The sequence below is a fragment of the Rania fehmarnensis genome, assembly GCF_056494185.1.
This window is the reverse complement of sequence record NZ_CM151398.1, coordinates 9,128,710-9,186,380: the sequence shown is the minus strand read 5'-3', so window position 1 is coordinate 9,186,380 and position 57,671 is coordinate 9,128,710. Positions and strand designations below refer to the sequence as shown.

The 57,671-nt window shown below is 55.3% G+C and carries 31 protein-coding genes and 5 tRNA genes (2 of these 36 only partly in view); 13 read left to right on the top strand and 23 right to left on the bottom strand.

Translation table 11 applies throughout. From position 1 onward, the window contains the following. Window positions 1-829 carry the 5' end (the start) of a zinc-dependent metalloprotease gene (locus tag SH573x_RS31005; RefSeq protein ID WP_479352112.1) on the bottom strand. Its footprint begins 2,219 nt before the window's first position, so 829 of the gene's 3,048 nt are visible here — the first part of the coding sequence; it begins with the start codon at window positions 827-829; the stop codon falls past the left edge of the window. 359 nt (window positions 830-1,188) lie between these two features. Here SH573x_RS31005 and SH573x_RS31000 point away from each other — a divergent pair, with 359 nt between their 5' ends. Both SH573x_RS31000 and SH573x_RS30995 read left to right on the top strand, forming a co-directional pair. Then, window positions 1,189-2,025, top strand: a complete 837-nt coding sequence (locus SH573x_RS31000) for a glycosyltransferase (protein WP_479352111.1) — start codon at window positions 1,189-1,191, stop codon at window positions 2,023-2,025. Between the two features lie 18 nt (window positions 2,026-2,043). After that, window positions 2,044-3,375 carry an NAD(P)/FAD-dependent oxidoreductase gene (locus SH573x_RS30995; RefSeq protein ID WP_479352110.1) on the top strand — a complete coding sequence of 444 codons (1,332 nt, stop codon included), beginning with the start codon at window positions 2,044-2,046 and terminating at the stop codon, window positions 3,373-3,375. Between the two features lie 17 nt (window positions 3,376-3,392). Here the strand turns inward: SH573x_RS30995 and SH573x_RS30990 are convergent, their stop codons facing one another. The 4 genes from SH573x_RS30990 to SH573x_RS30975 form a co-directional block, all read right to left on the bottom strand. Beyond that, entirely contained in the window at window positions 3,393-5,510 is a 2,118-nt protein-coding gene (locus tag SH573x_RS30990; RefSeq protein WP_479352109.1) for a redoxin domain-containing protein, read from the bottom strand. A 159-nt stretch (window positions 5,511-5,669) separates the two neighbouring features. Beyond that, window positions 5,670-7,091, bottom strand: coding sequence for an NAD(P)(+) transhydrogenase (Re/Si-specific) subunit beta (locus SH573x_RS30985; protein ID WP_479352108.1), 1,422 nt, complete (start codon window positions 7,089-7,091; stop codon window positions 5,670-5,672). Window positions 7,092-7,105: 14 nt separating this feature from the next. Continuing rightward, on the bottom strand, window positions 7,106-7,396 hold the full coding sequence (locus SH573x_RS30980) for an NAD(P) transhydrogenase subunit alpha part 2 (protein WP_479352107.1): 291 nt from the start codon (window positions 7,394-7,396) through the stop codon (window positions 7,106-7,108). A 269-nt stretch (window positions 7,397-7,665) separates the two neighbouring features. Beyond that, window positions 7,666-8,097: a hypothetical protein gene (locus tag SH573x_RS30975; RefSeq protein ID WP_479352106.1), complete on the bottom strand. Its 432-nt coding sequence runs from the start codon at window positions 8,095-8,097 to the stop codon at window positions 7,666-7,668. A gap of 328 nt (window positions 8,098-8,425) precedes the next feature. On the opposite strand from SH573x_RS30975, the gene SH573x_RS30970 reads away from it, so the two are divergent. Both SH573x_RS30970 and SH573x_RS30965 read left to right on the top strand, forming a co-directional pair. After that, window positions 8,426-10,429 (top strand): ELWxxDGT repeat protein, encoded by a 2,004-nt coding sequence (locus SH573x_RS30970; protein WP_479352105.1) that lies wholly within the window; start codon window positions 8,426-8,428, stop codon window positions 10,427-10,429. Window positions 10,430-10,583: 154 nt separating this feature from the next. Beyond that, window positions 10,584-10,883: a hypothetical protein gene (locus SH573x_RS30965; protein ID WP_479352104.1), complete on the top strand. Its 300-nt coding sequence runs from the start codon at window positions 10,584-10,586 to the stop codon at window positions 10,881-10,883. A gap of 78 nt (window positions 10,884-10,961) precedes the next feature. Here the strand turns inward: SH573x_RS30965 and SH573x_RS30960 are convergent, their stop codons facing one another. From SH573x_RS30960 to SH573x_RS30885, 16 genes are all read right to left on the bottom strand, one after another. Continuing rightward, the gene (locus tag SH573x_RS30960) at window positions 10,962-11,474 is read right to left on the bottom strand and encodes a hypothetical protein (protein ID WP_479352103.1); all 513 of its coding nucleotides are present in this window, start codon (window positions 11,472-11,474) and stop codon (window positions 10,962-10,964) included. A 26-nt stretch (window positions 11,475-11,500) separates the two neighbouring features. Then, the gene (locus tag SH573x_RS30955; RefSeq protein WP_479352102.1) at window positions 11,501-12,211 is read right to left on the bottom strand and encodes a hypothetical protein; all 711 of its coding nucleotides are present in this window, start codon (window positions 12,209-12,211) and stop codon (window positions 11,501-11,503) included. Window positions 12,212-12,953: 742 nt separating this feature from the next. Beyond that, window positions 12,954-17,243, bottom strand: a complete 4,290-nt coding sequence (gene rpoC / locus SH573x_RS30950) for a DNA-directed RNA polymerase subunit beta' (RefSeq protein ID WP_479352101.1) — start codon at window positions 17,241-17,243, stop codon at window positions 12,954-12,956. Window positions 17,244-17,383: 140 nt separating this feature from the next. Then, a complete protein-coding gene (gene rpoB, locus SH573x_RS30945; RefSeq protein WP_479352100.1) occupies window positions 17,384-21,103 on the bottom strand; it encodes a DNA-directed RNA polymerase subunit beta in 3,720 nt (1,239 codons plus the stop codon). A 542-nt stretch (window positions 21,104-21,645) separates the two neighbouring features. Continuing rightward, window positions 21,646-22,044, bottom strand: coding sequence for a 50S ribosomal protein L7/L12 (rplL, locus tag SH573x_RS30940; protein ID WP_479352099.1), 399 nt, complete (start codon window positions 22,042-22,044; stop codon window positions 21,646-21,648). 186 nt (window positions 22,045-22,230) lie between these two features. Beyond that, complete coding sequence (rplJ, locus tag SH573x_RS30935) at window positions 22,231-22,806, bottom strand: 50S ribosomal protein L10 (protein ID WP_479352098.1); 576 nt, start codon at window positions 22,804-22,806, stop codon at window positions 22,231-22,233. Between the two features lie 11 nt (window positions 22,807-22,817). After that, window positions 22,818-23,501, bottom strand: coding sequence for a 50S ribosomal protein L1 (rplA, locus tag SH573x_RS30930; protein ID WP_479352097.1), 684 nt, complete (start codon window positions 23,499-23,501; stop codon window positions 22,818-22,820). Between the two features lie 7 nt (window positions 23,502-23,508). Further along, a complete protein-coding gene (rplK, locus tag SH573x_RS30925) occupies window positions 23,509-23,934 on the bottom strand; it encodes a 50S ribosomal protein L11 (protein ID WP_479352096.1) in 426 nt (141 codons plus the stop codon). Window positions 23,935-24,089: 155 nt separating this feature from the next. Further along, window positions 24,090-24,662 (bottom strand): transcription termination/antitermination protein NusG, encoded by a 573-nt coding sequence (gene nusG, locus SH573x_RS30920; RefSeq protein WP_479352095.1) that lies wholly within the window; start codon window positions 24,660-24,662, stop codon window positions 24,090-24,092. A gap of 330 nt (window positions 24,663-24,992) precedes the next feature. Then, complete coding sequence (gene secE / locus SH573x_RS30915; protein ID WP_479352094.1) at window positions 24,993-25,433, bottom strand: preprotein translocase subunit SecE; 441 nt, start codon at window positions 25,431-25,433, stop codon at window positions 24,993-24,995. Window positions 25,434-25,512: 79 nt separating this feature from the next. Continuing rightward, a tRNA-Trp gene (locus tag SH573x_RS30910) sits at window positions 25,513-25,585 on the bottom strand. Window positions 25,586-25,711: 126 nt separating this feature from the next. Then, window positions 25,712-26,908: an elongation factor Tu gene (gene tuf, locus SH573x_RS30905; protein WP_479352093.1), complete on the bottom strand. Its 1,197-nt coding sequence runs from the start codon at window positions 26,906-26,908 to the stop codon at window positions 25,712-25,714. 148 nt (window positions 26,909-27,056) lie between these two features. Continuing rightward, window positions 27,057-27,129: transfer RNA gene (locus tag SH573x_RS30900), tRNA-Thr, on the bottom strand. An 11-nt stretch (window positions 27,130-27,140) separates the two neighbouring features. Then, a tRNA-Gly gene (locus SH573x_RS30895) sits at window positions 27,141-27,211 on the bottom strand. Between the two features lie 34 nt (window positions 27,212-27,245). Beyond that, window positions 27,246-27,327 (bottom strand) — tRNA-Tyr (locus SH573x_RS30890). Window positions 27,328-27,361: 34 nt separating this feature from the next. Beyond that, window positions 27,362-27,434: transfer RNA gene (locus SH573x_RS30885), tRNA-Thr, on the bottom strand. Between the two features lie 221 nt (window positions 27,435-27,655). Here SH573x_RS30885 and SH573x_RS30880 point away from each other — a divergent pair. Continuing rightward, a complete protein-coding gene (locus SH573x_RS30880) occupies window positions 27,656-28,468 on the top strand; it encodes a 2-phosphosulfolactate phosphatase (RefSeq protein WP_479352092.1) in 813 nt (270 codons plus the stop codon). An 86-nt stretch (window positions 28,469-28,554) separates the two neighbouring features. Beyond that, complete coding sequence (locus SH573x_RS30875; RefSeq protein ID WP_479352091.1) at window positions 28,555-30,447, top strand: hypothetical protein; 1,893 nt, start codon at window positions 28,555-28,557, stop codon at window positions 30,445-30,447. 553 nt (window positions 30,448-31,000) lie between these two features. Here SH573x_RS30875 and SH573x_RS30870 read toward each other — a convergent pair. Both SH573x_RS30870 and SH573x_RS30865 read right to left on the bottom strand, forming a co-directional pair. Beyond that, window positions 31,001-31,783, bottom strand: coding sequence for an MBL fold metallo-hydrolase (locus tag SH573x_RS30870; protein ID WP_479352090.1), 783 nt, complete (start codon window positions 31,781-31,783; stop codon window positions 31,001-31,003). Window positions 31,784-31,988: 205 nt separating this feature from the next. Continuing rightward, a complete protein-coding gene (locus SH573x_RS30865; RefSeq protein ID WP_479352089.1) occupies window positions 31,989-32,837 on the bottom strand; it encodes an NAD-dependent epimerase/dehydratase family protein in 849 nt (282 codons plus the stop codon). 242 nt (window positions 32,838-33,079) lie between these two features. On the opposite strand from SH573x_RS30865, the gene SH573x_RS30860 reads away from it, so the two are divergent. The 7 genes from SH573x_RS30860 to SH573x_RS30830 all read left to right on the top strand — a co-directional run. Further along, the gene (locus SH573x_RS30860; protein WP_479352088.1) at window positions 33,080-34,222 is read left to right on the top strand and encodes a S1C family serine protease; all 1,143 of its coding nucleotides are present in this window, start codon (window positions 33,080-33,082) and stop codon (window positions 34,220-34,222) included. A 144-nt stretch (window positions 34,223-34,366) separates the two neighbouring features. Then, window positions 34,367-35,608, top strand: coding sequence for a PDZ domain-containing protein (locus SH573x_RS30855; protein ID WP_479352087.1), 1,242 nt, complete (start codon window positions 34,367-34,369; stop codon window positions 35,606-35,608). A 291-nt stretch (window positions 35,609-35,899) separates the two neighbouring features. Further along, entirely contained in the window at window positions 35,900-39,667 is a 3,768-nt protein-coding gene (locus tag SH573x_RS30850) for a DPP IV N-terminal domain-containing protein (RefSeq protein ID WP_479352086.1), read from the top strand. 144 nt (window positions 39,668-39,811) lie between these two features. Continuing rightward, window positions 39,812-42,145: a DUF1592 domain-containing protein gene (locus SH573x_RS30845; protein WP_479352085.1), complete on the top strand. Its 2,334-nt coding sequence runs from the start codon at window positions 39,812-39,814 to the stop codon at window positions 42,143-42,145. 84 nt (window positions 42,146-42,229) lie between these two features. Continuing rightward, window positions 42,230-43,573, top strand: coding sequence for a DUF1552 domain-containing protein (locus SH573x_RS30840; RefSeq protein WP_479352084.1), 1,344 nt, complete (start codon window positions 42,230-42,232; stop codon window positions 43,571-43,573). A 208-nt stretch (window positions 43,574-43,781) separates the two neighbouring features. Then, the gene (locus tag SH573x_RS30835) at window positions 43,782-44,480 is read left to right on the top strand and encodes a hypothetical protein (RefSeq protein ID WP_479352083.1); all 699 of its coding nucleotides are present in this window, start codon (window positions 43,782-43,784) and stop codon (window positions 44,478-44,480) included. A 375-nt stretch (window positions 44,481-44,855) separates the two neighbouring features. Beyond that, a protein-coding gene (locus SH573x_RS30830; protein ID WP_479352082.1) for a LamG-like jellyroll fold domain-containing protein crosses the window boundary here: on the top strand, window positions 44,856-57,671 show its 5' portion. 4,362 nt of this gene lie beyond the right edge of the window; only the first 12,816 of its 17,178 coding nucleotides appear in the window; it begins with the start codon at window positions 44,856-44,858; the stop codon falls past the right edge of the window.

Sequence of the window (57,671 nt, the reverse complement as noted above, 5' to 3'; positions counted from 1 at the left end):
CTACTGGCGGGCTGACTTTCAGCGATGGATCGCGCTTCTGCAAGTGCCAGCGGTTGACGAAGTGAATGGCAACGTCCTCGGCGCGATACTTGCTGTAGTCGGAGTACGAGGTGGTAAAGTATCCGATGCGTTGGTCGGCTACGCGTGGGGTGTAACCGGTGTTGGCCGGGATCTCGCTGATCGAATAATACAGAGTTTGCAACTGCCCACGCGTGTTGGGCATTTCGAAGGCCAGTTCAATGTTCTGTGGAAAGACTTTCGATTTAACCAACTTGGCTAGTGCTGGATTAGTCGAACGACCGGACGCGCCGAAGAACACGCTGGCATTGCTCACTAACAGCGCATCGCCGTCGATGACCGGTCCACCGCGGGGTGACATAGTCAGAATCGGCAGGTCCAACAGTACCGAACCGGTGAAGAGACGATCGACCGAATCTTTCGATTCGGTATCTCCCTTGACGGCACGGATTTCCAAGTTGGGAGCAATCAGGGCCAGGCGATTATTGTATTGACGCCACTGGACATAGAAGTCACCAGCTTGCAAGCCAGCGAAGATCTGGCCGCTGGCCACGGTCAAACCGATGAAGTACTTCTTATCAGCATAGTTCTTGGGCAGTTCGAACAGCAGTTGGCTGTCCTTCTGGCGAACATAGGTCTCGTACATGCTGCGAGATTCGTCGCGGGGCGGATCGATCTTGGTGAATCCTTCGATGACCTTGTCAAACGGCGGGTAGTCCTGGGCATGGCTGATGCCAGACGTAGCGGACAGGCTGACCAGACCGGCGATGGTCGCCAGCATGGCGCGAATCACGTAAAAGTGCGATCGCATTGGTTCGAGCCCTCTATTGGGTAAAAAACGGTTAAGGTGTGCGGCCAAGTTTGCTGCCTTCTCCATATTACCTTCGAGCAGGTCATTTGTGTAATTGTGGGAGTTCTTCTCGAGCGGCACTTGCAGGGCGCAAACTCAGGCTACAAGGCCGGCAAGTATAGGTTGCCGAAAACGTAACGGCTGTGCGGATTTTGGCATTTCGACCTCACCAGTTTGGGGATTTTGGGTAAGTTTGCCCGAATTGCCTAATTTTTCGCTCTCCGGCCGTTCCCCGATTTGAGTATCATGCTGAGATGCCATTCTGGGCGGTCATGCGGACCCACCCGGCTTACTATACGACATCATGAGTGAAACCGAAGATGATTGAGCCATTATTGGAGGGCTCCGTATCAGCCTCTGACATCGAAGTATTCGAAGGAAGTGGGCGATCGGAACCGATCAAGAGATCTACACACGTTCGCGTAGTTCTGCCGGCCTACAATGAATCCGAAGCACTAGTGAGATTGGTACCGCGGATTGTTGAGACACTTAGTGAGAGCTTCTGGGATTTTGACATTCTAATCGTTGACGACGGCAGTAGTGATGACACGGTCGAAGTCACTCACGAGCTGCAAACTCTTTACCCTGTGCGACTTGTTCGTCATCAAGGCAATCAAGGCTTGGGTGCAGCGATTACAACGTGTTTGACGCGTGGCATTGAAGGCTTGAGCGACGATGACATTGTGGTAGCTATGGATGCCGACAATACGCATCCGCCCCAATTGATGTCGCGCATGGTGCCCATGATTCGCGAAGGTCACGATGTCGTGATTGCATCGCGATTTCAAACTGGTGGCCGCGTGGTCGGTCTGGCTTGGCATCGCGAACTGCTCAGCCTGGGCGCTCGGTTTATGATGCGAACTCTGCTGCCGATCAAAGGTTGCCGTGACTACACCTGCGGTTATCGTGCCTACCGGGTGGGTTTATTGAAAGAAGCTATCGCCAAGACCAATGGTCGACTGACGCGCGAGGCTGGATTTGCGAGCATGGCGGATTTGCTGCTGATGTTGGCGGGCATGGGCGCGATCGTGGGGGAAGTACCCCTGCTCTTGCGTTATGACTTCAAACGCGGTGTCAGCAAAATGCGCATAATGCAAACCGTTCGTCGTACAATTCGCATGGTGCTCCGCCATCGTTTTGGCCGCACAGTTGATTAGTGCGACCTACAGTTGTTAATGAACGCAACCATATCAAAATCTGATTCCTGGGCAGTCGTCGGCGGTGGCATGTTAGGCTTGGCCACTGCTTGGCGCCTGGCCGAGCGTGGGAACAATGTCACGCTGCTGGAGGCTGCGCCGCAGCTAGGCGGTTTGACCAGTTGTTGGTCGCTGGGTGACGTGACCTGGGATCGCTTCTATCACGTGACTCTGCTTTCGGACACGCGCTTGCGGGCCATTCTGGAAGAGGTCGGGCTGGAGCAGGAGATCCGTTGGGTGCAGACGCGCACCGGGTTTTACTCGGGCGGTCGCTTGCATTCGCTCAGCAGCTCCCTCGAGTTCCTGATGTTCCCACCCCTCTCGCTGCTGCAAAAGTTTCGTTTGGGCAGCACGATCTTCTATGCTTCCAAACTGCGCGATTGGCGAGCCCTGGAAAAAATACCTGTAGCCGATTGGTTGCGCAAACTGAGCGGGCGCAGCACATACGAAAAAATCTGGCTGCCACTCCTGAAAGCCAAACTGGGTGATGCCTACACGCGGACCTCGGCTGCGTTCATTTGGTCTTACATCGATCGCATGTACAAAGCCCGGCGCAGCGGCATGAAACGCGAGATGTTCGGTTACGTGCCCGGCGGTTATCAACGTATCCTGGCGACACTGGCCAGCGAGCTAGAGAAACGCGGCGTGCAGATTCTGACGGCCAGTCCCGTTCAGAAGATTACGCATGACCCGACCAGCGGCAAACTGCAAGTTGCCCTCGGTCAGAATGGTCAAGAGACGACTCAGCAGTTCGATCGAGTCATTACGACAGTACCTTCGCCGATCATCTCGCGCAGTTGCCCACAGCTGAACAAAGATGAACAGCAGCGTTTGGCTTCGGCCGAGTACTTGGGCGTGGTGTGTACCTCGCTGCTGCTGGATCGGCCGCTGGGTGGTTACTATGTGACCAACATCACCGATAGTTGGGTACCGCTGACTGGCGTCATCGAGATGGGTTCGATTGTCGATCCCAAGTATCTGGGTGGTAACTACTTGGTCTATTTGCCACGTTACCTGTTGGCCGATGATTCCGGGCTGACCGAGCCCGATGAGAGCATTCACGAGCGCTGTCTCTCGACGCTCGAGAAGATGTATCCTAATTTCAATCGCAGCCAGGTGCGCGCCATCCAAACGGCTCGCGCCAAACACGTGATGGCCCTGCCGACGCTGAACTACTCAGAACAGTTACCGCCAGTAACCACCAGTGTGCCGGGCCTGTACATTCTGAATTCGGCTCAGATCACCAAGGGCAACCTGAACGTCAATGAAACGATCGAGCATGTCGAAGCTCGATTGGCTGAGTTGGTTTAACGCTGCGCGCGTGTGCCTTAGTCTTGCAACTGCGACCAGATGATCTCGGCTTTGAAGACGCTCAGGCTTAAGTCGTTGCTTAGAAAGTCGTTGTGCACGATGCGGCCATCGGGGCCAAGCAGTATGTAGCTTGGATAGCCTTGGACACCGGCTTGCTCATAGGCCTTTTCGATTTCGCCTTCATCGTTGTCGACGACCACTGGATAGGTCATACCTTTCTGTTGGGTAAAGCCGCGGACGTTCTCGATGGTTTGCGGAGTGACATGCACGCTGACAACCGAGAAACGTTCAGGGCCAAATCGCTCATGCGTCAGTTTCAAATCGGGTATCTCGACTTCGCACGGACCGCAACCGATAAACCAGAAATCCAAGAGCACATACTTGCCACGCAGGTCCTTCAAGCATTGCGCCTTGGTGTTAAGCCACGTTCCTGTGTCTAATTCTGGGGCGAGTTGGCCAATGGAACCGGTCTGGAATTTGGCTGCATAGTCATTGCGTCGTTGCTCCCATGTTTCTTCTCGTCGGCGAAACCAATCGACGGACTGTCCGAACTCCTGCTCCTGCTTCCTGATCGCATCGAGCAGCCAGCCTTTGGGTTGCTCGCGGCACTCGATGGTAAGATTTTGGGCTGTCTGCCAATTGTCGGAGATATCTACATGCGCGCAGCGCCGCGAATGAGGGTCGAAGGCCAAGATGCTGACTGGCAACTGCTGGGGCGTGTGTCGGCTGGTATCCACGATCAAGTCGGGCGATAAACTGAACCCACCATCGGCATCACACGTTAGGTAGTCGCTGGTCCAGACACCGACATGAATTCGCACGATGGCTTTGTCGATGGGCCGCTGTTGCTGGTCGACCACGCGACCAGTGATGGAGTTGAGCTGGCGAATCTTGATTTCTGGCAGCATCACTTCTTTGCCGGGTTCGATAGTGAACTCGACTTCCCTCGGTTCGACGATCGCCGACTGAAGGCTCCCGAAACTCACTTTGGCTGGTCCTGGCGGTAACAGCAACTCAAAAGAACCATCAGCTTTTACGGTACCAAATGAGACAGGCAGCCAGCGATGATCGCCCACGGCGATTTGTAGAGTCGGATGTAGGTTCTCAGTCCGACCAATCGCCGTGGACTGGGCGGTCAGGCCCTCGAGATAGCCGGTCAGTTGGCCTCGGACTTTGACGTTCTTGCGAATGAGCAGCTCAACCTGACGCGGTTGGCTGTCGGAGATGTTCAGGAGGGGTGCACAAGTCGGATCATCGGCCGAATAGAGTGGAGTAATCGTAAACTCGTCGGATCGACTGGATACGTATAAATTGCGATATTGAGCCGGTGCAATCGTGCAGTGCCAAGACGTGGATTGAAGTTGACGGTTTAGGTACAGGCTGGCGCCGGGCGTCGAACGATTATCAGGCTCTGCGCTGAGGTTGGTGTTGATTTGCAGGGATTCAGGAAGCGAGTCTAGTCCCGCACCTGGCACATATTTGAAATCCAGTTGAACTCCTTTTTCGAGTTTGATGGTCGCCAACTCGCCACTAATAAGTTCGAGATTGTCGACGCGGTTGGGTTGGAAGTCAGGATGGAAGACTACCACGTTTACTTTGGACCCTTGAGGCATTGGCGGCAATTGAATCACGCCTTGCGCGTCACTGGTCGTCGGTTCAAATGGAAATGGATCGGCAGACCCGTGACGATGCATGAAACTTCCGCCATCGCCTGCGTTGAACTGGAGTGCAGACAGCACAGCCCCTTTAAGCGGAGTGCCTTGGCTATCGAGGATACGGACCGAGCCGCTGATAGGCTGACGAAGTTCACATTGAATCTCGCGCACTTCGCCCGCGATCAGTTGGAGGTCCAATGTCGTTGTTGCCAGCCCATCTGCCTGAGCGACAATCGTGGCATAGTTGTCGGGCTGAATGCCGACTAGTTCTGCTCGACCTTGTGCATCGCTGGTCGCTGCTACCTCGGTCGAATCCCACTTGCCTGACCACAAAAATACCTTCAGTTTCGAATTGGCGATCGCCTGACCATCTGCGTCATGAACGCGAACGCCCACTGTAGCCTTCTCATTAGTATCCTTGTCATCGGCCAAGACTAGCGGCGAGCACCACAACAACAAAATCGCAATGATCGCACGCATGGCAAAGCCTATCAAAACCTAAACGTAGCCACCCTCGCCAGACGGTGGACATAGACGTAGCCACCGTCGCCAGACGATGGAATAACGAGATGCCGGTGTTAAGAGTTTTCGACACCCGCGTTTTATCTAAAATTCTATGGAAAATGCCGAAGATGTGTTTTAAGCTTCGACAGATTTGACCATTTCTTCTAGCACATGTTTGGCATCACCGAAGACCATCATGGTCTTGTCCATGTAGAACAGTTCGTTGTCTAGATTTGCATAGCCGGCGGCCATGGAACGTTTGTTGACGATGACTGTCCGAGCTTTGTAGGCTTCCAGGATAGGCATGCCGGCGATGGCGCTCTTGGGATCAAGGGCTGCGGGGTTGACCACATCGTTGGCGCCCAAGATCAGCGCCACATCGGTTTGCGGAAACTCGGAATTGATGGTCTCCATTTCAAAGACGTCATCATACGGCACGTCGGCTTCGGCCAGCAGGACGTTCATATGGCCAGGCATCCGACCGGCGACCGGATGGATGGCATAACGCACTTGAACGCCTTGTAGTTGCAACTTGGCCGTAAGCTCAAATAGTGCATGCTGGGCCCGCGAGACCGCCAGACCATAGCCCGGCACAATGATGACCGAACTGGCTTGAGAGAGAATATAAGCAGCATCTTCCGGGGCGCCGGACTTAACATGCCGCGCAGCCGTCGCTTCGCCCGATGCAGTGGCCGTCGTGCCAAAGCCACCCAGGATTACACTGATGAACGAACGATTCATGGCTTTGCACATGATGTACGACAGAATCGCGCCCGAGGAGCCGACGAGCGAACCAGCGATGATCAGCATCGGGTTCTTCAGCGAGAAACCCACGCCAGCCGCGGCCCAACCTGAGTAACTGTTCAGCATCGAGACAACCACCGGCATATCCGCTCCACCGATCGGAATGATGATCAGCACACCGAGCACAAACGAAAGCACGGTCATCACCAAAAACGGCGTCCAACTCTGCGTAGCCACAAACCACAAACCGCAGCCAACGGTCAGGATGCCCAAAGCCAGATTGAGCATATGCTGGCCAGCAAAAACGACCGGAGCCCCTTGAAAGATGCGCAGTTTATAGGTGCCGGATAGTTTTCCATAAGCCACCACGGACCCCGAGAACGTAATGGCTCCCACAATCGTTCCCAGAAACAATTCGACGCGATTGTCCAGCGGAATCAGCTGTCCGCGTTCGACAAGGTTAAAAGCCCAGGGTTCGGCCACGCAGCAAATGGCAATCAAGACCGCAGCCAACCCGATCATCGAATGCATGAAGGCAACCAATTCGGGCATCTTGGCCATCACCACGCGTTTGGCCATGGCCGCGCCAATCACGCCGCCCACAATAATGCCACCAGCTACCCACCATAATCCCGACGCATTCGGTTTGAGTTGAATGATCAGTGCGAGCGTCGTGAGCACGGCGATCGCCATGCCGATCATGCCAAACAGATTGCCCCGCGCGGCAGTTTTCGGATGCGATAAACCTTTCAGCGACTGAATAAAAAAGACCGAGGCCACTAGATATAGCAGCACCACCAAGTTGAGACTCATCAAGTTGCTCCAGTCTATTTTTTCTTTTGGTACATCTCCAACATGCGGCGGGTGACCAAGAAGCCGCCGAAGACATTGACTGAGGCCAAGGCTACCGCGGTCGCCCCCAGCAACTTGCCGGTCCAAGTCTCTGTCAGGGCCGCGGCCAACATGCCACCGACGATAATGATAGCCGAGATGGCATTGGTCACCGCCATTAGCGGTGTGTGCAGAGCGGGTGTGACATGCCACACGACGTGATAGCCAACATAGATAGCTAACACAAAAATAGTCAGGTCGGTAATGGAGTGACTGACAACATCCACCGCTTCGCCTCCGGTGAATAAAACAGCTCGAACTTGAACGAGCCGTCGATTGTAGCACAGTAAGCCGAGGGCGTTAGCCCCGGTTTTGAAGTGCTGCGGCGTAGCCGTAGCTTTGATGTGCTAACCAAACGTCACCGCAGCCTGCACGAACCGTTGATCATGAGCGTCCCCTGGTGCGCGCCGGCTGCGGTACGGTTGGGGTAGGACATCAGTGGCTGAGGCCACAGCACTCCACAGATCCGAGGCTAACGCCGGCTAACGCCTACGGCTTAGCGCAGCATCCAGCGGACTACGCTACCGGCGATCATGATACTCAGTAGGCAACTGCCCATCAGGGCAAAGTAACCATCGGTGAAAACAGGAAATAGAACCACCGGTGTTACCAACATGCCGAACAGGAACGCGCCAATGGCTCCGGGCACCGCCAGAGCCATAGTGGCTTTTTGTTGCAGTCCGTAACGATGAAACAAGGCAGCCAAGACTCGGGCGGAAACCACTACCAGCGGATAACTCCAGATCGTCACGAGCATCATCCACATGATGGGTGTGATGATCACATTGGGTGTGCCAAAGGCCATGATGGTTACGAACGAGATCAGCATCCAAGGCACCAGGGCAGACGAAGCCAGCCACCACAGTCGCGAGAATCTGCGAGCTTCCACTTCCGGTGAAACGACGGTAATTTCTGCGGCGCTAGCCATGATCTTCGTTGACCCTACTATAAATTCTCAAACCCAACCCAAGTGACTATATTTTGGGCGCGCTATTATGTAGCTCATAAATTGACACCCGAGCCACCGAGCTCGAGATTTCTTCCCCAGATTCCCCCTAAACTCCCAGCTACAGGTTTCGAAGTAACACTTATTCGGATTCTTGAAACCTAAAAACCATACCACCCTGCGACAAAATTGACTAAATTGAGAACGACTCTCGTCTACCCTCAAATCGCCCGGAACCTCTCTTATGTCAGCCCAGCGTCGCGCGCGTTGTCGTAGTCTAAGGGTCGAGTCACTGGAGCAGCGGCAATGCATGGCTGCCAACCTGACCGCCATCAATATCAACCCTGGCTCAGCATCTTCGCTGCCCGGAGCGATTGAACTCAACGGGCAATATTACGTGGCAGCCGATAACGGCCAGGTGGGACGCGAGCTGTTTCGCTTGAATGCTGATAACTCGCTGTCGCTGGTGACCGACATCGCGCCTGGCGCGGCCTCAGCTAACGTGGATAATCTCACTAGCGCCAACGGCTTGTTGTACTTCACTGTCAATGCGCCTGCTTTTGGCATTAACTTCAAAGCGCTGTATCGCAGCGATGGTACAGCTGCTGGCACTTTTCGACTTGTCGATCAAGTGAGAAGTTTTAGCGGACCGATGGTTCCGGTGGGGAATCAACTTTACTTCACGCTCGATCGATCGTCCTTAGGTGAAGAACTGTATACAACCGATGGCACTATATCTGGCACGGTGATGGTCAAAGACATCGATCCGCGCTACGATGCCCATCCGTACTCCGGAGGTTTTGGCTATTCGTCTTCGCCTAGATACCTGACACCTTTTAATGGTTCGCTGTACTTCGCAGCTAGCTTCCGTCAACGCGAGTTGTGGAAGAGTAATGGTACTACTGCGGGCACAACGATCGCGGTCGATGTCAATCCTGGTGCGCAGAACAGTTCCGAGTTGCAAGCCCTTACGACCTTTAATGGCCGCATGATCTTTGGTGCGCGTGTCGGAACGGTGTGGCGACTGTATGGCAGCAACGGCACACCTGCAGGAACCACTGTCTTGGCTTCTGGCTTTCAGGCGATCTCGCAACCACAAGAAGCCAATGGAGCCCTGTACTTCGTTGCGCAAACTTCCAGTAGCGGTCAAGAATTGTGGAAGCTACCGGCAGTGGGCGGGGCGGTTCTTGTCAAAGACATTAACCCCACGGGATCATCCAGTCCAACTCAACTAACCAACGCCAATGGCAAGTTGTACTTCACGGCTAATGATGGAACTCATGGCGTTGAACTTTGGCAAAGCGATGGTACGGCTGCCGGAACTGTGCAAGTGCGCGATACCAGACCCGGAGCGCTTGGTTCCGATCCACAAATTTTAGGCAACTTTAACGGAGTCATCTTCTTTGCTGCCGATGATGGTGCCAGTGGTCGAGAGTTGTGGCAAACCAATGGCGCGGTCTCAGGTGCTCGATTGGCTCAAGATATCAATCCTGGCGCTGCCAGTAGCGATCCAGCGCAAATGATGGTCAGTGGACAACAAGTGTTGCTGACAGCGACCAGAGCTTCGATCGGTCGAGAGTTGTGGAGACTGAAACCCGCTTTGCCGACCTTGACGCTACCGGCGGTCGCGGCTCAATCCTATACGGGTAATGGCCCAGTGCGTCTAGCGCCACAAGGCTTGCTGGAGGATGCGGATACAACTTTGTTCTATGGTGCCAAGCTATCGGTATCCTTGGGCACAACGTTTCACTTGGCTGACCGATTGGTCTTGGCCTCAACGTCGACTGTGTCTCTGTCGGGCTCGAGGGTGTTGGTAAATGGAGTGGTTGTGGGAGTTATGGCAACCGGTGGCACTGGTCGCGATCTGAATGTGCTGTTCACGCAAAATGCCTCCAAGTCGGTGGTCCGCGAAGTGATTCGGGCAGTGGCCTTTACCAATGCGTCCACCTCGCCTTATGTGGGAACGCGTATTGTGCGTTTTGATTTGACTGATGGCGAAGGCGGTGTGGCCAACCATCGTGCGGTCCGCATCAATGTCCAGCGCACCGCCCCTGCCAGCGCTATTGGTGAAGGCGAAGCCGCGCAGGCGAGTGCCTACCCTTGGCGGCTGGGAGCTTTCGCCATCGATCCAGCCAATCAGTTGGTTTACCAGGATGCGGTCATAGGTAGTTCTAGTGGGTTAACGCGAAAAAATGCCGCAGCTACCTTGGCGGTTACGTTCAACCACGCCGCGACTCCCGATATTGTCGAGGAGTTGATTACCACACTCCGACGCAACAAACTGCAGCTTTCAGCAGTTTGGCAGCGAATCTGATGAATTTCCGGTGGCAGCGTATGCCTTATGAGTCGGGCTGAAATCGCTTATGGGTTTACCTAATAATCGACCTTTATCCGACTATTGCAATTGATCTGGTTTCAGTTTAGCTTGAGCGGACTTCCCTCCTTTTCCTTCGTAGAGAGCCTTCCTGATGAAACGCGTGCTGTTTGCAAGTTTGCTGTGTGGCTGTGGTTTGGTTATGGCTGGATGTGACACGACCCCGGCTCCACCACCCAAGATGCCCGAGTTGCCTCCCGGCTTTGAATCCAAGCCAGGCTTTGGCGGTATGGGTAGCGGCGCTGCTGATGCTGGCGAAAGCGCTGCCCCCGGCAACGTCGGCGAAGTGCCAGCTGGAAACAAGCCTGCCGAAGCAGCACCTGCGGCCGCTGACGCACCTGCGGCACCCGCGGCAGAGGCGCCCGCCGCAGCTGACAAGCCTGCTGGTCAGTAAACTCGATTCCACGACTGCAGTTAATGCTTCTGGAGCAGACCGCTACTGATCAATCAGTGGCGGCCAAGGCGATAGTGGCTACTTGGGTAGTTCCACTTTGCCGAACATGTGACCGCCTTTGTCATCATGTTGCCACGTGCCCGCATAGCGATCGCCATGAAATAGTACGCGCGCCGAAAAGGTACCCAGGCCTGGGATCGTGATGTTATCGAGCGTAATGACTGGTGTCTTACCAGCCCATTTGACTTCTACGGGGACAGGGAACGATCCGTCCTTGTCTCCGTATTTGATTCGGGCGGTGATGATCCACTCGTCGCCCTCGGGCTGTTTCTCGACCTTTTCAATCTCGTAGGTCTCGGCCATCTGTTTGTCGCCAGGCATACCATCGAGCGTGAAGACGCCTTTCATCTTGGCGCCGGTCATGAGTTTGGTGAACTTGTCGAAGAGCGCCTGCTGGGGTGAGGTATCGGCGATCAGCGCTTTGTCACTCGTCTCCCGCAGCTCGCCTGGAGGTTGTTTCGGTGTTGGCACTTGAGCAAACACCCAGCCAGCTGTCGCACACAACATGGCGGTTCCGAGTATCAAACGCATTTTCAAATACCTCATCATTACAGGGTTCAGCTTAGTTCATCATCTTCATCATCGTCGTCGTACCGATCGCCGTCATCGTCATCTCCTTCAAGCCGCTCGACCATCAGCCCAGTTGGGTTAGCCAGCACAAAAGAGTAATTGCCCTCGCCACAGGTGGTCGCAAGTCGTTGGGTGATGGCGGCAATCTGACTGGGCGTTTCACTCGGGCCGCTGATATAGGTGGGCTTGCCGTCTTTTCCAAAGGTGAACCATCCTTCCACCGACTCGGCCACCACATCGCCCCACAGCGGCTCGCACTTACGATAGTCTGGATGAGGCGCAAAGCCAAACTGTTTGGCGTAGGCCATGGACGCTTCGACCAGCCCACGAGCCTGTGCGGGCGAAATATCGCGCAGGCCCTCATTCTCCTCTACTCGGCCAACGATTGTTTCGAAACGGCTAGCATCGCCGATATCACCAAAGGCGTTCTTGACGCCGAGCAAGTAGGTATCCAGCAATAGAACCATGAAAGCCAACTGGCCACGCGCTGCGCGTCGAGCAAAGATCAGAGTCGTAAGGCCACGTTCCAGACTGTCACCTATACAACATTTGGCGATCTCGCCGCCAGCGACCGAGAGCATCTTGCCAGCCGTAGATGAAAGCATGTTTTGCCGCTGAGCCAGCTCTTTATGACGTTGACGATCCTTGGCTTGCTTCTTGGCAAGCTTGGCACGTCGCTTGTGTTCCGAGGTTGCCATTAATCGATTCCTTCCTTCGAAAAAAGCAGGCGAAACAGTGTTACGCGATCGATTATAGGCGTTGTCCACCACAGCAGGCAACCTCGTACCCATACTCGCTCGGGGACAGACCCTGCACCTGTACAGCGTCCGCCTGTACAGCGTCCGCCTGTACGGCGTCTGTCCCCAGCCAGTCCGTCCGGCGATCTCAAGTCTCACACCCCAACGTCTGTCCCCCGATCTTGAGCGTGAGCGCGGGGACACACCACCGGTCTTTATGCTAGCGTCACCCATTCTCGCGCGGGGACAGACTCAGCGCCTGTACAGCGTCTGTCCCCAGCCAGTCCGTCCGGCGATCTCAAGTCTCACACCCCAACGTCTGTCCCCCGACCTAGAGCGCGAGCGCGGGGACACACCACTGGTCTCTATGCTAGCGTCACCCATACTAGCGCGAGGGACAGTCCCTGCGCTCTTAAAGTGTCTGTCCCCCAGCGACGAAGCTGGGGAGGTCGAAGACGAGGCGACCGAGCCGAACTCGCGGGCGGGGGCTCGCCTACCGAAGCGCGTGTTCGGCAAAGAATGCACCACTACAAATCGTTGCGCAGCATCGACTTAAAAGCTGGACGATCTCTTTGGCGGCGGTGTAACTCTCTGGCTAAAGATGCCCAGGCGGAACCTGCGGGCAGCGGGTTACCAGGCAGAGCCTGGTAACCAGGTGATGGTTTCTTTTTTGCTTACACAGGCTGGAAGCCTATGCCACTTGTTAGCTGGCCGATGAATCGCCGTCGCCGCTGGCTTCTTCCGCCGGGGCGGGAGCTTGCAGCAGGGGATAGCTGTCTTCCATGGCCGCTTCACCGCGTGTGACCAGGTCTTCCAAGGCTTCGCGACGGTACGAGACTTCCGAATCTTGGAAGGTGCGGAATCCTGTACCGGCCGGAATCAAGTGACCGAGAATCACATTCTCTTTCAAGCCAACTAGGCGGTCGACCTTGCCAGCCAAAGCCGCTTCGGTCAGTACCTTGGTGGTTTCTTGGAAGCTGGCGGCCGAGATGAAGCTGCTGCTCTGTACCGACGCCTTGGTGATACCCAAGAGTTGCGTGCTGGCGGTCGCGGGCTTGGGTTTCTTGCCCTTGGCAGGCTTACCACCCAAACCTTCGATCTGCGCGTTGGATTGATCAAACGTATCGCGCGGCACCAACGTACCGATCGAGAATTCACTATCGCCAGTTTCAGCGATCTTCACGCACTTGGCTAGCTCTGTGTTCACGCGACGGAATTCGAACTTGTCCATCACCAGACCGGGCAGCAGGTTGGTATCGCCGGGCGATTCGATCTTCACTTTCCGCAACATGCGGGCGATGATGATCTCGACGTGTTTGTCGTTGATATCCACGCGCTGGCTACGATAGACCTGTTGAATTTCGTGCAACAAATATTGCTGAACGGCTTCTTCACCGCTGACGCGCAAGATATCGTGCGGTACCAGCGGGCCAATCACCAATGCTTGACCGGCCTTGACGATGTCTCCGGTGTGAACCAGGAATCGCTTGCCGTGCGGTACGAGGTGTTCTTTTTCGGTACCGCTATCGCTGCGGATGATGATCGTGCGCTTGCCACGACGTTTGGTCTGTTGAATCTCGACCGTGCCGTCGATTTCGGCGATCACCGATGGATCCTTCGGCTTGCGAGCTTCAAAGATTTCCGTAATCCGCGGCAGACCACCGGTGATGTCGCTAATGCCCGAAGCTTCACGAGGCATTTCAGCCAATTCGGTACCGGCGTTGATCATGGTACCTTCGGGCACGGTGATCACGGCGCGCTCAGGCAGGTAGTACACGTCTAGGGCTTTGCCATCGCTATCTTCCATCACGATTTGCGGATGGCGTTCACCCTTGTGATCCATGATCACAGGACGAGCACCACCGGACGGGTCGCGTTCCATGCGCATCGTATCGCCTTCGACGACGTCATCGTAGCGTACTTTACCGCTGACTTCGCAGAGGATCGGAATCTTGTGCGGGTTCCATTCGCACAGCACGGCGCCTTTAACTACTTCCATGTTCTCTTGCACGTTTAGCTTGGCACCGGTCGGGATTTCGTACTTCTCGAGTTCGCGACCCTTGGCATCCAGAATCGAGATCTCGCCATTACGCGTGAGCACGATTTCTTTGCCTTCTTCGTTCTTCACCACGCGCAGGCGAGCGAACTTGACCACGCCACCCTTCTTGACCTTGATGTCACTCTCTTCAACGGCGCGGTTAACGGCACCACCGATGTGGAACGTACGCATCGTCAACTGCGTTCCAGGTTCGCCGATAGACTGGGCACCGATGATACCGACGGCCATGCCTTCTTCGACCAGCGAACCGGTCGACATGTCCATGCCATAGCACAGGCGACAAACACCCAGCGAAGCATCGCACGTCATCGGACTGCGCACTTGAATGCGCTCCAGTCCCATTTCTTCGATCTTACGGGCGATGTCCAACGTCATCATCTGGTTTTCGTTGACGATCACATCGTCGGTCACAGGGTTGACGATGTTCTTCAGAGCCACGCGACCATTGATGGCATCAGCCAAGCGCACTTCGACCTTCTCGCCACGGTAGACCACGCCTTTGGTAATACCTTGAGTAGTACCGCAGTCATGCAAGGTGACCACCACGTTCTGAGCGACGTCAGCCAGTTTACGCGTTAGGTAACCGGAGTCGGCTGTCTTCAAAGCTGTATCGGCCAGACCCTTACGAGCACCGTGCGTACTTGAGAAGTACTCGAGCACCGTCAGGCCTTCGCGGAAGTTAGCCTTGATAGGCGTTTCGATGATTTCGCCGGTTGGCTTAGCCATCAAACCACGCATACCAGCCAACTGGCGAATCTGTTCGATACCACCACGAGCACCGGAGTGGGCCATCAAGTACACCGGATTGACATACCATGGGCCCAGGTGTTCGTCCTGCTCCATCGCCGCCATCATGTCCTTAGTGATCTTTTCGCGAGCATGCGTCCACAAGTCCAGCACCTGGTTGTGACGCTCTTCTTGCGTGATCAAACCACGGCTGTAATTCTTGTGGAAGTTCATGACCTTCTTCTCGGCTTCAGCCAAGTGCTTGGTCTTCGAATCGGGTGTTACCAGGTCATCGGTACCGAAGGACAGACCGCTGCGGGTCGACTCGCGGAAACCAAGTTGGTTCATATCGTCCAGCAGGTTGATCGTGGCCTTACGACCCAGACGTTGGTAGCAGTCGCTGATCACGCTGGCCAAATCGCTACCGCGAAGGGCCGTGTTATAGAAGTCCATGCCGTTGGGCAACATCATGTTGAACAGCACGCGACCGTAAGTGGTCTCGATGATCGCGCCCATCTGCGCGTTGCCTTCTTCGGTCTTCAGGCGACGGTGCTTGGGCAAACGAACTTTGATGCGCGCGTGCAGTTCGACCACGCCTTGATGGAACGCCAGGTCGGCTTCTTCCATCGTGGAAAACTTCATGCCTTCGCCACGCATGCCGTGCTTTTCGATGGTGATGTAGTAGCAACCCATAACCGTGTCTTGCGAAGGGCTCATGATCGGACGACCATTGCTCGGCGCAAAAATGTTGTGGGTGCTCATCATCAGCGTGTGAGCTTCAACTTGGGCTTCCAGCGACAGTGGCAAGTGCACCGCCATCTGGTCACCGTCGAAGTCAGCGTTGAAGCCTTTGCAAACCAGCGGATGCAAGTGAATGGCGTTGCCTTCCACCAGGTTGGGTTCAAAGGCTTGAATACCCATGCGGTGCAGCGTCGGAGCACGATTCAGGAGCACAGGGTGATTGCGAATCACTTGTTCGAGAATATCCCAGACCTCTTCGTCCTTGCGCTCGAGCATCTTCTTGGCCGACTTGATCGTGTCAGCGTGTCCGAGATCCTTCAAGCGACGAATGATAAATGGCTGGTACAGTTCCAGCGCAATCTTCTTGGGCAGACCGCACTGGTGCAGCTTCAAACGAGGTCCGACCACGATCACGCTACGCGCTGAATAATCGACGCGTTTGCCTAGCAAATTTTCGCGGAAACGACCTTGCTTGCCTTTGATCATGTCGGTCAGCGACTTGAGCGGGCGGTTGCTGCTGCCCAGCACGGGTCGCTTGCAACGGTTGTTATCAAACAGCGCGTCAACTGACTGTTGCAGCATCCGCTTTTCATTGCGAATGATGACTTCAGGCGCATTGAGGTCGACCAGTTTGCGCAGGCGATTGTTGCGGTTGATAATCCGGCGATACAAATCGTTGAGGTCGCTGGTCGCAAAGTTGCCGCTATCGAGTAGCACTAGCGGGCGCAGATCTGGCGGAATCACCGGGATCACATCCAGCACCATCCATTCGGGACGGTTTTCGCTATCGCGAATAGCTTCGACCAGCTTCAGGCGATTGATTAGATCTTTCTTCTTCTGCTTGCTATTGGTTTCCGCGAGCGTCTTGCGCAGTACGTCGCCCAGCGAGGCCAGGTCGAGGGCTTGCAACAATTTGCGCACTGCTTCGGCGCCCATGTCGGCATCAAACGAGCCTTCGCCCCACTTGGTGCGGGCATCCCGATACTCGCCTTCAGTCAGCAATTGGAGCGGCTTGAGTTCGGTTTGCTTGGGATCGATGACCACATAGTCTTGGAAATAGATCACCTTCTCGAGACTGGAGGTCTTCATATCCAGCAGCGCACCCAAGCGGCTGGGCATGGCTTTGAAGAACCAAATGTGCACCACTGGTGCAGCCAGTTCAATGTGGCCCATGCGTTTGCGACGTACGCGGCTGTGAGTTACCTTCACCCCGCAGCGATCGCAAATCATGCCCTTGTACTTCATGCCGCGGTATTTGCCGCAGGCGCATTCCCAGTCCTTTTCAGGTCCGAAAATACGTTCGCAGAAGAGACCATCTTTTTCAGGACGATAGGTCCGGTAGTTAATCGTTTCAGGCTTTTTGACTTCGCCGAACGACCAACTGCGGATGTCTTGCGGGCGAGCCAGCGAGATTTTTACCGAAGTGAAGTCGTTGACGCGATCGTAAGTAATTTCAGCGGTTGACATAAAGCCTCGCTCCTGGTTCGTGTGGCACGGCTGGGAGTGTCGTAGTGTGCTGTGCTGTTTTTTGTATTGGTTTTGAATTTGAAATCTGAAAAACCGAATTTTCAGATCTCAAATTTCAAGCTTGAGTTTTGGTTTCCGAATCAAACGCGGCGTTTTTCCAGTCGCATGTTGAGCGCCAAGCCGCGAATTTCGTTGGTGAGCACGTCAAAGCTGGCAGGTGTGCCGGCCTCGAGTGTGTTCTCGCCTTTGACCATCGATTCATAGATCTTGGTTCGACCTTCGACGTCATCGCTCTTGACGGTGAGCAATTCTTGCAGGATGTACGCGGCACCGTAGGCCTCCAACGCCCACACTTCCATTTCGCCGAAGCGCTGACCACCGAAGCGGGCTTTGCCACCGAGCGGCTGCTGGGTAATGAGCGAGTAAGGACCAGTGCTGCGAGCATGCACCTTGTCGTCGACCAAGTGGTGCAGTTTGAGCATGTAGATGTAACCGACCGTAGTCTCCTGCTCCATCGCTGCGCCAGTGCGGCCATCGATGAGGCGAATCTTGCCGTGACGCGGTAGACCAGCTTCTTGCAAGCAGTCGTTGATAACAGTCTCTGTGGCTCCGTCGAACACCGGGGTGATGGCTTGGAAGCCCAGCTTGGCTCCAGCCCAACCTAAGTGCGTTTCCAAAATCTGACCCACGTTCATACGGCTAGGCACGCCCAGCGGGTTGAGCAGAATCTGCAGCGGAGTGCCATCGGGCAAGTGCGGCATGTCTTCGATTGGCAGCACCTTGGAGATGACCCCCTTGTTGCCGTGTCGACCGGCCATCTTGTCACCCACGCTGATGACGCGTTTGGTGGCAATGTAGACCTTGACCATCTGCAACACCCCTGACCGCAGTTCGTCACCGCGCTTCATGCTGTTGAGTTTGCGATCACGCTTGTCGATCGCTTCTTCAACCGCCGGCCAAAGTTGCTTGTGCAGTTTGCGAACTTCGCCATGATGCTTTTCATCGAGCTTGTTCAGCAAACGCGACAAGTTGAAACCTTGCGCGCGCTCGGCGATGTACTTGGGATCTTGTCCGCCGGAGAGCGGAGTGCCATCGTCGTCGGCCAGTTTGACGCTAACCGCCTTTTCGACTTCATCGACCATGCTCATAAAGGCTTGGGCGATTTCGTCATTGCCCTCGGTTTCGGCTTGTTTGTATTCGCGTTCGAAGACCTTGCGCTCATCTTCCGAGAGGCTCATCTTGCGGCTGAACTTCTGCGTGTCGATGACGATGCCTTCGATACCCGATGGTACTTCTAGCGAATCGTTCTTGACGTCTTCACCGGCGCGACCGAAGATCGCGTGCAGCAGCTTCTCTTCTGGCGTCAGTTCGGTCTTGCTCTTGGGCGAGACTTTGCCGACCAGAATATCGCCGGGCCGCACATAGGTACCGACTTGTACGATCCCGGTTTCATCCAGGTTGCGGAGGGCCTTTTCTGAGACGTTGGGAATATCGCGCGTGAACTCTTCGCGGCCCAGTTTGGTTTCGCGAATTTCAACATCGAAGTCTTCGATGTGCAGCGACGTGTACGTGTCGGCTCGCACCAGCTCTTCGCTGATGATGATGGCGTCTTCGTAGTTGTAACCATCGAACGACATGAACCCGACCAATACGTTACGACCCAGGGCCAGTTCACCCTTGTAGGTCGCAGCCCCGTCGGCCAGCACTTGGCCCTTTTCAACTTTGTCACCCAGATTGATGATCGGGCGCTGGTTGAGGCACGTACGCTCGTTGAGGCCTTGGTACTTCTTGAGGTGATAAATGTCTTGGCCGACTTCGATGCGGCTGGCATCGCAGTAGGTGACTTTGCCGGCGCGGCGAGCGCGCACGACCATGGCGCTGTTATGAGCGACTTCTTTTTCCAGACCTGTGGCCACGATCGGTGGTTCGGTTACCAGCAGCGGCACAGCTTGCCGTTGCATGTTGGAACCCATCAAAGCGCGGTTAGCGTCATCGTGCTCCAAGAACGGAATCAGACCAGCCGAGACACCGACCATTTGGCTCGGAGCAATGTCCATGTACTGGACCGAATCGGGTGGCACGATTTCGAAGTCGGCGCGATAACGAGCGATCAAGTTGGGACCTTGCACCAAGGCCAGGTTCTTCACTTCGGTATCCGCTGGGCAGATGTATACGTCGGCTTCCTGGTCGGCTCGCAACCACTCAACCTTTTCAGTCAGCTTGCCGCCTTCGATGCGGCGGTATGGTGTGACCAGGAATCCGTATTCATCCACACCGGCATAAATAGCCAGCGAACTGATCAGACCGATGTTCGTACCTTCAGGCGTTTCAATCGGGCAGATACGACCATAGTGCGAGATGTGCACGTCGCGGACTTCGAAGCCCGCACGTTTACGGTTCAATCCACCAGGGCCCAAGGCCGACAATCGGCGCTCGTGCGTCAATTGACTGAGTGGGTTGGTCTGGTCGACCACTTGCGACAGCTCACCACGACCGAAGAAGTATTCGATTGCAGCGCTGATGCTCTTGGGGTTAACCAGTGTGCGAGGCGACATTTCGTCGGCCTCTTTCATGCTCATCCGCTCTTGAACCGTGCGGCGCAGCTTCAGGAACCCTTTGCGCAATTCTTCGCTAGCCAGTTCATCGATCGTGCGCAGACGACGATTACCCAAGTGGTCAATATCGTCGAAGTAGCTGCCCGAATCTGGATCGAACAGGTTGATCATATAGCGGATCGAAGCGATCAGGTCCTCCGGCCGCAGAGTCATTTCATCTTCGGAGACGTCCAGGTTCAGCTTGCGATTGATGCGGAAGCGACCGACGCGACCCAAGCGATAACGATTGACGTCAAAGAACTTTTCGTGGAAGAGCGTCTTGGCTTTTTCCAGTTGCGGTGGGTTGCCTGGACGTAGACGTTGATAGATGCGCAGCAGCGCTTCTTCGTGACTGCTGGTGTTGTCTTCTGCCAAGGCATTGGTGATCAGGTTGGTCTTGGGCGTTTCCATGATCTCAATGCTGGCTACACCGCAGGTGCAGATCGTTTCCGCGATATTCTTGAGGATCTTGTTACCGGCTTCGAGAATGATCTCTCCAGCGCGTTCTGAGTCGCTGGGGTAGACCACGTCGTCGACGGCAACCTTGTTTTCGATCTTGGCGACCGAGCGACCATCGACGATCTTCTCCTTCTTGGTTTCGTAGAAGGATCGCAGCAGATCGGTATCGCTGCTGTACTTGGGGCTCATCGCCCGCAGCAGGGTCATGACCGAGAACTTGCCGCTCTGGTCGATACGGACGCTGAGGCTGTCCTTTTTGGTAACGTTGACTTCGATCCAGCTACCACGCTCAGGAATCACGCGGCAACTTGGCAGCTTGCGGTCGCTGGTGCCGTCGATCTCTTCGACAAAGTCGACGCCCGGACTGCGGTGCAACTGGCTAACCACCACGCGCTCGGCACCGTTGATGATGAACTCACCACCGCCGAGCATGATGGGAATGTCGCCCAGGTAAACCTCTTCTTCGATCGGTGACTCGCGATTAAGGCGCAGCCAGACCTTCAGCGGCTTGCCGTAGGTCAAGCGCAGCTGGCGACACTCTTCGGGAGTGTAGCGAGGTTTGCCCAGTTCATAGCGCAAGTATTCGAGTGAGACAGTCTTGTCAAAACTCTCGATCGGGAAGATCTCGCGGAAGACACTTTCCAATCCGTGATTCTTGCGCTTGTCGGAAGGAATATCTTCCTGTAAGAACGCTTCATAGCTATGTGTTTGGAGATGGGTGAGTTCTGGAATGGCTAATGCATCCAGCCCAGAGCCGAATCTGCGAACCTGCGTAGGTTGAAGACGTCGCTGCGAAGAAGTGGCCATTGGGAAAGGGATCTCCTAGTTGAGTCCATGAAAAAGAATTCGGCCTGCTGCTATCGCTGCTGGCGCACGAACTAGCCCAAAGTCAAACACGCACTGCCAGTGCCGAGCGTGTGCGCAGCTTGAGCCCAGAGAAAAGGACCCATCACGCTTAGAGCTTGAGGATAGTCCTGACACGTACCGCGCCGGGGGAGAGAGACAGTTCAGACAGACACCGAGCCAGAGCCGACAACCACAAATGGAAAATATACCGCGACCAGCTGGGATAGGTAAACCCCAATCCCAGCCGCCTGCGGCGAATATTTTTTCCGATACGCCACCCCAACCCACCCTAAATCGAGGGGTCAAGGGCAATTAAACTGACATAATGCAAGCATTGAACCTCTGTGGCATAGGCTTCCAGCCTGTGTCTAAACGACCCGTGAGCAGTCGCTAGCGGGTTAGTAACCAGCTAGCTCCAGTCGCTTGACAAATCAGCAGCAGAATCGCAAATGATCACCGAGGGTAACACGGGCTGGAAGCCCGTGTCACGGGTACTTGCAGCACTACTTCAGTTCAACCTTGGCGCCAGCGTCTTCCAGTTCCTTCTTGATCTTGTTGGCGTCTTCTTTGTTAGCGCCTTCCTTGATCTTGGCAGGAACGGCTTCGACCAGCTTCTTGGCATCCATCAGCGAAGCGCCGGTGAGATTCTTGACGATCTTGATGATTTCCATCTTCTTGTCGCCGAAGCTGGTCATGATCACGTCGAACTCGGTTTGTTCGACAGGAGCGGCTGCGGCTGGGCCATCGGAAGGAGCAGCCATCATCACAGCGCCGCCGGCAGCCGGTTCAATGCCGTGGACTTCTTTGATGTAGTCGCTCAGTTCCTTGGCCTTCTTGAGGGTCAGGCCAACCAGCTTGTCGCCCAGTTCCTTGATGTCGTCTGCGAATGCGGTTTCGGACATAATTCTCTAAACCTCTGCTATCAAAAAGTAAATTTGTTTTGGTGTAACTAAAAATTGTGTATGTGGTTTGTCAATCACAGGCCCGTCGCTAGCAGCGAGGGGCCAAACAAAAACCCGAAGCTATTAGCGAGGGATGAACTACGCGGGTCACGCCGACAGCTGTGGCCGTCTACATGACGCTCTGGTTTACGCTTGCTCTGCAGGAGTGCCGCCCTCCGGGGTTGTTGCTGGTTCTGCATCTTCTGCCACTGCTTCTGACATCTTTTCGATCTGGCTGGCCAGTGCGCCACCGACGCTGAGCAGTTGACCCATGAGGCTCGAGCCGGGCGAGAGCACTTGTCCGATCAGCAACGAGATCTGCTCGACGCGGCTTGGCCACTTGCTGATGGCGAGGACTTGCTCGGCCGTCAGGGCCTCGCCGTCCATCACTCCGCCTTTGACTTCAAACTCTTTAAAAGTCTTGGACTTTTCGATCGAAGCGATCTCTTTGGCCAGGCTGACAAAATCTTCGCAACCCCAGACGATGGCCATGGAGCCGGTGCGATTGTCGAACATGGGCCGCAGGCTGGTGCCTTCGGTAGCCCGTGCCGCCATGCTGCGTTTGACGACGAGCATGCGGATCTTCTTGTCGCGCAGATTCTTGCGGATCTGGTAGGTCGAGCCGCTATCCATGCCGATAACATTGACCAGAATGGCATCGCTGACGCCATCGAGCCGGCGGAGGATATCGCCAGAGATTAAATTCTTTACGTATTTACTCACCGAACTACTCCTTAACCGGCCACGCGAACGCTAGGCGTCATGGTGGCGCACAGGGCGATACTCTTGACATAATTTCCCTTGACCGAGTTCGGCTTGAGCGACATCACATAGTTGATGAAGGCTTCGACGTTCTCGATCAGTTTGGGGGCTTCAAAGCTGAGCTTGCCCACCACGGCGTGCAAGTTGGCTCCCTTGTCGTTGCGGAACTCAACCTTACCGGCCTTGTATTCTTTGACCACGCGGGAGACATCGGCGGTAACCGTGCCGGCGCGCGGCGAAGGCATCAGGCCGCGAGGCCCCAGCACTTTACCGAGCGGACCAACCAGGCCCATCATGTCGGGAGCCGCGATGCAGACATCAAAGTCGGTCCAGCCTTCTTTGATCCGCTTGGCCAGGTCTTCCTGGCCGACAGCGTCAGCGCCCGCTTCGGTCGCGGCAGCAGCCAGGTCACCCTTGGCGAAGACCACTACTCGCTGCGAACGTCCGATACCGTGCGGCAGTACAACCGAGCCACGAACAAGTTGGTCGGCCTGCGATGGATCGATGCCCAGTCGCATGTGGATTTCGACGCTTTGGTCGAATTTGCGTGCCGGAAACTGCTTGAGCACTTTCACGGCGTCAGCCAATGGCATGGGCGTTTTATCGCTGGGTGCCTTGGCGATCATTGTTTTCATTGCTTTGGATGGTTTAACCATAACGTGCCTATCCCTCCACCTCGATGCCCATGCTGCGTGCAGTACCTTCGATCATGCGCATTGCGTGCTCTAGATCGCGGGCATTGAGGTCGGCCATCTTCTTGCGACAGATGTCTTCCACCTGCGCTTTCGTGACTTTGCCGACCTTGGTTTTATTCGGCACACCCGAACCCGAAGCGATGCCGGCTGCTTGCTTGAGCAGCGAGGCGGCTGGTGGGCTCTTGGTGACGAACTCAAAACTGCGGTCCGAGTAGACCGTGACGACCACGGGAATCGGAGTACCGTTGTATTCGCGCGTGCGTTCATTGAACTGCGACACGAATTGACCGAGATTAATACCGTATTTACCAAGCGAAGTACCAACAGGTGGCGCGGGGGTGGCAGCTCCCCCGGGCACCTGGAACTTGGCTTGTCCAACCATTTGCTTTGCCATGAGACGCGTGTTACTCCACTGGTAGTCGAGTGATTGCTGCTTAGTGTTCGGCTTGGAAAAAATTCAACAGGCTGTATTTATTGGTCGCTCACTCTGGCACCGTTTCAGGCGGCAGCCAACTGAGCGACGCTGGCGATTCGTGTTTGCTGGAGTTGCTAAACCGCTTCAACTTGCCAGTGGTTCAGTTCCACCGGGGTCGAGCGGCCGAAGATGCTGATCATGACCGTGATCTGGCCGTTGGCTTCGTCGACTTTCTCGACGTCGCCTTCCAGGTTTTGGAAGTAACCTTCCTTGACGCGAACGCGATCGCCAACCTTAAACGGAATCTCCGTCTTGGGGGCATCGCTTTCTTCGTCAGGCCGTACCGACTTGATTATCCGCTCGACATCGTGCGGATCCATCGGAGTGGGCTTGCCACCTGAGCCAGTGAAGTCGCCAACCCCTGGTGTCTCGCGAACCAGGAACCACGAATCGTCATTGACCGTCATGTAGATCATCAGGTAACCGGGGTAAAGCTTACGCTTGACGACCCGACGCGTGCCATTGCGTGTAAAGGTTACCACGTCTTCGGTGGGAATCAGAATCTCGCCGAAGCTCGACTCCATGCCGTGCAGCTTGATACGCTTCTCAAGCGATTCGCGAATGCTGTCTTCGCGATTGAAGGCCACCTTCAAGATGTACCAGTCCATAGGAGCTGGTGTGGCCGACGTTTTTTCAGATTCACTCACCACTTTGATCTCCATGCCAGTACAGGCGATCGTGCGGCCACCTGAGCAGCTCGCGCTGCAGGGCTCACCAATCTCCTGGCTAGGAAAACTGCCAAGACTATTTACAGGCCAATCGCTTGGTACCACTTGGCAGAGTCGCAGATTGTAAAGGCTTTCGACATTCGCGAAAGCCCAATTTGAAACTTTTCTAAACCTGGCACATGTATCGTCCCAAGCCACCCCGTAACAACCGAGGCTAACGCCTACGGCTTAGGGGCTTCTCTGTGATCCTCTGCGTCTCTGCGTTGCAAACAAAGGAGCCTGCCAAAGGCGATCCGGCGAGCCAAACCGTTACGAGATCTGCAAGAACGAGAAAATCGCTTGCCAGATGAAGTCATAGGCAAACAGAATCGCAGCCAGGAAGAAAATCGTGAAGATCACAACCAGCGATGCACGATTCAGTTCACGCCAGCTCGGCCACGAGACCTTGTTCAGCTCGGCTTCCACCGAAATCAGAAAGTCGGCAAACTTGGGCCAATTGACCAGCCGAAAACCGATCCACATGCCCAGCCCACCGATGGCCACCGCGACCAGGTAACCAGCCGCATTGGAGCCGAACCAGTTCATCAGGACAAGCGAATGGAAACGCCAGGCACCCAGGATCGATACGATCCAAATAGTTATGGCTGTAACCTGACGAACCATGCGTCCCTGATTGGGCTTGTAAAAGCCCGAAGCAAAGAGCTCTTGGACAATCGTCCGGCTCGTCATCACACCTTCTTTGGCGGCCATACTCGTCCCACGGGTTACTGACTTATATGCTTCTTGTCGTACAGCTTCAGAAGCTTCATAGCTTCCAGCAAAAATCCAGCAGGGGCGGAAAGGCTTGAACTCTCAACCCCCGGTTTTGGAGACCGGTGCTCTGCCAATTGAGCTACGCCCCTGGATCTTAAAGCAATTGAGCTTTAAGGAGTAAGGTGTAAGCCAGAAGAGGCCTACACCTTACCTATGTCTTTTCCGCTAATCGTCTTCAGCTTACAGCTTAAGCCTTGCAGCTTAAACCTCACAGCTTACTCGAGGATCTTGGTGACCACGCCCGAACCGACCGTCTTACCGCCTTCGCGGATAGCGAAGCGAACGCCGTCGTCCATAGCGATGGGCTTTTGCAGTTCGACTTCGACCTTGACGTTATCGCCAGGCATGCACATTTCTGCACCTACCAGCTTGGCCGAACCAGTTACGTCCGTGGTACGGAAGTAGAACTGAGGGCGATAGCCGCTGAAGAATGGCGTGTGACGTCCGCCTTCTTCTTTGCTCAAGCAGTAGATTTCAGCTTCGAATTTCTTGTGCGGGGTGATCGATCCGGGCTTGGCCAAAACTTGACCGCGCTCGATATCTTCACGCTTCATACCGCGGAGGAGGCAACCGACGTTTTCACCGGCCTTGGCTTCCTTCATTTCCTTACGGAACATTTCGACACCGGTGACGGTGGTCTTAGTCGGCGCTTCTTTCAGGCCGATCAGTTCGACTTCTTCGCCGACCTTGATCACACCACGCTCAACACGACCGGTGGCTACAGTACCACGACCTTCGATCGAGAAGACGTCTTCGATCGCCATCAAGAATGGCTTGTCTTCTTCGCGGGTAGGTTGAGGAATGTAGGCGTCGACAGCTGCGAGCAATTCGGAAATTGGCTTGCTGGCTTCTGGATCGGCAGGGCTGTTGTAGGCGGCCAGGGCATTTCCGCGAACGATTGGAATGTCATCGCCTGGGAATCCGTACTTGCTGAGCAGTTCGCGGATTTCCAGTTCGACCAGTTCCAACAGTTCAGGGTCGTCGACCAGGTCAACTTTGTTCAAGAACACAACGATCGCAGGCACGTCAACCTGACGAGCTAGCAGGACGTGTTCCTTGGTTTGCGGCATCGGGCCGTCAGCGGCGCTAACGACCAGGATCGCGCCGTCCATCTGGGCAGCGCCGGTGATCATGTTCTTGATAAAGTCGGCGTGACCGGGGCAGTCGATGTGCGCATAGTGACGGTTTTCTGTTTCGTATTCCACGTGCGAAACAGCAATTGTCACCGTCTTGGTTGCGTCACGAACGGTACCACCCTTGGCGATATCCGAATAAGCCTTGGCCTTGGCCAGACCCTTGGCTGCTTGAACGGCCAGTAGGGCGCCCGTTGTGGTGGTCTTGCCGTGGTCAATGTGACCGATGGTGCCGACGTTGCAGTGCGGCTTCTTACGTTCAAATACCTCTTTAGCCATTGTACGTTACACCTAACAAACTGAGTTACTTTGGTGAGCCATTAAAGTGCTGAGCTCACACCAGGGACCAAGGACATGAAACGATCGTGACGTCAGCGAACCAAAAAAACCTACTGCGTTTCTTGCTCCCTTTCAATAAAGGAGCAAGAGCTGCTGATGGGACTTGAACCCATGACCTCTTCCTTACCAAGGAAGTGCTCTACCAACTGAGCTACAGCAGCAAACAATCGAAAGCGGGTGAAGGGAATCGAACCCTCGTATTCAGCTTGGAAGGCTGCTGCTCTACCATTGAGCTACACCCGCAGGCGTTGACCCAGTAGCGGCATTGGCTCGCCAATGGGAGGTGTAGGATTCGAACCTACGTAAGCAATGCTAACGGATTTACAGTCCGTCCCCTTTAGCCACTCGGGCAACCTCCCAACCTGACGCTTATCCGTTTCGATAGCTTTGAGGAGCCAGCGAAGGGATTCGAACCCCCGACCGACTGATTACAAATCAGTAGCTCTACCAACTGAGCTACGCTGGCCTCTGACTTCGATTGGAAACGCAATAGTGTATCGGTCTAGCCGTGCACCGCAAGGTGAATTCGGCCGGAAAAGCTGCTTCCAAACCCGCATTTTCACCACTTTTGCCCCTCGTCAAAGGACACCGCTGGGGAAAAAATGTTCATCCTGTGACCCTGCGCCCCTCCCAGGCCCTTGGAAACCTCCTAGATTACTCCCTATTTCCATAAACTTGGTGATAACCATGCTTCCAGCTGTTTCCGTAGCCCTGCTGCCTTGCGAATTACCTAAAAATTGGTCCCAAAACCATCAACTGGCGGTCGTGATCGACACGCTAAGGTTCACCTCAACGGCTTGCGTGGCCCTTGCGGCCGGCGCGCGCAGCGTGCGCGTCGTCAGCAATATCGACCAAGCCAAGTCACTGGCCAGGTCGCTGTCGCAGACGCCAGCAGCTCCAACTTCCTCAGCTGCTACCCACTCCCCACTGCCTGGACCGCTACTGTGCGGCGAACGGAACTGCGTGCGCATTGGAGGTTTCGATCTGGGAAACAGTCCCGCTGAATACACAGCGCAAGTCGTCCAAGAACGCGACTTGATCTTCTCGACTACCAATGGCACCGCGGCCGTCGAAGCCGTCGCCGACGCGAAACAAGTTGTGCTCGGTTCACTGCTGAACAGAAATGCACTTGTACGCTGGATTCTGCACTGGGCGGAGCAACAGCCTGGTCAGCAACCTGAGCAGGCAGCCAGTGTATGGTTGGTCTGTGCGGGCACCGACGGCCAAGTGGCCTTGGAAGACGTGATCACAGCCGGCGCCATTCTGGAGCAACTCGATTGGAACCTGGCCAACGACTCAGCCTGGCTAGCCTTCAACAGTTGGCATCACATTAAACACAGCGGAAGCTTGCTGAAACAACTGCAGCTAGCTCGCGGAGGAGCTAATTTGGTGGCCGCCGGCTTTGCGGAGGATATCAAAGCGGCCCTGCATGTGGATGCATTGAACGTTGTGCCCGGTCAAACCGAGCGCGGTCGTTTTGAAGTCTTGACGCTCAAGTAAAAATTCTTCTATGATCCCCGCAGCCCATATCGAACCTTAGCGGCAAAGATTGCTGACGCGCGAGAATTAGCGCAGGGATGCTGGCAATGACACGATGTCTACCTTGGATGATTTATTGGCGCAGAGCTGCTTGTTTCAGTCTGACCTTGTTCAGTTTGGTCGGAGCGCTGGCCGCTTCGGTCGGGTGCCAAGGATCTCTGCGCATGGCGCGCAAAGGTGAACCGAGCATTCGCGAGTTGACTGTTGGGCCGCAGTTTCGGGACGCAGAGCAATATGATGCCGAGGCTAACTCGGCCGCCGGCAGCTATCGGGCTGGCGCCAGCGAACGTTACGGCGATACTTACGGTGGCCGGCCCAATCCCTACTCAGCCAATTCGTTGGCCAAGAGCAACAGCAATCGCAGTCATGGCCAACCTCGGTGGGACCAATTGCCCGACGAAGACGCAGACGATTCGCAGTGGGCGCCGTACCTTCAGGATCTGCCTCCTTCCCTGTGGCCACTGGCTAAACGTCAATTTTATGCAAAGCAAGCTGCGTCGGCCGACGACGATTCCCAGCTTGCATCAGAGTCAGGTGCTAATGGCGATTGGGAGGACCCCGAGAGCGAAGCTGCAGAGAGCCAAGCTGCAGAATCGACCGTCTACAACTTAAATGACGATGACCAAACCAGCGGCAAGCGGCCTGCCGATCGCCGACCGAACTCGGCTGCCAAATCTAAATCCAAGTTAGCCAGCGCTAAATCACCAACTGCCCGATCCGCGGCCAAATCGGTCGAGGCGCCCGCCCATTACAAGCTCCGCGACGACGATGGCCAAGGGGATTCATTGCCACCGGCCAAGCAGCCGCTGTATGCCAACACGGGTGTCGAAGAAGAGGATCCATTGCCCTCCAAAGAACGTTACCAACCCGAAGAACTGATGCCACCCGCCAATCGCAAGTCGTCGCGACAAATTGCGCATGCTGAGCCCATCGATACCGGAGCTGGCGATGAAGTTCGTGTGTTGCCTCCGCGCGGCGCTCAACAGTCATCCAAGTCATCCGCAGTTGCCAATAAAGAATCGAGCAAACATTTGCCAAAGCGGTCCTATGATTCGGCCGTTATGCCCGCCTCGGCGGAAACGGGCGATGATTCCTCCGCCGTGCAACCCGCTTCCGGCCAACGGCCCGTTCAACGTCGACCGGTCGAGCAGCCTGAAGCGCAGGATCGGGGCGCCAGTTCGAGCCACTCGGATGCGAGCCGTACGCTGGACAGTCTGGCCAACTCCAAGCGGCTGTCCAGTCAAGACTATTTGCATGAAGCCTTGCGCAGCCTGGATGAAGAGTGGTCGGAGAGTCTAACTCCTTCCGAGCAGTTGCATCACCAAGCCGTTAAGCGTTTAGTGTTGCTGGCTTCCGGTCAATTCGAAGGTGCCATGGAGCCGATCGATTCGCTGCAAACGCACGAACAAGAATTCTTTCGTCACAATTTGCAAGCTTGGCATCACGCCATCGATCCGACGGGCAACCCAGTACTGGCGCGCCGTTGGCCTTTGGTGCTGAACAGCCAACGCGAAGCTTTGACGGAACTGGCCGCCGTCAGCAGTTTGGAAGTCAAGAACGCCGCCTTCTGCAGCAACGTCGATGGCTTTGGGGCGGTTACCAAATTTCCGACCGCCCAGTTCCGTGCTGGTCAAGAAGCATTGCTGTACTGCGAAATCGAGAACTTTATTTCCGAACAAGTCAAAGATGGCTTTGAAACGAAATTGCAAGGCAGTTACGAAATCGTCGATGCCAGCAACGTCAAAGTCGCCGACGTGCTCTTGCCCCAGGATGTCGAAGTCTGCAAACGCGCCCGCCGCGATTACTTCCTGGTCTATCGCATCTACATGCCGTCCAAAATCGAGCCGGGCCGCTACCAATTGCGCCTGACGATCGAGGACATGAAAGGCAAAAAGTTTGGCCAGAGCTCCTTGGATTTCCAAGTAGCCACCGGTAGCTGAAGTCGCCAGACTTTGGACGACGTAGCCGAAGTCGCCAGACTTTGGCCAGAGCCCGTGCTAATTTGCAAGCATTGGACTATCTTTCGCGTGCGCGTGCTCTGTCCCCGGGCGCGATGGGGACAGACGTTGGGTGCGAGGCGACTTGGGTTAGAGGGTGCCGAGCGGCTGAGGACAGCCGCTCTTCGATCGGGGACAGACCCCGGGCTGATTTGCAAGCATTGGATGATTGTCGCGTGCGCGTGCTCTGTCCCCGGGCGCGATGGGGACAGACGTTGGGTGCGAGGCGACTTGGGTAGAGGGTGCCGAGCGGCTGAGGACAGCCGATCTTCGATCGGGGACAGACCCCGGGCTGATTTGCAAGCATTGGACGATTGTCGCGTGCGCGTGCTCTGTCCCCGGGCGCGATGGGGATAGACGTTGGGTGTGCAGCGACTTGGGTTAGAGGGTGCCGAGCGGCTGAGGACAGCCGCTCTACAATTGGGGACAGACGTTGGGTGTGAAGCGACTGGGGTCAGAGGGTGTGGGAGCGGCGGGGGAGCGTTGCTCTAAAAGGCTACTTGGGCATGATGCCTTGGGCGATCTCGTCTTCCCATTGGTCCATTAGGGGCCAATCGACCGCGCAGGTGCCAAAGTCGGCCATGTGCAGATAGCTCTGCAATCGCTGAATAGTCTTTTCAAGCATCGCATTGTCTTTGCGAAAAATCGGACCGTGGCTGGGCAAGAGCCACTTAACGTCGCTTTGCTTGATGCGCTCCAGCGAGCGAATAAAGGCCGCGATGTCGCTACCGTGATGGGCATCAATCGCCCCAACGCAACCATCGCGATAAATGTTATCACCCGAGAACAACAGCTCACCCATACGGAATGCAAGCTGACTATCGGCGTGGCCAGGTGTCGACCAGGTTTCAATCCGCAGGTTGCCGACTTCAATGATCGAGCCTTCATTGATAATGTGCTCAGTTTCAACCGGTGGCATGCTGAGGTGAATATTCTGAGCTTCGATCTCGGCAAAGGTCCGCAACTTGTCACCCACGGCCAACAATGAGGCTGCCTTCGGATGAGCCGAAACGGTCGTCTTGAGCAACTGCTTGGCCAGGGCCAGACCCTGTCCGTGATCCACGTCAGCATGCGTAGCGATCAGCGTCTTGCATTTGGACAGCGGAAAATCGATTTCGCGAATCACCTCGACAATCTCTTCGACCGACTCTTCATAGCCGATATCGATCAGGATCCACTCCTCCCCGTCGTAGATCAAGTAGACGTTGCAGCCAATGATGTGGCCAGCTTGAAGATTCAATTCGATTACGCCAGGAAAAACCGGCTTGCGTTCCAACATGGGTGTCCGCGTTCCTACAAGTGTTCGTTCGGTAAGCGTCCGAGATTCTAGTTGACAAGCAGCGTAATGCTCAAGGAGTGGCATAGGGCCGGTGGTCGGCTGCCCGAGTCCAACGGCCCGACGGTCAGGGCTGGCGCTAAACCTGTCGGCACACAGGCTGGAAGCCTATGCCACACAGGCTGGAAGCCTATGCCACACAGGAAGCCTATGCCACTTGGCATCGACGCAAACCACTGCTGTGACTCGGCACTCGCAGCTCTAGGTGTAGTTCCCGCAAAATCTTGGCGGGGTTAATGCGTTTGTTGGATTCACTGCGTCCCCCGCGCGAGCTGTCGGGCTGAACATCAGCAAACAGGGGAGCTGGAGTTGAAAAGATGTCAGCTGCGTCCAAGTAGAATTGACGCCGCAAAACGGGTTGCCCATCGGACAAGACGTACAGCGAACTGGGTGAGGGCTCGAGCAATCTGATGACCACTGGCACGATGTCGTCGATATGCACCAAATTCAAATAGCCTTCAGCTACGGGAATCGGCTCCTGTGACCGCAGTTTCGTCAGCAAGGGCACGCGACCCGGTCCATAGATACCTGCCAGACGCAATGAAGTGAAACGCTCTGGCGCGACATGCTTGTGCAGCCAGCCTTCGGCGGTGAGGGCGATTTGAGGACCAATGCGCTGCGGCTCGGTGGCTGAATGTTCATCCACCCAGCTGCCGTCGTTCTGGTGATAGACTCCAGTGGTGCTAAGCACGACCAGGCGTTGCAAATTGGGCAACTGCCGCAGCAAATTAGACAGGCCTACCACATGCGTCTCTGCGCCCAACCGTTCGTCGGCTCGATGCGGCACGGCGACCAGCGCGCACTGGGCATCGAAGCCCCAGTTTGGGTCAGCCTCTAACCAGTCGCTTTCAATCGGCTGGATGCCGAGCTGACGGAGCTCCTGGCCGGCCTGTCCGCCTCGTGTAACGGCGGCTACCTCACCGCCGGCGGCTTGCCACTGGCGAGCCACGGGACGGCCAACATAACCACAGCCTACGATCAGTAACGATCGGTACATTCCTAAATCCTTCCCACTTGCCCAGCCCCTGCGGGGGGCTGAGCCTGAAAAAATGGACGTCCAGAGGGTTTCATTTTGCCGCATACCTGCGAATAATCGCCAATGTCTCCACCGGCTGCGCCACTGGCAGAGTGCCGCAACTATCTAGCTGTAGCATCGAGACTTGATAACACCTGTGGCTGAGTTTGGCTGCCTTTCGCGGAGCGAAAGGGGACCTTTGTTTCCTCGACTGGACGATTGTAATGCGATTAGCCTTCGTCGCCTGCGTGGCATGCTTTCTAGGTGCGGCTAGTGTTAGCTTGGCACAAGATGGTCCCATCATTCTGCCGGACAACGGCACAATCATCGAGATCGCGCCTGCCCAGGACTCTCCGTCATCCGGCCTGCGACCCTCCACTAGCGACTCCGGGAAATCGAGCGGCGTTCAGGAACGCCGCGCCAGCAAACTGGCCGTCGATGGTCAAACCTTTGTCGATCTGGATCGCTCCCTGCAAAATGTGTACGCAGGTCGACCACCTCAAACGCTCAAAGAACTAAAAGCTCTAGAAGCCCAGCAATCAAAAGTCGCCGCTGCAATTCAGTCGGTGACGGTCAATGTGCGGCAAGGCGCTGCTCAAGGGAGCGGCGTAATCATCGCCAACAACTTTGTGCTGACCGCCGCGCACGTCGGCGGTCGCCCCAACCAAGAAGCCAAAGTGCTATTGAGTGATGGCACAGAATTGAAAGCCCAAGTGCTGGGCATGAATCGCAATGTCGACGCAGGTCTGCTAAAGATCGTCGATACCAAGGGCAAAGTCCTACCGTATGCAACCATCGGCAAAAGCGGCTCGCTAAAAGCCGGCCAGTGGGTCATCGGCTCGGGACATCCCGGCGGATGGCAGTCGGGCCGCGGAGCTGTGATTCGCGTCGGTCGTATTCTGAACTTGATGAATGACACACTCATATCGGACGTAGCCCTCATCGGAGGCGATAGTGGAGGACCACTATTCAATTTGAAGGGCGAACTGATCGGCATTCACTCGCGGATCGGTACCGATGTCAGCGACAATATGCATGTGCCAGTCGATACCTTCGAGAAAGATTGGGACCGTTTGAAGTCCGGCGAAGCCTGGGGCGTTCTGCCAGGTTATCGACCGATGATTGGGGTCGGACTAAAAGAAGGCGAGACGCGGGCTGTGCTGGGTGAAGTCAGCGGACCAGCGTTCGAAGCCGGTCTGGAGGTGGGTGACCTCGTCGTCAAGTTCGAAGATCAGAAGATCGAGTCATTCAAAGACTTGCAAAATGCAGTGTTGGGCACCTTGCCCGGAGATACCGTACGCATCGAAGTGCTCCGCGATAGTGAACGCATGCGATTTCTCGTGCGAGTCGGCGTCGCACCACAGTAATCGCCAACAGCATTCGCAACCGGCACTCAGACAAAATTTAAAGTCGACCAATTCTGGATCAGTGCCTAGCGCCCGCGGGCCGGCCGGTTGGTATAATCAGAATCTCGTCAGTTGCCGCTGAGGATAGCGGGACTCAGTTGATGAATGCATCTTCTTTGGGGCTGGACGCACCAGGTCGATGCGCTTAGGAAAGGTCCGACGAACGTGCGCGTCCCTCATCAATTGATGATTCTTTCGGCCATCGGCTTCGCGGCTCTGTCTATTACTAGGCTATTGCCTGAGTCGCCCATAACTTCTTCGATCAACGAGCAGTTGCAATTCGAACAAAGTTTGCAGCGCGACGACGATTTAGCTTGGCATGCGATCGGTGGTAACGAAGAAATGCAGTTGCTCGTGCAAGAGCCATCGCGCCGCAGTTCACGTCGCCCCAATATCGACAGCCCATCGAAATACAATCAGCGGGCCAGCTACGCCATGCTGAAAGCCTTTGGCGAAGCGTTGGGCGATAGCTGGAAGAGCACCGTTGAACTGGTGGCAGACGACGAACGTGTGGCTTACGGGACAGTGGTCGGAGCCGACGGCTGGATCATCTCCAAAGAAAGTCAATTGCCTACCGGTAAACTGATTTGCCGTTTTTCCGATGGCAATGAATCACTGGCCGAAGTTGTCGAACGCAGTTCGAGCCTCGACCTGGCCTTGATTCGAGTGCCAGATAAAGATCTGCCGGTCATCCAGTGGTCTGATAACGGCATCCCACCCCGGGGCAACTGGGTAGCCACCCCGAACATTCAATCGATTCCAGCGGCAGTCGGTGTCGTTAGCGCCGGCCTGATGACGATTTCAGCTCGCAAGCCAGTTATGGGTGTGCAGTTGAAAGAAGACAAAGGTCCCGTTATTCAAAGTGTCGTATATGGTTCGGGTGCTGATATCGCGGGGCTCTTGCCCGGTGACCGAATTCGGTCGATCGATGGTCGCTCGCTGGCCTCGCAAGCCGCGGCGCTGGAGTTCCTGGCTAAGTGCCGAGCTGGCCAGTCGGTAAGCCTGACCGTCCAGCGCGGTGAAAGCCAAGTTGATGCCCATGTCCGGATGATGGACTTTTCCGAAGACTTGCGCGATGAAACAGAAATGGAAGTCAACGGTCTGATTAGCGCACGCAGCAGCGGTTTTAGCAGCATCTACATGCACGACACCGTGCTCAAGCCCAATCAGTGCGGCGGACCACTGGTCGATCTGAATGGTCGCGCCGTCGGTATCAACATCGCCCGCGCCGGTCGCGTCAGCAGCTACGCTCTACCGGTCTCGGTAGTACGAGCCGAAGTGGATCGCATGCTGAGTAAAGTCGAAAGCAACCCGGTCGTGACCGCCAAGGTCGTATCGGATCGCTAAACGCGTAGAGCGGGCTGTCCTCAGCCGCTCCGCACCCTCTAACTTCACTCGCGGCTAACGGCCACTATGGGCGCAGAGGGCGCACGACGATCGCAGAGAAGAACCTCAGCGTTTTCTCAGCGGACTCTGCGATCTCTGCGTTTCAAAATGGAATCTGCGATCCGCCTAACGCACCATTGAGACACCCTGGGCCCACGCGGTCTGTGTAGAGCCAATGGCTGAGGACAGCCGCTCACTGACGGAATATACTTGGGTAGAGGCGATTATTCCGTCAACGCACAAAGGGGCCGCATGCCAACTCGATACGCTTCATCGATCTACTCCCGATGCCTGCTGATATGCACACTTCTGCTCAGCCCAGCGCCGAGCCCTGCGGCTGAACCGGCGAGTGTTAAAGAGCTGAAGACGGTAGCCGAAACGAGCCAGTACCGCGCCACGGCCACCGGAGCAGATACCGAACTGTTTCTGCGCCGACTGGCCAAACTGTGGCCTGGCACCGCGCTGGAATCGCTCGGCCAAACCGTTGAGGGCCGCGACATCTGGGGACTGATTGTTCCGCCGACAGGCGAAGGTCCGGCTGTCACCATGCTCCTGCTGGGTGGAATTCACTCCGGTGAATGCGATGGCAAAGAGGCTCTACTTGCCTTGCTCCGCGATTATGCCGCTGGTGAACGCGCAGACATTCGTAAGAATGTTAGATTGATCCTTGTGCCGAATTTCAATGCCGATGGCAATGAACGTCGAGGGCTGCTGCATCGACCTGGACAAGCTGGTCCGGATGATGGATCAGGCATTCGCGAAAATGCGCAAGGGCTCGATCTCAATCGCGACTTTGTCAAACTGGAAACGCCAGAAGTTCGCTCGCTGGTAGCCAGCTTGGAGCGCTGGAATGTTGATGTGCTAGTCGATGCGCACACGACCAACGGTTCATTGCATCGCTACGATCTGACGTATTCGGTGCCCAGTAACCCAGCCGCTCCACCACACATTCGCGAGATGTTGCATGGCAACCTGCTGCCCGAAGTAACAGAGCGCATGGCCAGTGCGGGTATCAACACGTTCTACTACGGCAACTTCGAAGACGAACACAAGAACTGGAAGAGTTTTGGTCACGAGCCGCGTTATAGCATCGAGCTAATGGGGTTGCGCGGCAAGATCGGCATCTTGGCCGAGTCCTATTCGTATGCGTCGTACGAGCGTCGCGTGCAAGTCACGTATCACTTTGTCGATGAACTGGTGCGGTACTTCAATAGTCATGCGCCAGAAGTTCGCGCTGCCCTGGATGGTAATTCAAATTCGACGGGTGCAGCGGGCGATTCCATCGAAGTGCCTTTGAAAGCCCAGCTGGTGCAAACGCGAGTTGACATTCAAGCCATGGGCTATCAACGATCCGACGGAGCCCTGCCCCGTCCGCCTTACAATGCGGAATCGGCTGCCAACTATGCAGCCCACGATTATCAAGTTGGTTTGTGGGTCACGGCAGAACCAACGGTAAAGACCACCCTGCCCAAGGCGTATGCCGTAGCGCCTCAAGCAGCTTGGGCACTGTCGCGTTTGAAGATGCAAGGAGTTGTTATCGAACAGCTGCAGCGCGGCTTGACCAGCGTCCCAGGTGAACGCTTCAATATCGATGCCATCGATCCCGGCATCGAGTTACAAAATCACAAACTCAAATCCATCACGGCTAGTGTCCAGCCCGAGCAGCTTTCGCTGGCGGCCGGTACGTACATCGTGCGTACCAATCAACCGCTGGGCATATTGGCCGCTTACTTGCTCGAGCCGGCTAGTGAAGATGGACTGGCCGCTTGGAACTTCTTTGATCCAGACTTGAAGGTCGGCGGCGAATGTCCGGTCCAGCGCGTGTTGGATGACTTGCCGCCAGCAGCCTTGACCGCAATCGATAAACTTGCGCCGACTGAGAAGTTGACGTTTGAACATGTCATGCGACCAGGCTCGACCGTCGAATACTCGACCAGCAGCAACAGCGGTGCGACTTGGATGGCAGGCAGTAGTGAACTGATGCTCAAACGCGATGAGCAGTGGTTATCAGTCGATCCAGCTACCGGTGCCTCGCGGCCTAACGACGTTATCAAGAAGATGCGGGCGGCGTTCAAACAATTGCCCGAGTTCGAAAAAGACACCGAGGCACTGAAAGCGATCGGTCCAGCTACGTTAAAGGTCGAGCAACGTTTCGGGCTCCACGTCTACAAGCAAGATCTGTATTTTTTCGATGCCCAGTCGGGCACTGCTAAGCGCTTAACCGAATCGCCTAAAGAACAGGAAGAACTGGCCGAACTCAGCCCCACTGGCACACACGTCGCCTACGTCCGCGATAACGATCTATATTTGATCGATTGCCAATCAGGCTTGCAGCAGCGCATTACCAAAGATGGTTCAACAGAACTTCTCAATGGTATTTTGGACTGGGTATACCAAGAGGAAATATACGGACGCGGTCAATTCCGCGCCTTTTGGTTCAGTCCTGATGGCCAGCAATTGGCTTTCCTGCAACTGGATCAAACACCCGTGCTGGGTTACGCGGTCTCCGACAGCATTCACTACCGACAAGAGTTGGAAGAGACTCGCTATCCGAAAGCGGGCGATCCCCTGCCGATTGCCCGCATGTGGTTGGCCAACGTGGCTGATGGCGCATTGCGTGAAATCGACCTATCCGATTACCCAGCCGACGATCGCCTGGTGGTACGCGTTACCTGGTCGCCCGAGAACCAGTTGTGGTTGCAAATTCAGAATCGCATCCAGACGCAGCAAAGTGTTGTTGCGGTCGACGCCAGTAGCGCCAAATGCGTTCGCATGATTCATGAACAGAGTCCCGGTTGGATCGAGGTCTTGGGGCAACCCAAGTTCTTACCGGGGGGCGATTTTCTGTGGTTGAGCGATCTACCAGCTGGTCGGCGGCATCTGCATCGCTTCAACCAGGCAACCAAAAGCCTCAATCAGTTGACACAAGGCGATTGGGACATTGCCGATTTACAAGGTGTTACGGCGGATGGCCAGACAGCTTATGTCAGTGGCAATTACTCGCATCCGACTGAGTTGCATCTGCTGAGCGTCGATACCCAGTCGGGGCAGACGCAGCAGATCACCAAGCTGGCTGGGACACACCGCACGCGATTGAGCGAAGATTGTCGATACGTGATTGACAGCTTTAGTAGTTTGGCCAGTCCGCCGCGCACCATGCTGCAATCGCTGGACGGACAAGTATCGCGAGTTTTAGGTGCGCCGGTTATTGATCGTTACAAGTACGTGCAATTGGCTGAGCCGATGTTGATGACGATCCAGGCTCGCGATGGACTGGATATGCAAGCCCTGATCATGCTGCCGCCGGACTGGGTGGTGGGCAGTCAGCAGCGTTTGCCAGTTCTCTTTCATGTGTATGCGGGTCCACAAGCACCCACGGTTAACAACGCGTGGGGCGGCAGCAACTACTGGTGGCATCAATATCTATGCAGTCAAGGTTTTGCGGTTGTCTTGTGCGATAACCGCTCGTCGCGCGGTCGAGGAATCGCGGATACCTGGAAGGTCCATCGCGACTTGGGCAAAGTCGAATTGCAAGACATCGAAGATGCGGTCGACTGGGTCAGCACTCAACCGTGGGCCGATCGCGAGCGCGTAGGCATTTGGGGGTGGAGTTATGGTGGATACATGACCGCCTATGCTCTAACGCACAGTCAGAAATTCAAAGCCGGCATTTCGGGCGCACCAGTAACCGATTGGCGCAACTACGATGCCGTCTACACCGAACGTTACATGGATTTGCCGCAAAACAATGAAGCGGGTTACAAGAGCAGTTCGACAGTGGAAGCCGCCGCCGATTTGCATGGTCGCTTGCTGCTCATCCACGGAGAGCGGGATGATAATGTCCACCTGAGCAACAGTCTCCAGCTGGCCTATGCCCTTCAGAAAGCTGGCAAACCGTTCGACATGATGATCTATCCGAAGAATCGCCATGGCGTAGTTGATCCTCAACAGCGTTATCACATGTACAGCATGATGACCGAGTTTTTGGAGAAACACCTAAAACTAAGCCGAGGGCGTTAGCCGGCGTTAGCCCCGGTTATTGCTCCCACGTCGTGAACGTTTGGGAACCGAGGCTAACGCCTGCGGTTTAGTAGGCGTAGAATAGAAGTTGTAGTTGCGAATACGATTCATCGCTCAGTCACGAAATTTACAGGCTAAACGCCTATGCCATTTATGCTTCTCGGCGCTGTGGGTCGAGTCTTACTGGGTTGCTTGATATTACTGCCCGTTGTGGTTATCGCCGCCGATCCGGTGGAGGCTGAGCGCGGTTTTCAGGCGCAAGTTTTGCCGCTGCTGAAGCAGGCATGCATCGATTGCCATAGCGGAGCTGAGCCCGATGGTGGTTTGACGCTGGAGCATCTGAGCAACGTCAAAACGCTGATGAAGGAGCGGCGCGTCTGGCAAAAGGTAATTCAGCGGGTCAAGATTGGAGAGATGCCGCCGGTCGAAAGCGATGTCAAACTGACCGATACCGAGCGGGCTCAATTCGTTTCGTGGTTGGAAGTTGCCATCAATGATATCGACTGTGGCCGCACGCCGAATCCTGGCCGTGTTACTTTGCGGCGGTTGAATCGTCACGAGTACCGCAACACAGTGCGTGATTTGGTGGGCGTGGATTATGCTGCCGCCGAAGCATTTCCAGGCGATGACGTGGGGTATGGCTTTGACAACATCGGCGACGTGCTGACATTGCCACCGCTGTTGATGGAGAAGTACATCAAAGCTGCCGAAGCGATTGCCCAACAGGCCATCAAGGCTCCCGAGTCCGGGGCCAACTACGAATACTCGGCCACAGGCAATCAGCTCAAAGCCACTGGCGGGGCCAAGCCGGTCGAGCAACGCATGGATTTCTATAGCAATGGAGCAGCTGAATTCGGCGAACAAATACCCTGGCCAGGAACGTACCGCCTCGAGATCGAAGCTCATGGCGACCAGGCGGGTGATGAACCGGCTAAGTTGCTCGTTACGCTCGATGGCAAAAAAGTACGCGAGTTGTTGATCAAGGCCAGCGACGCCGAGCAAGCTCAAGCGATTGGCTTGACCCTAAAGTTGAAAGCGGGCCGCAGAAACTTTAAGTTCGAGTTCACCAACGACTTTTATCGCGAAGGCAAAGATGGTGCTCCCAATCAAGATCGCAACCTGTACATCCATGCAGTGCATCTAAATGGAAAGCAGCCATCCAAGCCACTCGATCCCCAAACGCTTCCCGACAGTCACAAGCTGATTGTGATTGAAGAACCCGACTCACAGATCTCGGCCGATAAAGCTACTCACAAAGTGATCTCGCGTTTGACTAGCCGAGCCTTTCGTCGCCCGGCTACCTCGGCTGAGGTCGAGCGTCTGGCTGGCCTGGCAGCCGCGGTGCGCGAGGAAGGCGAATCTTACGAAGCCGGCCTGCAAACAGCCCTGACAGCGATTCTCGTCTCGCCAAACTTTCTCTTTAAGGTCGAACAAGGCGCGGGCCCTGCCCTGGAGAAGTTTGCCAAGCTGAGCGATTACGAGTTGGCGACGCGTTTGAGTTACTTTCTGTGGAGCACGATGCCTGACGATCGACTGTTGCTGCTGGCTTACAAGAATCAATTGCATCAACCAGAGACGCTGAGTGCTGAAGTCAAACGCATGATTGCTGACCGGCGGTCCTCAAGGTTCGTCGAGAACTTCGCAGGTCAGTGGTTAACATTGACCAAGCTCGATAGTTTCGAACCCAACTCGCAGCAGTTCCCCGAGTGGAATGCTGAAATCAAACAGTTGCTCAAGCGCGAGACCTATTCATTCTTTGCGGGAGTCATGCGCGACGACTTGAGCATCCTGCAACTTCTCGATGCCGAGTTTACCTATATCAACGAACCGCTAGCCAAGTTTTACGGCATCAAGAACGTGGCGGGCGATCAGTTTCGCAAGGTGTCTACCGCAGGCTATCCCCGCAAAGGCTTGATGACGCAGGCGGCCATCCTGGCGGTGACCAGTAACCCAACTCGCACCAGTCCGGTCAAACGCGGCAAATGGATCCTCGATAATCTGCTGGGCGAACCGCCACCCCCGGCTCCCCCCAACGTTCCCGAACTGGACAAGTCAGAACTTTCAGGCAGTCTGCGACAACGGCTAGAACAGCATCGCGCCAATCCTGCCTGTGCCAGTTGCCATAACTTGATGGATCCCCTGGGCTTTGCTCTTGAAAACTTTGATGCCATTGGTCGGTGGCGGAAAACCGATGGTAAAGACAAGATAGAGAGCGAAGGCAAGTTGCCTGATGGTACGACGGTTCAAGGGGCAGGCGAATTGATTGCTCATCTGCGCACCCAACAAAGCGAGAAGTTCGCGCGCTGCCTTACGGAAAAGATGATGACGTTCGCCTTGGGACGCGGATTGGAATATTATGACAAGTGTGCGGTCGACAAAATCGTGGCTCGCCTGGCCGAAGACGACTACCGATTTTCGACCCTCGTAACCCAAATCGTGCTCAGCGACCCCTTCATGCGGTTCGGGGAACGTGAATAGGATGGATTCGAAGTTAACGAAGTTTGGTGCTAACAAGTCGGTACAAACAAGTCGGAAGGCTGCAGTCACTGCACAGGAGCAACCATGACCACGATTCCAAGACGAACCGTTCTGCGAGGGCTCGGGGCAGCGGTGGCCTTGCCATGGCTGGAGTGCATGGCACCGACGGCGTTGGCAGCGACGCCTAAAGATGCAGCCCAAGGACCGCTGCGTTTGATGTTCTTCAATGTGCCCAACGGCATTCACATGCCCGACTGGACACCGGCCGAAGAAGGAAAGAGCTTTGAACTACCCAAGACGCTGGAACAACTGGCCGACTATCGCAAGAGCATGACGATTCTGAGTGGCTTGACGCTCGACGGAGCGCATGCTCATGGCGACGGTGGTGGTGATCACGCGCGTAGCGGCGCGGCTTTCTTGACCGGCGCGCATCCGCGCAAGACCGACGGCGCGGATATACAGAATTCAGTTTCCGTCGATCAAGTTGCGATACAAGCTCTAGGTAAGCAAACGCGGTTTCCTTCGTTGGAACTAGGCCTGGAGGGCAGTGCGCAATCAGGCAATTGCGACTCGGGTTACAGTTGCGCTTACTCCAGCAATCTATCGTGGCGCAATTCGACCAGCCCGCTGGGGAAGGAGATCGATCCAGCGGCCGTGTTCGATCGCTTGTTCACCAGTGCCGATGCCGCCAGCGTAGCCAAGAACAAATCGCAGCGCATCGAACGTCGCAAAAGCGTGCTCGACTTTGTCATGGAAGATGCCAAGGGTTTGCAAAAGAAATTAGGTGCTGCTGATAACCGCAAACTGGATGAATACCTGTACGCGGTTCGCGATGTCGAGAATCGCCTGGTGGGAGCCGACAAGCTACGCGTAGGTGAAGATGGTATTCCAAACTACCCTCGGCCGGCCGGTGTTCCCAAGGAGTGGGATGATCATGTCCGCTTGATGATGGACATGGTGGCCTTATCAATCCAGAGTGATTCGACGCGCGTGCTGACGTTTATGTTTGCCAATGAAGGTAGCAACCGTGGCTATCCGGAAATCGGCGCTCCCGAAGGTCACCACGACTTGTCGCACCATGGCAAAAGTGCGGAAAAACAAGAGAAGGTTGCCAAGATCAACGTCTATCATCTCAGCAAGTTCGCTTACCTGGTCAAGCAACTGGCGCTTATTCAAGAGGGCGAGCGTTCGCTCCTGGATAATTGCTTGATCGTGTACGGTAGCGGCATCTCCGATGGAGACCGGCACAATCACGATGACTTGCCGATTGTCGTGCTGGGACGCGGTGGTGGTCGCCTGGAGGGTGGCACGCATCAGCGATTTGCGGCTCAAACACCGCTGTGCAATCTGTACTTGTGGATGCTGCAGCAGGTCGGCGTAAAAGCTGACAGTTTTGGGGATAGCTCTGCTGTACTCAACATAATTTGAAAAACACTAAGATTTCAATCCGCCCAGTGTAGCCTTAGGGGCCCTTGGTTTAGTATAGTGTTCATCTGTTCTCCCCTACATGCTGCAAGCCACCCACATTAGAGGGTGACAATGGGCGTATCTACGCCATCTGGCTTGAATCTCTCCCCTTGAGAGTCTATTCTGGGAGGGCGCCCCAATTAGAGGTTGTACTAGGCGAAGGCCGATCGTGTTGTACTCGTTGATCCCCCAGCTCACTACACTGTGTGCCCCGTCACTGTGTGCCCCGGTGTTAGGTAGCACTTCGCTATCTGACGTGCTGTACTTGTTGATCCCCCAGCTCGCTGCGCTGATTCTGCTTATAGAGCTCTTTGTGCGATGTATGCCCCAAGCTCTAAAGCGTGCGTCGCGCCAAAACTGCTATCGAGTTGATGGCACGCTGTCGGCACACCGCTCTCATCGTGAGCGCCGAGCTCGTAATCGTTTGCGTAGGGACCTGGTAGCAGTGATGCTGCTGGTGTTTTTGACCGGCAACGCGCTCTACTTCACAATCGACAGCAAATGCGATGTGGCTTCGCTGTTGTCCTATGTGGGTAATCGTGCGACGACGAGCAATACGGTGGAGGCGAATCTCGCCTTGGGCAAAGCTGTGCAAGCCCAACCTGGTTCGCGCGACGCCAACTCAGAAGCTGCGTATGAACGCATCAAGAAAGATATTCCCTGGATCGTGACGGCCAGTTCGGCTTGGTTAGTTCTGTGCTGTGTGGCGATCGGGTTTGGGGCGATGAGAGCCTATCGAGAGTTTGCCAATGGTGTAAACGCCAGGGCTGCGGAGCACTTTCATCTTGATATGACCCGCATGAGCGTATCGGACAACGAAATTGCAACCGAATTGTTGCAACGTGATTCCAGTCACGGTGCCGCCTAATGTGGCATAGGCTTCCAGCCTGTGTGCCTTCTGTGGCATAGGCTTCTAGCCTGTGTTCCATCCATCCACTGCGTCATGCGCTTCCAGCCAGCGGAACTCAATCAACTCGGTGCTTTCCGTTACATTCCTCCAACCATGCTGTTGGTCGGCTTTGGATTGCCACTCTGCGGATTTTAACTATTTTCGCCTTTTCCCAGGCTTTCTATGTCTCGCAGTGCGCATTTCATTACGAGGTCAACTTATGGACCTCATCTAAGTACTCAGGAGGTGTGCTCGGAGGAGACCATCCAATAGCAATTCCCCCATAAGTTGGTGGGTGACTATTGGCCAAGTCTCGCATCATGTGTCTCCAGTAGTCATCACGAGGAATCCGCAATGCTCGAGCGATTCGCCTGGTCCCCTCGCAGAGAATCGTCGGACAGCGAACCATCTTTTAGAGCTCGTCGTCAGCGGGCCGCTCGCTCGCAACGGCGACGGTTCGCCTTTGAATTGCTGGAGCTGCGGCGCGTGTTGGCCAGCATTACTTGGGATGGTGGCGCTGGCACGTTCAACTGGAATGACGCCGACAATTGGAGCACCAACACGATTCCTGGTGCTGCGGATACGGCCATTATTCCCGATCTGCCCAATTCGCCGACGATCACTTATTCGACCGGCACACGTTCTGTAGGAGCTATTGATACTGCGGAAGCCATCAATGTCACCGGTGGATCGCTGAGCGTCGGCGGCAATACGTCGGGCAGTGGCAGCCTCACAGTTAACGGTGGTGCGTTGACGCGAGCCGGAACAAATTGGGTCAACAGCACCTCGCTTTCGCTCGTCTCAGGCACTCTCAATTTAGGCGGTAGTTTCGTACAGGCCAGTTTGGGTAACTTCACGCGCATCGGCGGCACGGTCAATCTAGTGGGTACGCTCACTGGCAATCTCACGCTAGATGCAGCCACCGGTCCTTGGCTCCTGGGTGGCAACGGTACGTTGAAAGATAGTCAGTTCGTTTCAGATACCCTGGTTACCATCAGTGGTGCGTTCAACTTTGACAATGTCACCATTGCCAGTGGTACAGAAGTCCAACTAGTCGCCGGTAGCAGTGCACTGGTTGTGCGCAATGGCCTGACGATTGATGGCAGTTTACTTGTCGGCTCCGCCTCTGCCTTTGGAACTGTTCAATTGGCCAATACCCAGTTGATCGGAGGCAGTGGCGCGATTGTGTTCGGCGCTAGCATCAGCAATGGGATGAGCGGAGTCTCGCCTGCGCCCACCGTAACGTTTGGACCCAACCTTACACTTCGTGGTCAGAACATCGCCCTGGGATCAACTAACTATATCTTTCAAGGACTCGTGCAACCCGATGTTGCCGGAGGCACCTTTCGAGTCACTCCCACCTCGCCTTCGGTACGTATTGCGGGACGCGTGGAACCGCTGGGTGGATCCACGTTTACTGTCAACTCAGCCACACTGATCAATGACGGCCAGGTTGTGGTCTCTGCCACCAACACGGCCAGGCTCGAGCCTTCAGGCTCCTTTGTTAACAACAGTTCTATCACCGCTAGTGGTGGAGCGCTAACGGTTGGTGGTCTACTCAATAATCTTGGAACCATTAGCGTTACGAGCACGACTGTCAGCCTGGCTGGCTCCATGACACAGTTTGCGTTGGGATCTGCTACACCCAGTGCCGGGCAAGGAACATTCTTGCGGAGCGGAGGAACCGTTACGATCGTGGGTATTTTCAGCGGTGACCTGACGCTGGATGCAGCCACCGGAGCGTGGCTCTTGGGTGGCAATGGTACGCTGAAAGATAGCCAGTTCGTTTCAGATACCCTGGTTACCATCAGTGGTGCGTTCAACTTTGACAATGTCACCATTGCCAGTGGTACAGAAGTCCAACTAGTCGCCGGTAGCAGTGCACTGGTTGTGCGCAATGGCCTGACGATTGATGGCAGTTTACTTGTCGGCTCCGCCTCTGCCTTTGGTACTGTTCAATTGGCCAATACCCAGTTGATCGGAGGCAGTGGCGCGATTGTTTTCGGCGCTAGCGGCAGCAATGGGATGGGCGGGGTCTCTCCTGCGCCCACGGTAACGTTTGGACCCAACCTTACACTTCGTGGCCAGAATATCGCCCTGGGATCAACCAACTATATTTTTCAAGGACTCGTGCAACCCGATGTCGCTGGAGGCACCTTTCGAGTCACTCCCACCTCGCCTTCGGTACGTATTGCGGGACGCGTGGAACCGCTCGCTGGCTCCACCTTCTTGGTCAACTCAGCCACGCTGATCAATGACGGCCAGGTTGTGGTCTCTGGCACCAACACGGCCAGGCTCGAGCCTTCAGGCTCCTTTGTTAACAACAGTTCTATCACCGCTAGTGGTGGAGCGCTAACGGTCGGCGGTCTACTCAATAATCTTGGAACCATTAGCGTTACGAGCACGACTGTCAGCCTGGCTGGCTCCATGACACAGTTTGCACTGGGATCAGCTACACCCAGTGCCGGGCAAGGAACATTCTTGCGCAGCGGTGGAACCGTTACGATCGTGGGTATTTTCAGCGGTGACCTGACACTGGATGCAGCCACCGGAGCGTGGCTCTTGGGTAGCAATGGTACGCTAAAAGATAGCCAGTTCGTTTCAAATGCCCTGGTTACCATCAGTGGTGCGTTCAACTTTGACAATGTCACCATTGCCAGTGGTACAGAAGTCCAACTAGTCGCCGGTAGCAGTGCACTTGTTGTGCGCAATGGCCTGACGATTGATGGCAGTTTACTTGTCGGCTCCGCCTCTGCTGTGGGTACAGTTCAATTGGCCAATACCCAGTTGATTGGAGGCAGTGGCGCGATTGTATTCGGCGCTAGCGGCAGCAATGGGATGAGCGGGGTCTCGCCTGCGCCCACGGTAACGTTTGGACCCAACCTTACACTTCGTGGCCAGAATATCGCCCTGGGATCAACTAACTACATTTTTCAAGGCCTCGTGCAACCCGATGTCGCCGGAGGCACCTTTCGAGTCACTCCCACCTCGCCTTCGGTACGAATTGCGGGACGCGTGGAACCGCTCGCTGGTTCCACGTTTACTGTCAACTCAGCTACGCTGATCAATGACGGCCAGGTTGTGGTCTCTGGCACCAACACGGCCAGGCTCGAGCCTTCAGGCTCCTTTGTCAACAACGGTTCTACCACCGCTACTGGTGGAGCGCTAACAGTTGGTGGTCTACTCAATAATCTTGGAACCATTAGCGTTACGAGCACGACTGTCAGCCTGGCTGGCTCCATGACACAGTTTGCGTTGGGATCTGCTACACCCAGTGCAGGACAAGGCACATTCTTGCGGAGCGGTGGAACCGTTACGATCGTGGGTATTTTCAGCGGTGACCTGACGCTGGATGCAGCCACCGGTCCTTGGCTCTTTGGTGGTAGTGGCACACTGAGAAACAGTCGACTGGTATCGAGTACGCCATTTGTTGGCAGTGGCTTTTTCACCTTTGACAATGTCACTATAGCCAGTGGTACCGACGTCCAGTTTGCCGTTGGTAGTAGTGCACTAACGGTGAGCAATGGTCTGACCATCGATGGCAGGCTGCTAGTAGGAGTATCGACGACGGCTGGTTCCGTACAGTTCGCCAACACTCAAGTTATCGGGGGCAGTGGCGCTATAGTATTTGGAGCCAACACATCCAATCAGATGAGCGTCACCACAGGTGCACCCACGGTAACCTTTGGTCTCAACCTTACGCTTCGTGGCCAGAATATCGCCCTGGGATCAGCCAACTATATCTTTCAAGGACTCGTGCAACCGGACGTCTCTCCTGCTCTATTCGACCTGAGAACCACAGCACCCTCGGTAACACTCACGGGACGCATGATCGCTGGTGATGGCGCAACTATCTCTATTGCCTCAGCGAGCTTCACCAACAATGGCAGCTTGGAAGTCGATTCTGGCGGACGCATCGACGTCAAGCCGACGACGTTTACTAACTTTACCAGTCTCACCAGTGACAGCAACACATTTACGACAGCCCTTGCCGGGGGTGCTTACAAGGTTAGTGGCAGCGGCGTATTGCGGCTGTATCCCAGTACGTCCAGTTCGTCGCTCTTTCGAATTAAGCAACTAGCTGCTGTCGTAAGCTTGACTGGAACTGCGGCCCAGTTAATTGGCTCGACTGGCAGCTACGTCTACGATGCAATGCGAGAGCTAAGCCGTATTGAATCGACGGGCAGCTTGTCCGTCCTCGGCGGCAAGAACTTTGAACCCTTCGGCAGTTTTACGCAAAGCGGCACTGTGCTGGTCGATGCCTCCAGTCGCTTCGGCTTACAAGCTGGCCCTTTAACCACCAGTGGCCTTATCAGCAGCTATGCAGGCGAGAACAATGCCTCCGATAGCACTGGCACAAACCCTGGAACGCTCGTTGGCGGAACAAGCTTCACGACTGGTCTTTCGGGCAGCGCATTTGATTTCGATGGCGTCAACGACTACGTGTCGATCAGCGATTCGGCTGCACTGCATCCGGTCAGTACGACACTCGAAGGTTGGTTTCGTTTCAGTTCGACACCCGCCGGCACGGATACACTATTCAGCAAACTACAAACAGTCGCGCCTGCCTCGTCGTTCAAAGTCTCCACTCAAGCAAGTTCCGGTTTGATTCAGTACAGCATGGGCGGATCGATCGGAGCGATTGCGATGACCTCTGAGGTGGGCGTGTGGCATCACGTGGCCCTGACCTTCGATGTGACTGCGCACCTGGCTACGCTATACGTTGACGGCCTGGCGAAAGCATCTGTCGCGGCTGCGTCATTGGGCTACGGTAACTTTCCACTCTTGATTGGGGCCGAACAGACCTCTGCTACGACCATTACCAATTTTTTCTCGGGTGCCATCGATGAGTTCCACATCTACGATCGCGCGCTATCGGCGACGGAAGTTCGGAATCAATATTCGCAGTATGCGGCGACTCGATTAGACCAAGCCAGCGGTACAACACGCGTCGATGGCAATCTGACCGGTTCACCCGAAATCCTTGTCAGCGGTGGTAGGCTGCAAGGAACTGGTTCCATCCCTGCCAATGTAAATCAAATCGGTGGCCAACTAGCCCCGGGCAATTCACCGGGCTGTCTGACGATCAACGGCAACTACAACCTCGCTTCTGGCGGTGCCCTGGAAGTGGAAGTGGAAGGCGTACTGGTTTGCACCCAGTATGATCAATTGCGGGTCAATGGGACGGTTACCTTGGCTGGGACGCTGGATGTTGTGCTAACCATGGCCAATCATCCGCAGGTTGGAACTGAGTTTACGATTATCGAGAACGATGGCACTGAGAGCGTCATCGGCCAGTTCGCGGGATTGCCAGAGCGACAAGTCTTTGCGCTCAATACTTCGGAGATCTTTCAGATCACCTATCGCGGTGGCAGTGGTAACGATGTGGTGCTCGAGTATCTGGGTGAGGGAGCCATCGTTACCACTACTGCCGTCTCAGGTACTGGTTCGTTGGCCGATGCCTTAGTTGACGCGGGAGATATCGGTGGAAATATCATCGCTTTTGGTATTCCTGCCGAGCAAGCTGTCAACGGCGTCTACACCTTTGACTACAGTTCATCGGTCTTGCCCTCGATCGACAATAGCCATTTGATCGATGCTACCACCCAGCGCGAGTACGTGGATCACCCGGTGATCGAGATGATCAGTGACAGGGGCGATGGTTTTCAGATTAATGCTAATGACGTATCGATTCGCGGCTTATCGATGACTGGTTGGCTTGCTGCGTTTGACGTATTTGGCAGTTCAGTTTCTCTGACCGGCAACTACATTGGTCTGAAACCCGATGGCACTGTACCTGCTGTGCCGACCATCCAAGGGATTGTCCTGCGTGAGACATCGACTGGCGCGACCATCGGTGGTTCGGACGCCTCGGACCGTAACGTCATTTCCGGCAATCAACTATACGGCATTCGAATCAGGAACTCGATCGGCAACACCATCACGGGTAATTTCATCGGTACCGATCCGACCGGTCGCCTGGCTCGCCCCAATGTCGAGGCGGGCATCCAAAGTGAAATCGTAGGCAACCCTGCGGGTAACGTTATTGGTGGTGATTCATCTGGCTTGGGCAATCTGATCAGCGGCAACCTCGGTCCAGGTATTCTGTTTGAGGGTGCTCTCAACCACACCATCGCCGGCAATTTCATCGGCACCGATGTCGACGGCTTGCTCGCCCTACCCAACCAAGTCGGGATCAAACTGCAAAACGACAGCCGCGAGACGCTGATCGGTGGTCTGGTCAGCGAAGCTCGCAATATTATTTCTGGCAACCTCAACGGTGGCATCGAACTCGATAACTCGCATGAAAATACGATCCAAGGCAATATCATCGGCTTGGATCGCAACGGTGATCAAATTGTTGCCAACGGTACTGGCATCGTTATCACTCAAGCCTCGAGCCTCAATTTGATTGGTGGCGATACCAGCGGCGCGCGCAACATCGTTAGTGGAAACTTTCACTACGAAATGCTCATTTCTGGTGGTTCTGTTAGAAACGGTGTCCGCGGCAATTACTTGGGTACCAATTTCGATGGCACACTTGTGCGCAGTCAAGCCGATGAAGTCATCAACATTGCGGACGCTTCGAACGAGAATGTAATAGGCCCCGTTCGCAATTTGATCGTAGGTTCGTCGACAACTACCTCAGGTATCACGATCGTTGGATCAGACTTAAACGCGGTTGACAACAATTGGCTGGGATTAAACGCCGATGGCACCGCTCCATTGGGCTACTTCGGTAATGCAATTGCCCTGTCCGATGCGGATGAAAATGCGATTGGTATTGTGGGCGATGCACTCTCCAACGTGATCGTACAGTATGCGGGCAGTGGAATCCTCGTGTCTGACAATTCGCAAGACAACTCAATTGTCAACAATTTTGTGGGTGTGGGTCCAGATGGTCAGACTGCCATGTTCAGCCAGTCCCACGAGAATCAAGGAATAGGCGTTATTAACGCCGTGGGCACGACAATCGGCGGAGACTTCGATAGCAATGGACGTCCATCAGGAAACTTAATCAGTGGCAACACGGTGGGTATCTTGGTGGCTAGTTCGACAGACACCAAGATCGAAGTCAATCGCATTGGTACAAACGCCGACGGGACTGCCTCCCTGGGTAACCAGGTTGGCATCGATATTGTCGACTCGATTGATACCGCGGTGGGCTTCATCAGCGACTTCAATACCAACATTATCAGCGGTAACCAAGTCGGAACGCAAGTTCGAGGTTCTAGTGTCAACACCAACATAATTAATAACGGCATCGGTACCGATGTGTTGGGTGGCGTTTCGGCAGGGCTAGGCAATGCGATCTATGGCGTGGAGATCCAGTCCGGCATCGGCACGTTGGTGCAAGACAACACTATCGTTCGCAGTGGCTCACCTGGCGCGAGCACAACCAACGACGGTGTCTTGATTTGGGGTGGTGATGCGATCCTGAGTCGCAACTTGATTCATCACAATCTTGGTCTATCCATCTCTGTTGCATCACCCCCGGGTGTTATCACGCTCACACAAGCCCGTGTCGATGGTTTTGCGCTTGGGACGATTACCAGTGCCACACCCAACACTGCGTTCACCATCGAGTTCTTCGCCGCCAGTGTTGCGGGCCAAGCCGAACAATTCATTGGCACCAGCGCCGTAGTCACGGATGCGGATGGTAACGCCGACTTCGAAGTCGGTGGCTTAGGTGACTTGCCGCCTGCCAAGTTCCTTACAGCCACCATCACCGGGCCGCGACTGGAAGGCGATGACGTTCAAGTTACCTCGGAACTTGCGCAAGGCATTGTTCCAACTTCCGCCATTATTCGTGGCTTGCCAACCCGCGGGCCAGAGGGTCGTCCCATCAGCCTCAAAGCCTTCGCAGTGGGTAGTACGGTTTCTGGCTACGCCGTTACTGGCTACAGCTGGGATGTTCGCAAGGATGGTCAACTATACGCCACTGGCAACGAAGCCGGTATTCAGTTCGCCCCCGACGACGAAGGCACCTATGTCGTCACATTAACATTGACTCAAACTAATGCCCTTGGGGACGAGCAAAAAGTCATTCTGGGTCCGCATACGATTACCATCGAAAACGTCGCGCCAACTCCGCAATACGAAATCAATCCATCGGGCGCTCGGACAGGTCAGCCGATTACGTTCAAAAGCGATAGCAGCGATCCAGGACAACTCGATATTGTCAGTCACGCCTGGGAGGTTCGCTTCGGTTCACTCACTGGGCCGATTGTCTTCTCGCAAGCCATGAGCGCCGATCCGGCGGCTTCGCAAGCGAGCTTCACACCGACCAGCGGAGGCATCTATTTCGTCACACTGCAAGTCGATGATAGCGACGGTGGTCCAACTGGCGTGCGCAGTTTAACACGTCAATTCGAAGTCCTCGGATTGGCTCAGGCCGTCGAGATCATTGCGCCTACTACAGGTGGCGAAGGTCAAAGTGTGCGGGCTCGCGCGCCGGAAAGCGAACTCCGCCGCGCAGAGCAACTGAACTTTAACTGGCAGGTTGAGAAACGTACCGCCGCCGGTGTGATCGTCCAAGCCAACTATCCATTTACCCAGCCGTCGCGCGGTGTACTCGAGTTCATCCCGAACGACGATGGGATCTACCGCATTTATCTATCGATCAGCGAAGTCGGTGGCAGCGGAGCCAGCGTGATTGCTCCAACCGTCGACGTCACCGTCTCCAACACTAGTCCGATCGTGTCGATCATCACGCCGTCCACCAGCGGCGAAGTCGGCGTGCCAGTCAACCTGATCGCGGCCATTACCGAACCACGCACGATTGATACCTTCACGACCACTTGGAGCATCCAGCGCAATGGTCGCGATGAGCCAGGCCTGGGAACCGTGGGAGTTCCTGATACCAATTTCTCGTTTACGCCGCTGCGAGGCGGTGTTTATACGATCACGGCCATCGCCACCGACGATGACTTCAGTTCGACTACCGGTGTCGGTCGCGGTACGGCACGTCAGGTCATCGTCGTTCCAGAAACGGAATTCAGCCTGGCCATCGTTGGTCCCAGTGGCACAGTGACAGAAGGAGTCAGTGCTTCATTCACGGCCAGTCTCAGCGGTGGCCCGCCCGCCAGTTATGCTTGGAGCTTGCGCGATGCTAACGGCAGATTGCTGTCGGCCTACTCTCAGTCGGGTACCGGCAACTCGATACCTGCGTTTGACTTTGCTCCGCCTCAAGGCGAACGATTCTTGATTGAATTGGAAGTTACGCTGACCGATACCCGCTCGGCTCGTGCCACGTATGTACTGTCCGGAGTCGTGGGCTTGGCGCCTACAATTCAAGCCTTGACGGTTATCTCACCACCCAGCACCGTGGTGATCGCCGAAGGCATGCCGGTGACCGTGCGGGCTTCTGCCACCGATCCAGGGGAAACTTACGGCTTAAGTTATCACTGGCAGTTAGCGCGACCGGGAGGTAGCTTCGTGGATGTCGCTGGAGTTACCAGCAGTCCCACAGATGTCACCTTCACACCTGGCGATGAAGGCACCTACACAGTGCGTGTCTTCGTTACCGACTCCCAAGGTCTCACGACGCAGAGTGAGCTGGCCATTGCGATAATCAACGCGGCTCCGAGTGTGCGACTGGAAGTTGCCAGTGCAGTCGGCTCAACGGTCACTTTTCGCGCCGCAGCTGTGGATCCGGGCAGCGATGATCAACCGGGATTGACCTATGCTTGGAGCGTCAATGGTGGTGCGTTCACTACCACAGCCACCAACGAATTTACAACCACGCTCGCCGGCCCAACGAAAATTGTCGCCCGTGTAACCGACGATACTACCAACACGCTGGCAAGCTATTACTTACTGGTTGGTAGTGCGGGTAACGATGTGGTGGTGCTGACTGCTGCGCAGAATGCGGATGCCATCTCTGCCGGCGCTAGTGTGCTTGGCTATCTCGGTCTGGATGGTGATGACCAGGTTACCGCCACCGGTGCTATTACTTTGCCGCTTGTTATCTGGGGTAACGATGGCCACGATACACTCGACACCTCCGCCGTGAACGTGGCAACCGAGTTAGATGGTGGTGCGGGAAACGATCAGCTGACCAGCGGCAATGGTCTGGACATCTTACGAGCTGGTACGGGCACGAATGTGTTGGTTGGCGGCAACGGTCGCAATCGGTTCATTGGTGGTGGCAACGACACCATGACCGGTGGCGTGGATGATGACACCTACGAAGTACACTTTAGCACGGTAGTCATCCATGATGTGGGCGGCGGCAACGATACAGTTGATCTGACCGCTGCACCCGCTGGGGTGACACTCGACTTCAGTTCAACCAGCGGTACGCCGCAGAGTGTCTTTCCCACCAGCACACCAGGCGATGCCTATCACAACAGCACGCTGGCCCTGAATGGTTCCTTCCAGAAACTGGTGGGCAGTCCACTAGGTGACGTGCTGTCTGCCAGCTCAACCAGCTCGGTCAATATTGAAATCCAAGGCGGCGCAGGCAACGATCAACTGTCCGGCGCGGGCGCTGGGGTAATCCTTGATGGCGGCATCGGCGACGACACGCTGGTTCTGCAAAGTACCACGGGCAATTTTCTGGGCGGCGAGGGTAACGATACGATCCTCGGTTCGCTCAGCACCACTGCCACTACGACCATCGATGGTGGCGACGGTGATGATGTAGTTCAAGTTACAGGACCTTCCAGCGGCGCGAAGGCTCCGGTGTTGATTCTGGGATCCGAGGGCCATAACCAGGTTACTGCCAGCAACATTACCGGCAAGATCTTTGCTGATTCGGGCAGTGCCAGTACTGGCCAAAGTGCCTTCGGCGCGATTCGTACAGGTAGCTCAACGCTATCCGCCACGGTTAATGGTTCGCTGGATGTCGATATCTTTGGCAGTCAACGCGGCGGCAGCACAATTCAAGTCAGCTCCAGTCAAGACGTCAGTATCTTTGGTAGTGGTGACGATCAAATCGATCTGACGGAAGTAACGCATGGTACGATCGATGGCGGGCTGTTTGGTGCCATCAATAGTTCGGGAACGCTGGTCGCCACGGTCAACAACTCTTTGGACGTCGATATCTTTGGTGCACGGTCTAGCAACTCCAATACAATTACGACCGTCAATGGTTCTATAGACGTAGGGATCTTTGGCGCGGCCCGCCAGAACACGATCGTGGTGACATCCAGTTTGGATGTCGATATCTTTGGCGTCAGCGAAGGTTCTGTCACGCTCGGCAGTAGTACAACAGCCCAACTTGAGCGGATTACGCTGCACATTTCGGACTTCGGCGCAGTCTCGACTTCGCCATCACTGGCCGTCAACGTTACCAATTCGCTGGATGTCGATATCTTCGGCAGTCAATCTAACTCCGCGGCCAATCTATCGCTGACGGTCACTACTTCATTGGACGTTGACATCTTCGGCAGTAGCGCGCGCAACGTCAGCCTGCAGGTCAGCTCCAGTCAAGATGTGGGTATCTTCGGCGTAGTCGACGGATCCATCATCCTCGGACCAGCCGACGCCAGCACGCTTGGTCAAGGCGTCGAACAAGTCGTCATTGAAGCATCTAGCTTTGGTGCCAATACGCAAGCGCTTAGCCTGCAAGTGACCAATTCGCTCGACGTCGATATTTTTGGCAGTCGTACCAGTAGCGGAGCGACGCTAGATGCAACGGTTAACAATTCGCAAGATGTGGGCATCTTTGGCTCACTGCGTTCCGGCGGCACCTTGCAAGTAAACTCCAGCCAAGATGTGGGCATCTTTGCCCAGTCCAGCGATGCAGTCCATTTCAACGCCGTCTCGCACGGCACGATTTTCACGGAAGTCTTCGGCGCCATTTCGGTGTCTACTCCGTTAATGTTGACGGTGATCAACAGCAGCTTGGATGTTGGAATTTTCGGGGCCACCAATCGCAACTCGAACATCACGGTCACAGGTAGCTTGGATGTCGATATCTTTGGCGGTACGGCGGTCACAATCGATGGCTCGATAACACGTGTGGGCGATCGCGTGGTTATCGACAGTTCGCAATCGATCACCATAGCCGCGGGCATCTTTGGTGCCACACCTTCCGGCAATGCTTCGATCATGAACCTCACGGTTCAAAATAACAGCCTGGACGTGGACATCTTCGGCAGCCAGCGTGGTCCAAGCCAAATCACGGTGATCTCTTCTCTGGATGTCGACATCTTTGGTGGCTATGGCGATGTTGTCGAAGTTCAAAATGCTCAGCGAGTAAGAATCGAGGGCGGTGTATTCGGAACTCCTCGCGAGGGTATCAATGGGCTCACGCTATCTGTGCAAGGCAACAGCCAAGATGTGGGAATCTATGGTAGTTCGGTGGTCGATAGCGTAACACTGACCGGTGGTACTCGCATTCTGGCCAACCTGCGCGATGGCGATGACCAGTTAAGCATCGACATGGTCAACGATTTCGCCGCAATCACGGATAGTGGAGATGATCGCGTACTAATTCAAGGTGGCCACGACATTCTGGTTTACACCGCCACCGGCCAAGATCAAATTACTGTCGCCGGTGGTACCAACGTGCGCGTCATCGGTGCCGAGGATAACGACGAGTTCTTGGTGCGCGCTGGCAGCACGGTCGATGTCGACGGCGGTAATGGAGCCGACACCATTGTCGTCATCGGCGGCAACGACCTGGCGATTCGCACCGATGCTGGTGATGATGTCCTGCGACTGTTCCGAGCCGACGGTGCCTACGTGGCTGGCGGAGATGGTAATGAAGATTTTCAACTGTACGGTAGTACGGGAACAGCCATTGCCGCAGGGAGCAATTACTTCGTGCTGGATGGCCAGGCTGGGGAAGATACACTTTCCGTGGGACCTCTGCTGACCAACACAGCTCGTAACGAAAAAGGCACCGCCGATCCACTCAATGGTATACCGACCTGGATGATTCTGCCTGGTTTCATCGTATCGCCGCTGCGCACACGTTTGCCTTCGTCGATCGTGCTGCTGGGTGGCACGGGCGATGACACGCTGACTTTAGAAGGCAATCAGCGTTTGTTTGGACTAGGCGGAGATGGCAATGACACGGTCATGTTGCTCGCAGGCCATCGCAGTGGACTCTCTGGCGGTGCCGGCGATGATTTTGTCTCCATCGCAGGTGGTGGACTAGAGAACCTGGCCTTTGGTGACGAGGGTGATGACACAATAGAAGTCTTGGACAGCCTGCGA

Coding starts and splice junctions, on each gene's coding strand:
- SH573x_RS31000 (WP_479352111.1), top strand. CDS start 1,189: ATGATTGAGCCATTATTGGAGGGCTCCGTATCAGCCTCTGACATCGAA.
- SH573x_RS30995 (WP_479352110.1), top strand. CDS start 2,044: ATGAACGCAACCATATCAAAATCTGATTCCTGGGCAGTCGTCGGCGGT.
- SH573x_RS30990 (WP_479352109.1), bottom strand. CDS start 5,510: ATGCGTGCGATCATTGCGATTTTGTTGTTGTGGTGCTCGCCGCTAGTC.
- SH573x_RS30985 (WP_479352108.1), bottom strand. CDS start 7,091: ATGAGTCTCAACTTGGTGGTGCTGCTATATCTAGTGGCCTCGGTCTTT.
- SH573x_RS30975 (WP_479352106.1), bottom strand. CDS start 8,097: ATGGCTAGCGCCGCAGAAATTACCGTCGTTTCACCGGAAGTGGAAGCT.
- SH573x_RS30970 (WP_479352105.1), top strand. CDS start 8,426: ATGGCTGCCAACCTGACCGCCATCAATATCAACCCTGGCTCAGCATCT.
- SH573x_RS30965 (WP_479352104.1), top strand. CDS start 10,584: ATGAAACGCGTGCTGTTTGCAAGTTTGCTGTGTGGCTGTGGTTTGGTT.
- SH573x_RS30960 (WP_479352103.1), bottom strand. CDS start 11,474: ATGCGTTTGATACTCGGAACCGCCATGTTGTGTGCGACAGCTGGCTGG.
- SH573x_RS30955 (WP_479352102.1), bottom strand. CDS start 12,211: ATGGCAACCTCGGAACACAAGCGACGTGCCAAGCTTGCCAAGAAGCAA.
- rpoC (WP_479352101.1), bottom strand. CDS start 17,243: ATGTCAACCGCTGAAATTACTTACGATCGCGTCAACGACTTCACTTCG.
- rpoB (WP_479352100.1), bottom strand. CDS start 21,103: ATGGCCACTTCTTCGCAGCGACGTCTTCAACCTACGCAGGTTCGCAGA.
- rplL (WP_479352099.1), bottom strand. CDS start 22,044: ATGTCCGAAACCGCATTCGCAGACGACATCAAGGAACTGGGCGACAAG.
- rplA (WP_479352097.1), bottom strand. CDS start 23,501: ATGGTTAAACCATCCAAAGCAATGAAAACAATGATCGCCAAGGCACCC.
- rplK (WP_479352096.1), bottom strand. CDS start 23,934: ATGGCAAAGCAAATGGTTGGACAAGCCAAGTTCCAGGTGCCCGGGGGA.
- secE (WP_479352094.1), bottom strand. CDS start 25,433: ATGGCCGCCAAAGAAGGTGTGATGACGAGCCGGACGATTGTCCAAGAG.
- tuf (WP_479352093.1), bottom strand. CDS start 26,908: ATGGCTAAAGAGGTATTTGAACGTAAGAAGCCGCACTGCAACGTCGGC.
- SH573x_RS30880 (WP_479352092.1), top strand. CDS start 27,656: ATGCTTCCAGCTGTTTCCGTAGCCCTGCTGCCTTGCGAATTACCTAAA.
- SH573x_RS30875 (WP_479352091.1), top strand. CDS start 28,555: ATGACACGATGTCTACCTTGGATGATTTATTGGCGCAGAGCTGCTTGT.
- SH573x_RS30870 (WP_479352090.1), bottom strand. CDS start 31,783: ATGTTGGAACGCAAGCCGGTTTTTCCTGGCGTAATCGAATTGAATCTT.
- SH573x_RS30865 (WP_479352089.1), bottom strand. CDS start 32,837: ATGTACCGATCGTTACTGATCGTAGGCTGTGGTTATGTTGGCCGTCCC.
- SH573x_RS30860 (WP_479352088.1), top strand. CDS start 33,080: ATGCGATTAGCCTTCGTCGCCTGCGTGGCATGCTTTCTAGGTGCGGCT.
- SH573x_RS30855 (WP_479352087.1), top strand. CDS start 34,367: ATGCATCTTCTTTGGGGCTGGACGCACCAGGTCGATGCGCTTAGGAAA.
- SH573x_RS30850 (WP_479352086.1), top strand. CDS start 35,900: ATGCCAACTCGATACGCTTCATCGATCTACTCCCGATGCCTGCTGATA.
- SH573x_RS30845 (WP_479352085.1), top strand. CDS start 39,812: ATGCCATTTATGCTTCTCGGCGCTGTGGGTCGAGTCTTACTGGGTTGC.
- SH573x_RS30840 (WP_479352084.1), top strand. CDS start 42,230: ATGACCACGATTCCAAGACGAACCGTTCTGCGAGGGCTCGGGGCAGCG.